The following is a 57,671-nucleotide window of genomic DNA, read 5'->3' as shown; positions in this document are numbered from 1 at the left end:
TCTCCGCCGAACTCGCGGGCTACTCGGACAACTTGGAGGCCGACCCGCTGCGGCTCTCCGCGGTGGAGGAACGGCGGGCGGCGCTCACGGCGCTCACCCGCAAGTACGGCGAGGACGTGACGGCGGTGCTGGCCTGGGCCGAGACGAGCGCCGCGCGTCTTCTCGAACTCGACAGCGACGACGACCGGATCGGCGAGCTGACCGCGGAGTGCGGGTCGCTCCGCGGCGAACTGGGCGTACTGGCGCAGGAACTGACGCACGCGCGCGTGGAGGCCGCCGACCGCTTCGCGGCCGCGGTGACCGAGGAACTCTCCTCGCTCGCGATGCCGCACGCCCGCGTCTCCTTCGACATCAGGCAGACCGAGACGGACGCGGTCGACGGCGTCGAGGTCGACGGCAGGAACGTGGCCTGCGGCCCCAAGGGTGTCGACGAGGTCGAGTTGCTGCTCGCCCCGCACCCCGGGGCGCCGCCCCGGCCCATCGCGAAGGGCGCGTCCGGCGGTGAGCTGTCGCGTGTGATGCTCGCCGTGGAGGTCGTCTTCGCGGGCAACGACCCGGTACCTACGTATCTCTTCGACGAGGTCGACGCCGGTGTCGGTGGCAAGGCCGCCGTCGAGATCGGCCGGCGCCTCGCCAAGCTCGCCAAGTCGGCGCAGGTCGTGGTCGTTACGCACCTGCCGCAGGTCGCCGCGTTCGCCGACCGTCAGCTCCTGGTCGAGAAGACCAACGACGGCTCCGTGACGAGCTCCGGCGTGACCGTGCTCGAAGGCGAGGACCGGGTGCGGGAGCTGTCCCGGATGCTCGCGGGTCAGGAGGACTCGGAGACGGCGCGGGCGCATGCGGAGGAGTTGCTCTCGGCTGCGAGGGCGGATGCGTGAGTGTTTCGTTGCGGTGGGGCGTCCGCCGGTCGCGGGGCTCTGCCCCGGGCCCCGCGCCTCAATCGCCGGCGGGGCTTGATTGGCGCACTGCCGCCGTGGCCGCGGCGGTCACCCGGGGTGTGCTCGGTGTTCTGCGGTCGGTGAAGCCCGCAAGTGTCGGGGAGCGGAAGAACTACGCCGGGCGGACCGTCGACCTGTGTCCCGGGCCAGCCGTCACCGTGGGCGCGGCCGCGGGCGCCCTCCTCGCCGAGCGGGAGGCGAGAGGCGCCGCGCTGCTCGCCACGCTCGTGGCCGGGGCCTGCGGCGGATACGACGACGTGGCCGGGCGCGACGACCCGCGGCGCGGCTTCCGAGCGCATCTGGGCGCCTTGCGGGACGGCGAACTCACCAGCGGCGCAGTGAAGTTGTTCGGCATCTCCGCGGCGGGCCTCGTCGCCGGTGCCATGCTGAAGCGACGGCCGGTCGACGCGGCGCTCGCCGGCGTCGTCATCGCGGGCACCGCGCACTTCGTGAACCTCGTCGACGTACGGCCGGGGCGCGCGGCCCAAGTCGCCCTGGCGCTGGGCGTTCCGGGGCTGTTGCGCGGCTCGCTCGCCGCCGCGCCGATGGGCGCCGCCGCTGCCGTACTGCCCGACGATCTCGCCGAGCGCGGGATGCTCGGCGACGCGGGCGCGCACGCGCTCGGTGCCGCCGTCGGCGTCGCCATCGTCGCGGGGAACGGGCGGCCCGGCCTGGTGGCGCACGCCGCCGGGCTCGTCGCCGCGGCCGTGTACGGGGACCGGGTGAGCACGCTGGCCCAGCGCCCGCTCACGTAAGCATCGCGCCTCTCAACTCACCCATGCGGGTGGTCCGGTGTGCCGTGTTGCCCAGGCCGAGGCGGCGCGGGACGGCGACCGGTGCCGGAATGTCGGTACGGGCTGGCATCCTGGGGGACCGACGGTATACGTATCCCTGAGCCCGTACTCTCCGTATACCTAACCCCTTCCGTACCTACCGAGTTCGCCGACACCCCTCAGGAGCCCGGCCGCGTGAGCCACCCCAGCAGCCCGTCAGCGCACGGACAGCCGACGCTGCGCACCGTGCAGGTGCTGGGCGGCGGCAGCGCGGGCAGCAGCTCCCATGTCCGGTCCCTGACCGCGGGGTTGGTGGCCCGCGGGGTGCGTGTCACGGTGTGCGCGCCGATGGCGGCCGAGCGGATGTACGGGTTCGAGGACGCGGGCGCGCACCACCTTCCGGTGCCGCGCCGCGGCGACCCCGCGTCCGTCGCCGCGCTCCGCGTCGCCTGCACCGACGCCGACCTCGTGCACGCGCACGGACTGCACGCCGCGCTGCGGGCCTCCCTCGCGCTCAGCGGCCGCCACGTCCCCCTCGTCGTCACCTGGCACACCCGCTCGTACGCCGAGGGGTCCCGCACCGCCCGCACCCACCTGCTGCGCATGCTGGAGCGGCGCGTGGCCAGGGCGGCGGCCGTCGTCCTCGGCACCTCCTCCGACCTGGTGGACCGGGCGCGGGCACGCGGCGCGCGGGACGCCCGGCTCGCCGCGGTGTCCTTCCCGGCGCCGCGCGAGCCGCTCCCGGAGGGCGAGGAGGCCGAGCGCACCCGCAACAAGACGCGGGCCGAACTGGGATGCGTGGACCGGCCGTTGGTGATGGCCGTCGGCAGCCTGGAGCGGCACCGCGGCCACGATGTGCTGCTCGACGCCGCGCACGCGCTGCTCGGGCTCGACCCCGTGCCGCTCCTCGTGATCGCGGGGGAGGGGCCCGAACGGCCCGCGCTCCAGCGGCGCATCGAGGCCGAGGGCCTGGCGGTGCGGCTCGCGGGGCGCCGCGACGACGTCGCCGAACTCCTGCACGCCGCCGATGTCGCGGTACTGGCGAGCAGTTGGGAGTCCCGCTCGCCGCTCGCGCAGGAGGCGCTGCACGCGCGCGTACCCCTCGTGGCGACGGATGCGGACGGCATGCCCGAACTGGTCGGCGACGGCGCGGAGTTGGTCCCCGACGGAGACGCGCCCGCGCTCGCCCGCGCCGTGCAGGGGCTTCTCGCCGACCCCCTTCGGCGGGACCAGCTCAAGGAACGCGGCGCCGCGCAGGCGGCATCCTGGCCGACCGAGGACGCGACGGTCGCCCAAGTCCTCAGCGTCTACGACGAGTTGACGGGCTTTCACTGAGCGCGTCGGTCAAGATGCCGCGTGCCGCCGCGCGCGCAGTGCCAGGCTCAGCGCGAGCACCGTCTGCGGATCGTCCAGGTCCGTGCCGAGCAACTCGCCTATCCGTGCGAGGCGGTTGTAGAGCGTCTGCCGGTTCAGGTGGAGTTCGCGCGCCGTCTCCGCCTTGCGGCCGGCGTGCGCCAGGTAGGTCTGGAGCGTGGGCAGCAGCGGCGGCTTCGCCCGCCTGTCGTGCTCCTGGAGCGGGCCGATCGCCCGCTCCACGAACGCCGCCAGGTCCGGATGGTCCCGCAGCCGCCACAGCAGCAGGTCGATGTCGAGGCGCCGCGCGTCGAACCACGGCCGGTCGTCCAGGCCCTGCGCCGCCGTCGCCGTCTCCGCCGCGTGCCGCAGCCCTGCCGCCGCCGCGCCCCATGCGCCCGCCCCGCCGACCACCACGACCGGTGGCAGCGCACCCGCCCGCTGCATCCCGGCCCGCGCCACGCCCGCCCGCAGCGCCGCCGCGACCCGGTCCGCGACCGCCGCCCGCTCCGACTCCGAGCGGAGCCCGAGCAGCAGCGGCACCCGCCCTTCCACGGGACGTACGCCAAGCAGTACCGGCACCCCGACCGAGGCCAGCTCCTCGGACACGGCCCGCGCGAGCACCGCCCAGCCGCCGCCCGGCGACAGGCCCATCGGTGTCTCGGGCGTGCCCGGCAGCCTCATCACGACGGGCAGCAGCGGCCCGCTCCCGGTCGGCTTGAAGCCGAGCACGCGGGCCTGCGCCGGAGCGTCGTCGGGCGCGATCCGGCCTTCCGCGAGGTCGGTGAGGAAGTCGCCGCGCCCGCGCGCTGCCAGCTCCTCCTCCTGGCGGGCCTGCATCAGCACCACGGCGAGCGACCCGGCGGCCCGTTCGGCGGCGATCCGGTGCACGGGCGCGAGCGTCCCCGACACGGGCAGCAGCACGAGGCGGGCCCGTACGGACCCGGCTCCGGGGCCGCCGCCCGGCACGTCCACGAGGACGGCCCCGCCCGGCGGCTCGTCCTGGTGGGTGCCGCGCATGCCCTCCCACACCTGGAGCGGATCGGTGATGTCGTCCTCGGCCCCGGCCGCGTAGAGCAGCTGCCCGTCGGCGGTCTCCAGGAAGACCGGGTTCCCGCTGAACTCGGCGAGGATACGCAGGACTTGGGGGACGCCGCCGCCACCGAGGAGCGCGTTCGTGCAGCGCCGGTGCACCTCTTCCGCTCGCTGAAGCAGCGCGTAGTGACCGTTGACGATCTCGGTGTGGATCTCTTCCGTCACCGCCACGAACGGCACCTCGCGGTGCAGCTGCACCAGCGGAAGGCCCGCCGCCCGCGCCGTCTCCACGAGCGCCGCGGGCAGCCGCGCGAACCGCTGACCCAGCTCGATGACGAGCGCCGCGATGCCCCGCTCGGCCAGCTTGCGCACGAAGGCGCGCTGTTCGGCGGGGCGCGTCCCGACCCCGTAACCCGTGGTCAGCAGCAGTTCGCCGCCCTTGAGCAGCGACGCGATGTTCGGGACCTCGCCGGCGTGCACCCAGCGCACGGTCCGTTGCAGTCGCTCTCCGCCCGCCACCACCTCGGGCAGCCCGCTGCGCAGTCCGGGCAGTTCCAGGGCGCGCCGCACGGTGATGCCGCTGGGGGAGGGGGCCGGGGAGAGCGCGGTGAACTCGGGCGAGGTGCTGTCCATGACACGGACGCTACCGGCGCACCCGCCCGCGCAACATCTCCGCCCCCGCCCGGCCCCTCTCGCTAGCCTCCGTACGCACCCGAAGACGTCAGCCGCAGCGCCGTGTCGATCAGCGGCACATGGCTGAACGCCTGCGGGAAGTTGCCGACCTGGCGTTGCAGCCGCGGGTCCCACTCCTCGGCGAGCAGGCCCAGGTCGTTGCGGAGCGCGAGCAGCTTCTCGAACAGCTTGCGGGCCTCGTCGACCCGGCCGATCATCGCGAGGTCGTCCGCCATCCAGAACGAGCAGGCGAGGAACGCGCCCTCGTCACCGGGCAGCCCGTCGAGCCCGGCGCTGTCGCCGTCCGTCGGGTACCGCAGGATGAAGCCGTCCGTCGTCGACAACTCCCGCTGGATCGCCTCGATGGTGCCGATGACCCGCTTGTCGTCGGGCGGCAGGAACCCCATCTGCGGAATCAGCAGCAGCGACGCGTCCAGCTCCTTGCTGCCGTACGACTGCGTGAAGGTGTTGCGCTCCTTGTCGTAGCCCTTCTCGCAGACGTCCCGGTGGATGTCGTCGCGCAGGTCGCGCCACTTCTCCAGCGGGCCGTCCGCGTCCCCGGACTCGATGAGCTTGATGGTGCGGTCCACGGCCACCCACGCCATGACCTTCGAGTGCACGAAGTGCCGGCGCGGACCGCGGACCTCCCAGATGCCCTCGTCCGGCTCGTCCCAGTGCTTCTCCAGGTACCGGATGAGCTTGAGCTGGAGCAGCGAGGCGTAGTCGTTCCGCGTGAGCCCCGTCATGTGCGCCAGGTGCAGCGCCTCGGTGACCTCGCCGTACACGTCGAGCTGGAGCTGGTGCGCCGCCCCGTTCCCGACCCGGACGGGGCCCGAGTTCTCGTATCCGGGCAGCCAGTCCAGCTCCGCCTCACCGAGCTCCCGCTCGCCCGCGATGCCGTACATGATCTGCAGGTTCTCCGGATCCCCCGCGACGGCCCGCAGCAGCCACTCGCGCCAGGCCCGCGCCTCCTCCCGGTACCCGGTGCGCAGCAGGGAGGAGAGGGTGATCGCCGCGTCCCGCAGCCAGGTGTAGCGGTAGTCCCAGTTCCGTACGCCGCCGATCTCCTCGGGCAGTGAGGTCGTCGGCGCGGCGACGATGCCACCGGTCGGCGCGTAGGTCAGGGCCTTGAGGGTGATGAGCGAGCGGACGACGGCCTCGCGGTACGGGCCGTGGTACGTGCAGTGGTCCACCCAGTCCCGCCAGAACTCCTCCGTCGCCGCGAGGGCGGACTCGGGGTCCGGTACCGGCGGCTGCCCCTTGTGCGAGGGCTGCCACTGGATGGTGAAGGTGACGCGGTCGCCGGGCGCCACGGTGAAGTCCGAGTACGTCGTCAGGTTCTTGCCGTACGTCTCCGTGGACGCGTCCAGCCACACGGAGTCGGGCCCCGCCACGGCGACCGTACGGCCGTCCACCTTGTGCACCCAGGGAGTGATCCGGCCGTAGCTGAAGCGCATGCGCAGCGCCGAACGCATCGGCACGCGCCCGCTCACGCCCTCCACGATCCGGGTCAGTTGAGGCGCGCCGTCGCGCGGCGGCATGAAGTCGATGACCCGGACCGTGCCGCGCGGCGTGTCCCACTCCGACTCCAGGACCAGCGAGTCGCCGCGGTATCCGCGCCGCGCCGCGCTCGGTGGCTCGGCATCGGACGCATGGGCGGGTCCCAGGCGCCAGAAGCCGTGGTCCTCGGTGCCGAGCAGCCCGGCGAAAATGGCATGCGAGTCGAAGCGGGGCAGGCACAGCCAGTCCACTGTGCCGTCCCGGCAGACCAGGGCGGCGGTCTGCATGTCTCCGATGAGTGCGTAATCCTCGATGCGCCCGGCCACGTGCATCTCCAGTCGAACGGCCACGGTTGCAGGAAAAGTTGGAGCGAGGGTTGGGGGGATGAGACGACGGATCGTGCTGTCCGTTGATACGCCGTCCGGATACGTGGTTGTCAAACGAACTGACGAGCCGGTTGTTCCGGGTGGGGGTCGCGGCGACGGACGGAGTGCTCCGATGAACGGTGGGGTACGGGCGGGGGTGTTGCCGTCGTGACGCCGTTTTCCGTTGTGACTCGCCAGCAGAGTGTCCGAGCAGGATACGTCCCGCTCAAGTGATCCGCGTGCCGCTCACCACAAAGCGTCTGGGCCGTACGAGTGAGTGCCGGCGCCTCGTCCCACCTGCGTGGTGACCTGTGCGCGGAGCGTGGCCGGAAGCAGCCTCCTCTCGTCGCTGATACCCTGGTAGCCCGTGAGCCGGTGGTCATCGAACCCCCGAACCGCAGCGACGGCGCCTCCCGAAAACCGGGTGAGCGCGTCGGCACGCACCCCCACGACCGCGACCACGGGAGCCCCCTCTTGGCCATGCAGCCGAAATCTTCGACGACCAAGCACATCTTCGTCACTGGGGGTGTCGCCTCGTCCCTCGGTAAGGGCCTCACCGCCTCCAGCCTCGGCATGCTGCTCAAGGCCCGTGGCCTCCGCGTCGTCATGCAGAAGCTCGACCCGTACCTGAATGTCGACCCGGGCACGATGAACCCCTTCCAGCACGGCGAGGTGTTCGTCACCAACGACGGCGCCGAGACCGACCTGGACATCGGCCACTACGAGCGCTTCCTCGACATCGACTTCGACGGCTCGGCCAACGTGACCACCGGCCAGGTGTACTCGCAGGTCATCGCCAAGGAGCGGCGCGGCGAGTACCTGGGCGACACCGTCCAGGTCATCCCGCACATCACGAACGAGATCAAGCACCGCATCCGCCGCATGGCGACGGACGAGGTCGACGTCGTGATCACCGAGGTCGGCGGCACCGTCGGCGACATCGAGTCGCTGCCGTTCCTGGAGACGGTCCGCCAGGTCCGCCACGAGGTCGGCCGCGACAATGTGCTGGTCGTCCACATTTCCCTCCTGCCGTACATCGGCCCGTCGGGCGAGTTGAAGACGAAGCCGACCCAGCACTCGGTCGCGGCTCTGCGCAACATCGGTATCCAGCCGGACGCCATCGTCCTGCGCTGCGACCGTGAGGTCCCGACCGCGATCAAGCGCAAGATCAGCCTGATGTGCGACGTCGACGAGGCCGCGGTCGTCGCCTGCCCCGACGCCCCCTCGATCTACGACATCCCGAAGGTCATCCACGGCGAGGGCCTGGACGCGTACGCCGTCCGCAAGCTGGACCTGCCGTTCCGTGACGTGGACTGGACGACGTGGGACGACCTGCTGGGCCGCGTCCACAAGCCGGACCACGAGATCGTCATGGCGCTGGTCGGCAAGTACATCGACCTGCCCGACGCCTATCTGTCGGTGACCGAGGCGCTGCGCGCCGGCGGTTTCGCCAACCGGGCCAAGGTCAAGATCAAGTGGGTCACGTCGGACGACTGCAAGACGCCGGCCGGCGCCAAGAAGACGCTCGGCGACGTCGACGCGGTCTGCATCCCCGGTGGCTTCGGCGACCGCGGCGTGGCCGGCAAGGTCGGCGCGATCCAGTTCGCCCGCGAGAACAAGATCCCGCTGCTCGGTCTCTGCCTGGGCCTGCAGTGCACGGTGATCGAGGCCGCGCGGAACCTGGCCGACATCCCGGACGCCAACTCGACGGAGTTCGACGCGGCCACGGCCCACCCGGTCATCTCGACCATGGCCGAGCAGCTCGACATCGTCGCCGGTGAGGGCGACATGGGCGGCACGATGCGGCTCGGCATGTACCCGGCGAAGCTCGCCGAGGGCTCCATCGTGCGCGAGGTGTACGACAACAAGGAGTACGTCGAGGAGCGCCACCGTCACCGCTACGAGGTGAACAACGCGTACCGCGCCGAGCTGGAGAAGAAGGCCGGTCTGCAGTTCTCCGGCCTCTCCCCGGACGGCAAGCTCGTCGAGTACGTCGAGTACCCGCGCGACGTCCACCCGTACCTGGTCGCCACGCAGGCGCACCCGGAGCTGCGCTCGCGTCCGACGCGTCCGCACCCGCTGTTCGCCGGTCTGGTGAAGGCCGCGGTCGAGCGCAAGGTGAAGGCCGCGCAGGGCGGTTCCGCGGGGGCCAAGAAGGCCAAGTAAGGGCTCTGCGGGGCTTGTCGCACCAGCGATGTACGGTTACCGGGGTGTACGCCTTTTGCGGCGTGCGCCCCGGTTTCTTGTGAGTACAGCTCATGCGTACGTAGGAGGGCTTTCGGTATGACGGCCAACACGCCGCTCGTGGACACCGCCGAGGAGTGGGAGGTCCGGGCGACCGACACCCCCTTCGTCGGGAACAAGACCTCCGTACGTACGGACGACGTCGTGATGCCGGACGGCTCCGTCGCCCGGCGGGACTACCAGGTGCACCCAGGTTCGGTGGCCGTGGTGGCTCTCGACGAGCAGGACCGGGTGCTGCTCCTCAAGCAGTACCGGCACCCCGTGAGCATGAAGCTCTGGGAGATCCCGGCGGGTCTGCTGGACATCCCCGGCGAGAATCCGCTGCACGCGGCGCAGCGCGAGCTGTACGAAGAGGTGCACGTCAAGGCCGAGGACTGGCGGGTCCTCACCGATGTCTACACGACGCCGGGCGGCTGCTCCGAGGCCGTACGCATCTTCCTCGCGCGGGACCTCTCCGACGCGGAGGGTGAGCGGTTCGAGGTGGAGGAGGAAGAGGCGGACATGGAGTTCGCGCGCGTCCCCCTCGCGGACCTCGTCCGGGGTGTGCTCGCGGGCGAGCTGCACAACAACTGCCTTGTGGTGGGAGCGCTTTCGCTGAGCGCTGTGCTTGCGGGGGACGGTCTGGACTCGCTGCGCCCGGCCTTGGCAGAGTGGCCCGCGCGGCCCTTCGAGGCGTGACGCCTCGGGGCTCCGCCCCGGTCCCCGCGCCTCAAACGCCGGCGGGGCTTGATCGTGGTCACATCATCCGTTGATCCGATCAGGCGACTTGGGCGCGGCGTCTGCCAAGGTCACCCGTACCCCCTCAACTAGGCTCGGCAACGCCCCTGCCGACTCCCGGAGGGGATGGGTGAGACGGAGCGTGGCCCGTGACGGATCAGGCGGTCGAGTCGGACGACGTGACGGAGGTCGAGTCGGCCCCCGGGCGGTCCCGCAAACGGCGTCGCACCCGTCGGGGGCAAGAGGTGGCGGAGCGTCAGTTTTTGGGGCGCAAGCGGGAGTTGTCGCAGCTGCGGTCCGACATCGAGCGGGCCGGACTCGACACGCTTTCGGGGCGCAAGACGCCGCGTGCCCGGGTGCTCCTGATCGCCGGGCGCCCGGGCACGGGACGTACCGCCCTCGCCGAAGAACTGTTGCGCAACGTCGCCGACCAGTACCCCGACGGCACCCTGCGGGCCCGGCTCACCGCCCCCGACGGCACCCCCGTCCCCACCGAACGCGTCCTTCGTGACCTGCTGAACACACTCGAACTGCCCGCCCCGCCCGGGGAAAGCGCGGACGACCTCGCCGAGCGGCTGCGCGAGGGCCTCGCGGTGCGCCGCGTGGTGCTGCTGCTCGACGACGCGGGCAGCGCCGAGCAGGTCGACCCGCTGCTCCCCGACACCCCGGACTGCCTCGCCGTGGCCGTCGCCGAGGGCCCGCTGACCGGCATCCCGGACGTACGGCCCTGCACGCTCGGCGGCCTCGACACCAAGGCCGCGCTCGAACTCCTCACCCAGCACACCGGTTCGGTCCGTGTCACCTGCGACCCGCGCTCGGCCGAGTCCCTGGTGGAGCTGTGCGGCGCAGGACCCGCCGCCCTGAACATCGCAGGCGGCTGGCTCGCCGCGCGGCCCAAGGAATCCGTCGCCGACCTGGCCAAGCAGCTGCACGCCCTGGAGCCCGACGGCTCGGCCCTCGCCTGCGTCTTCCGCTTCGCCTACGAGTCGCTGCCGGGCCCCGCCGCCCGGATACTGCGCTATCTGTGCCTCGCCCCCGAGGGATATGTCGACCCGCACACCGCGTCCGCGCTCGCCGGCTGCTCGGTCGCGGCGGCCCACTCCACCCTCGACGCCTTCGTCACCCTCGGCCTGGTCCGCGGCGTCGGCTCGGAGCTTCCGCAGTACGAGGTGCCGGGCTGCCTCGCGCCGTTCCTGCGCGGCCTCACCGAGACGGTCGACCGGCCTGCCGAGGTGCAGCTGGCCCGCGCCCGGATGCTGGAGCGGACCGTGCGGCTGCTCACCTCGTGCCGCGCCGTCACCGAACCCTTCGACTCCCCGGCCCGCACGAAGCTGGCCGGACTGCCGAGCGCCCTGCGCTTCACCGACCGGGAGACGGCGGCCGAGTGGCTGCGCGCGCGACAGCCCGCACTGCTCGCCGCGGCCCGACTGGCCGTGTCCGACGGGGAGTTGGACACGCTGGCCCGCCGCCTGATGGCCGCTCTCGTACGGGCGATCGTGGCGCACCGGGGGACCGAGGACGCCGCGGCCGAGCTGTACGGGATCCACCGGCTCGTGCTCGATGTCGCCGAGCGCCGGAACCTGCCGAGGGAGAAGGCCGCGGCCCTGCTCAACCTCGCCGACCTCGACGCCAGGACCGGCCGCACCCACGAGGCGCTGGCCCGCTACCGGGCCGCTCTCGACGCGGGGCGCGCCGCCCAGGACCCGTACGCGACGGGCCGCGCGATGGAATCCGTAGGCGGCGCCCACCAGTCGCTCGGGGACTGGCAGCGGGCCGCCGACTGGTACGGGCGGGCCCTCGCCCAGCGGCTCACGCGCGGCGAGCGGGCCGACGCCGCGCGCCTTCATGGACGTATCGCGGGAGTCCACACGTACGCGGGCCGCTACGGCGAGGCGCAGCGGTCCCTACGCTCGGCCGTCGCCGGGTACCGCAAGGAGGGCGATGTGCCCGCGCAGGCGCGGGCGTTGAGCGAGTTGGCGCGGGTGCTCGAATACGCGGGCCGTCCCGAGGAGTCGCTGCACACCTGCCAGGAAGCGATCGAGTGGGCGCGCCAGGCGCAGGACGCGCGGCTGCAGGCCGCGCTCCAGCTGCGCCTCGCCGACACGCTCGACCGGCTCGGCGACCCCGCCGCCGCCAAGCTGCACCGGGGTGCGGCCGAGCGCATGCTGGGAGAGGAGCTGACCGGCACCGTCGGGGCGGAAGCAGATCCTTCGGATCAGCCCGCCAGCACCTGCGAAATCCGTAGCGCAGCCGCAGAAGATTGATGCATCGAAAGGCTAGACAGCTCAATAACCTTCATTAGACTGGCTCTGCCGCGGTCATCCGTGGCGTCTCCCGGTGTGTCCAGCGATGCGCCGGTATGTAGTGCATTGCCCGTTTAATCCCTGAGCCAAGGACCGTGATCGACGATGAAGGTCGGCATCCCCCGCGAGGTCAAGAACAACGAGTTCCGGGTGGCCATCACCCCCGCAGGCGTGCATGAGCTGGTACGCCACGGCCACCAGGTCTTCGTCGAGCAGAACGCCGGTGTGGGCTCCTCGATCACGGACGACGAGTACGTCTCGGCCGGCGCGCGGATCCTCCCCACCGCCGACGAGGTCTGGGCCACGGCGGACCTGCTGCTGAAGGTCAAGGAGCCGATCGCCGAGGAGTACCACCGCCTCCGCAAGGACCAGACGCTCTTCACGTACCTGCACCTGGCCGCGTCCCAGGAGTGCACGGACGCGCTCCTGGAGTCGGGCACGACCGCCATCGCGTACGAGACGGTCGAGACCGCGAACCGCCAGCTGCCGCTGCTCGCCCCGATGTCCGAGGTCGCGGGCCGCCTCGCCCCGCAGGTCGGCGCCTACCACCTGCTGGCCGCCAACGGTGGCCGCGGTGTGCTGCCCGGCGGTGTGCCCGGCGTGCACGCGGGCAAGGCCGTCGTCATCGGCGGTGGCGTCTCCGGCTGGAACGCCGCGACGATCGCCATCGGCATGGGCTTCCACGTGACCCTGCTCGACAAGGACATCAACAAGCTCAAGGAGGCCGACAAGGTCTTCGGGACGAAGATCCAGACCGTCGTCTCCAACGCCTTCGAGCTGGAGAAGGCCTGCCTGGAGGCCGACCTCGTCATCGGCGCCGTCCTGATCCCCGGCGCCAAGGCGCCGAAGCTGGTCACCAACGAGCTCGTGTCCCGCATGAAGCCCGGAAGTGTCCTTGTCGACATCGCGATCGACCAGGGTGGCTGCTTCGAGGACTCGCACGCGACCACGCACGCCGAGCCGACCTTCAAGGTGCACAATTCGGTCTTCTACTGCGTCGCCAACATGCCCGGCGCGGTGCCGAACACCTCGACGTACGCGCTGACCAACGCCACGCTCCCGTACATCGTCGAGCTCGCCAACCGCGGCTGGGCCGAGGCCCTGCGCCGCGACGCGGCCCTCGCCCTGGGCCTCAACACCCATGACGGCAAGGTCGTTTACAAGGAGGTCGCGGAGGCGCACGGCCTCGAGCACCTCGAGCTCGAGACCCTCCTCGGCTGACCCGCTTCAAGGGCGACGTCAACAAAAGTCGTCAATCTCACGCCTACGGCCGGACCTTGCGAGGGGTCCGGCCGTACGTGTAAGGGAACGGTACGGGTCCGGACATGGTCAACTCGCCTTGAACGTAACCCTTTACCCGATTCGCACGGCGACGAAATGCACCGAAGAGCCGTCGTACGCCCTTGACATGAGGGTGTTTCGTTACCGACACATCGTGCCGGGTCCGGCGGATTGTGTTGCTGCGGAGCGGTGACACGCCATAGAGTCGCCAACCGTCGGCATGGTGCCACGCTGACCTATCGATAAATGTTCCTGGTCATATCCAAGGAGGTAAGACGACTTGTGAATGAGTCGACATTTACTCCCGGAGGTGGCCAGCCAGGCGGACAGGTTCCCGCGGGGCTTCAGGCTGTCGGCCCCGTCGCTGTGCGTACCTTCGCTGCTCAGCAGCAGAGCAGTTATCAGGGCATCCCCCAGCAGACGCCGACGCAGACAGCACACCAGAGCATGGATGGCCATCACGTGAACGCCATGGCCGGCGACCGAAGTGGCGACACACAAAGTCACTTCGCCGACTACGACACCCTGCCCGAGGGGTCCTTCTACGACCCCGACGCCGAGTACGAGCCCGACCCCGAGTACGCGGCCACGCTCGCCCCTGACGCTGCTCGCCAGCGCCGCGAGCGCGTCGGTCCCACCGGGCGTCCGTTGCCGTACTTCCCGATTCCAGGACCGCTGACGGACCACGGCCCCGCGAAGATCATCGCGATGTGCAACCAGAAGGGCGGCGTCGGCAAGACCACGTCGACCATCAACCTGGGTGCCGCGCTCGCCGAGTACGGACGCCGGGTCCTGCTCGTCGACTTCGACCCGCAGGGTGCCCTGTCGGTCGGCCTCGGCGTGAACCCGATGGAGCTCGACCTCACGGTCTACAACCTGCTCATGGAGCGGGGGATGGCCGCGGACGAGGTCCTGCTGAAGACCGCGGTTCCGAACATGGACCTGCTCCCCAGCAATATCGACTTGTCCGCTGCCGAGGTGCAGTTGGTCAGCGAGGTGGCGCGCGAGTCCACACTTCAGCGGGCGCTCAAGCCGCTGATGGCCGACTACGACTACATCGTGATCGACTGTCAGCCCTCGCTCGGCCTGCTGACCGTGAACGCGCTGACGGCCGCTCACAAGGTCATCGTCCCGCTGGAGTGCGAGTTCTTCGCGCTGCGTGGTGTGGCCCTGCTGACCGAGACGATCGAGAAGGTCCAGGAGCGGCTCAACCCGGACCTGGAGCTCGACGGCATCCTCGCCACGATGTACGACTCGCGGACCGTGCACAGCCGTGAGGTCCTCGCGCGCGTGGTCGAGGCGTTCGACGACAACGTGTACCACACGGTGATCGGCCGGACGGTTCGCTTCCCGGAGACCACGGTCGCCGGTGAACCGATCACCACGTACGCCTCGAACTCGGTCGGTGCCGCGGCCTATCGCCAGCTCGCCAGGGAGGTGCTCGCCCGGTGTCACGCCGAGTGAGTCTGCCGGGGGCCGACGAACTGTTCCGTACGACCGGGGGCATGGGGCTGCAGTCGTCGTCGCCGAGGCGCTCGGCGAACGGCGAGGCGCGGGTCCCCCCGCCCGCCGGGGAGAGCGACGAGGCGGCCGCCTCGTCCGACGGTGACGCGGAGGCGGCTCCCGCCTCCTCCGGTTCCGGTGAGCACTCCGCCGCAGAGGCCGAGTCGGACGCCGGGTCGCGGACCCGGGCCGCCGCCGCGGAGGGCGCGGAGAAGGCGGGACGCAGGGCCTCCGGCGGGGCGCAGGAAGGTTCCGGTGGGCGGGGTTCCACCGCGGCGGCGCGGAAGCGGTCGCGTGCGGCCAATCGGCGGCCCAGTGGGCGCGAGCGGCACGACGAGAAGATCACCGTGTACGTGTCCGCCGAGGAACTCATCGACCTTGAGCACGCGCGGCTCGTGCTGCGCGGTGAGCACGGGCTCGCCGTCGACCGGGGGCGCATCGTGCGCGAGGCGGTCGCCGTGGTCCTGGCCGACCTGGAGTCCCGTGGGGACGCGAGCATTCTTGTACGTCGGCTGCGGGGGCGCTAGCCGCTGGGCGGGTAGCGTCCTGGGTTGATGTCCGTCAACGAATCCTCTGGTCCGCCGATGCCACCGCCACCGGGCGGTCGTCGGCGTGCGCTCGGGCGCGGTGCGCTCTGCGAACCGGAGCCGGAGCCGTCGCAACCTTCGGCCGGAACCGGGGGCCAAGCGGTGGTGCCGGAGGTCGCGGGCGCCGAGGTCGACGAGGTCGACGACGGGAAGTTCAAGGTTCGGCTCGATAATTTCGAGGGGCCGTTCGATCTCCTGTTGCAGCTCATCTCCCGGCACAAGCTCGACGTCACCGAGGTCGCGCTGTCCAAGGTCACCGACGAGTTCATGGCCCACATCCGGGCCATGGGGACCGACTGGGACCTCGACCAGACGACGGAGTTCCTCGTCGTCGCCGCGACGCTGCTCGATCTGAAGGCCGCCCGCCTGCTGCCCGCCGCGGAGGTGGAGGACGAGGCCGATCTGGCCCTCCTGGAGGCGCGGGACCTGCTGTTCGCGCGGCTCCTGCAGTACCGCGCGTACAAACAGATCGCCGACATCTTCAGCGGGCGGATGGAGGACGAGGCACGGCGGTATCCGCGGACCGTCGGGCTGGAGCCGCACCACGCCGAGCTGCTTCCCGACGTCGTCATCAACATCGGGGCCGAGGGGTTCGCCAAGCTGGCCGTGAAGGCGATGCAGCCCAGGCCCAAGCCGCAGGTGTACGTCGAGCACATCCACGCGCCGCTGGTGAGCGTGCAGGAGCAGGCCCAGTACGTCGTCGCCCGGCTGAAGGAGGTCGGCGAGGCCCCGTTCCGGGAGCTCGTCGCCGACACCGATGACACGCTCACCGTCGTCGCCCGGTTCCTGGCCCTGCTGGAGCTGTACCGGGAGAAGGCCGTCGGGCTCGATCAGGAGACCGCCCTCGGCGAGCTGATCGTGCGCTGGACCGGGGGCGACGCCGATGCCGAGCCGGTGGTGACGGACGAGTTCGACCGGGCGCCCGTGGTGCCCGAGGACCCCGAGCGGAAGGAGGCCGCCACGTGAGCGAGCAGGAGCCCGGTGGCGTGGCGGAGCTTGATCTCAGGCCCGCCCTGGAAGCCGTACTCATGGTGGTCGACGAACCCGCCACCGAGGAGCATCTGGCCAAGATCCTGCAACGGCCCAGGAGGGCCGTGAGCGACTGTCTGCGGGAGCTGGCCGACGAGTACCGCGTACAGAGGCGCGGCTTCGAGCTGCGGCTCGTGGCGGGCGGCTGGCGGTTCTACACCCGGCCCGAGTACGCCGCGGCCGTCGAGGGCTTCGTGCTGGACGGGCAGGTGGCGAGGCTCACCCAGGCGGCTCTGGAGACCCTCGCAGTCGTCGCGTACCGGCAGCCGGTCAGCCGTTCCCGGGTCTCCGCGGTGCGCGGAGTGAACTGTGACGGGGTCATGAGGACCCTGTTGCAGCGGGGTCTGGTGGAGGAGGCGGGCGCGGAACCCGAAACAGGTGCGATCCTGTACAGGACGACGAACTACTTCCTGGAGCGGATGGGCCTGCGCGGCCTGGACGAGCTGCCGGAACTCGCGCCTTTCCTCCCCGAGGCGGACGCGATCGAGGGAGATACGCAGGAAGGGGTCCCGTCGTTCGACCCGGACGCACCCGATGCGCCGGGTACCGAGGTTGTACACGACTAGACGGAATTTTGATGCGAAGCAGTAGCGGCAGGAACAGCAGCGGAAACAACGGCGGGAGCCGTGGTGGCAACAGCAGCGGCCGCGGCGGGAACAGCGGGGGTCGCGGTAACCAGCGCGGCGCCGGCGGCAACCGCGACGACAAGCGCGGCGGCGGCAACTACCGCGACGACAAGCGCGGCGCCGCCGGCAACCGCGACGACAGGCGTGATGACAAGCGCGATGACAAGCGTGACGACAGGCCCGCCCGCCCGAAGCGGCCGCGTCCCGAGGAGCGGCAGTACGACGTAGGCCCGAACGCCACGAAGGAAGGCTCGAAGTCGGGCCGGGGCGCCTCCGCGCGCGGCGGTGCCAAGGGCGGCCCCAAGCGCGGCCAGCACCAGGGGCCCGGCGGGCAGCGGCGCCGTACGGCTCCCTCGCGTTCGCGTGAGTACGAGACGCGGACCGAGGAGCGCAACCGCGAGCGGTACGCGGGCAAGCCGGAGGTCAAGGTCCCGAAGACCTTCCCCGGCGCCGAGCAGGAGGGCGAGCGGCTTCAGAAGGTGCTGGCCCGTGCCGGTTACGGCTCGCGGCGCGCCTGCGAGGAGCTGGTCGACGAGTCCCGCGTCGAGGTCAACGGCGAGATCGTGGTCGAGCAGGGCATGCGTGTCGACACGGAGAAGGACGAGATCAAGGTCGACGGTCTGACCGTGGCCACGCAGTCGTACCAGTTCTTCGCGCTGAACAAGCCGGTCGGTGTCGTCTCCACCATGGAGGACAACGAGGGGCGGCAGTGCCTCGGGGACTACACGAACAACCGCGAGACGCGGCTGTTCCACGTCGGGCGGCTCGACACCGAGACCGAGGGCGTCATCCTGCTCACCAACCACGGTGAGCTGGCCCACCGCCTCACGCACCCGAAGTACGGCGTGAAGAAGGTCTACCTCGCGCACCTCGTGGGCCCGATCCCGCGTGACCTGGGCAAGCGGCTCAAGGACGGCATCGAGCTGGAGGACGGCTACGCGCGTGCGGACCACTTCCGCATCGTCGAGCAGACCGGCAAGAACTACCTGGTCGAGGTCACCCTGCACGAGGGCCGCAAGCACATCGTGCGGCGGATGCTGGCCGAGGCCGGCTTCCCGGTCGACAAGCTGGTGCGGGTCGCCTTCGGGCCGATCACGCTGGGCGACCAGAAGTCGGGCTGGCTGCGACGGCTTTCGAACACCGAGGTCGGCATGCTGATGCAGGAGGTCGACCTGTAGGTCGGCCCGCGGGCGTTCCCGCCCGGGTCTTGTGTGCGGTGACCCCCTCCTTTTAGAGTCTGTTGGACCAATAAGGGAGGGGGTCCTCGCATGTCCGACAACGGTCTGCCCGGCACTGGCCCAGTGGCGGGTTATGACAAGCACGCCTACGAGCCCTTCGCCGTCACCGTCGACCTGGCCGTGTTCACTCTCCGGTCGGGACGGCTGCACATCCTGCTCGTCGAGCGCGGTCACGAGCCGTACGCGGGGCGCTGGGCGCTGCCCGGCGGGTTCCTGGAGCCGCACGAGTCCGCGGAGGGCGCGGCGCGGCGCGAGCTCGCCGAGGAGACCGGGCTCGCCGACGTCGCCGGGCTGCATCTGGAACAGCTGCGTACGTACAGCGAACCTGGGCGCGATCCCCGGATGCGGGTGGTGTCCGTCGCGTTCGCCGCTCTCGTGCCGGACGCCCCGCAGGCGCACGGCGGAGGGGACGCGGCGCGGGCCGCCTGGCTGCCGTACGGCACGCAGGGCTCGCTCGCCTTCGACCACGACCGGATCCTCGCCGACGCGCACGACCGGACCGGCGGGAAGCTGGAGTACACCTGCCTGGCCACCGCGTTCTGCCCGCCCGAGTTCACGCTCGGCGAGCTGCGGCAGGTCTACGAGGTGGTGTGGGGGACCGACCTCGACCCGGCGAACTTCCGGCGCAAGGTGCTCGCGACGCCAGGCTTCGTCGAGCCGATCCCCGGCGCGTCCCGGCTCACCGGCGGGCGCGGCAAACCCGCGGCGCTGTACCGGGCCGGCGACGCCACGTCCCTGCACCCACCGCTGCTGCGCCCCGCGCACGAGCCCTCGGAAAGGCCCCGCCGATGACGAACCGCCGCCCCGCCACCGGATCGCTGCTCGGCCTCGCGCTCGGGGACGCCCTCGGCTACCCGACCGAGTTCAGCGACGTACCCGCCATCCTCGACACGCACGGGCCCTGGCGCGAGATGGAGCTGCCCGGCCACCCCGTCGCGTACATCACCGACGACACGCAGATGGCGCTCGCCGTGGCGCGGGCGCTGAACAGGAGCGGGGCCCTCACACCGGAGAGCTTCGAGCGCCCGCTGCGCGAGGAGTTCGTCGACTGGTACGAGTCGCCCGACAACAACCGCGCGCCCGGCAACACCTGCCTTCGCGCGTGCGGCCTCCTGAAGACCGGGAGCCGGTCCTGGCAGGACGCCAGCCAGATCCACTCCAAGGGCTGCGGCGCCAACATGCGCGTCACGCCCCTCGGGCTCGCCCCGGGTCTCGGCGACGAACAGCGGGCGGGCGCCGCCCAGTTGCAGGCGGGCCTCACCCACGGCCACCCCACGGGCCTCGCCGCCGCCGACCTCACCGCGCACGCCGTACGGCTGCTGGCGGAGGGCGCCGAGCCGACCGGGCTCGTCGGGATGCTGCGTTCGTACGCGTACGAGAATCGCGAGACGTACCACGAGGCCTGGCTCGGCGACCTGTGGCGGCGAGGCGAGGACCCCACGCCGCAGCGGTTCATCGCCCGCGGCTGGGACGAGTGCCTCGGCGCCCTCGACCGGCTGCGGGACGCGCTGCGCGAGCCGTCCCCCGAGACCGACCCGTGTCTCGCCACGGGCGCCGGCTGGATCGCCGAAGAGGCCCTGGCCACGGCTCTGCTGTGCTTCCTGATGTTCGTGAACGAACCGGTCCTCGCCCTGCGCCGCGCCGCCTGCACCTCCGGCGACTCGGACTCGATCGCGGCCCTGGCCGGAGCCTTCGCCGGCGCGCATCTCGGCGCCGACGCGTGGCCGAAGGAGTGGGTCGGGCGCATCGAGCACCGAGGCGAGCTGCTGGGGTTCGGGGCGGGGTGGGACGAGGCGTAGCCCGTGACGACCCGTCAGGCCAGCGTGATCGAGTCTCCGGTGACCTTGATCTGGCGGGTGTCCAGTGGGCGGGTGGCCGGGCCGCCCGCCACCGAGGCGTCGGTGACCTTGAACTTCGAGCCGTGGCACGGGCAGTTGATGGTGCCGCCGGAGACGTCCTTGACCGCGCAGCCCTGGTGCGTGCACACCGCGGAGAAGGCCTTGAAGTCGCCCTCGGCCGGCTGGGTCACGACGACCTTGTCGTCGGGGAAGATCTTGCCGCCGCCGACCGGGATGGCGGAGGTCTTCGTCAACTCATCGGCGGCGGGAGGCTGTTGTGAGTCGCCGGAACCGTCGCCGGAACCCTTCTCGGACGATGCCGGGGCCTCGGACGTCTCGGCCGCCTCGTCGCCTCCGCCGCCCTGGTCCTCGTCCCCGTACTTGCTGCAGCCCGCCGCCAGGGCCGCCGTACCCGCGACCAGCACGCTCCTTCGTGATGCGGTGCGCCTCATGTCGTCACTCCCACCGTCCGGAAGAACCACAGTGCCGACGTCAACCACAGCAGTGTCAGGACCGCGAACGCAAGACCGCCCACCACCGGCAGCAGCCAGCCCGGCAGCCGCTCCGCGCGCAGCAGCAGCATCTTCGCGCTGAACGCCCCGAAGAAGAAGCAGCCCAGGAACGAGTGCCACAGGACGCGTGTCGAGTACGTCTGGTAGCCGAGCGCGTAGAGGCAGTGCACCGCCACCGGCACCGCGAGCAGGAACGCGATCCGGCCCGACCAGCGGTGCAGCGCGGGCGCCCACGACGGCCCGCGCAGCTTCCCGTACACCATGAACGCCGAGACGAGCTGGACGAGCCCGAAGGCGAAGGCCGCCGTCGCCAGCCAGGACTTCACCGCGCTCGTGCCGGAGAAGCCGGCGAGGTTGAACGCCGTGCCCTGCGGGTCGTGCACCTTGCCGTACGCGCCCAGCGCCACGGCCACCACCGCCGCCACGAGGGCGGGGACCAGGTAGCGGGCCGCGGACGGGCGGCGGTGGTCGGGGTTCGGGAAGCTCTGGGTGGCGGCGTTCGGGTCGACGGTCATGGGAACCCTCTCTGGACCCTCTGTCTCTGAAGCCTCTGTCTCTGAACCCTCTGCGTGCTGCTCAGGGGACGACCGGGCGGGCCGTCAGGCGGTCGCCGTCGACCGTCACCGCCCCCGAATCCGGGTCGATGCGTGGCGCGGCGGACGGCTTGTCGTCACGGCGCACGATGCCCACCTGGCGGCCGTCGGGCAGCACGATCCAGCCGCCGTCGATCTTCGCGCCGCGCACTTCGGTGGTCGCCCGGTACAGGCCGGACGGCTTGACGGCCTTCTTCGCCGTGAAGCCGTAGGGGTGCTTGTCGATGGTCGTGGTGCCGCGTACCCGGTCGCCGGCGAGCCGGCCCTCCAGCTTCGCGCCGTGCTTGCCGGACAGCTTCATCTCGCCGTCGTCCTTGACGTTCCCCTTCAGCCACGACTCCTTGGAGCGGCCGTCGCAGAAGTACGCGATGGCCTTGTCGCCGCGTACGGAGATGGAGATCGCGGAGGTGTCGTCGTCGGTGCGGCCCGCGTAGCTCGTCTTGGGGCCGGCCGTCCGCGTCGGGCTCGCCTTCGAAGGCTTCGAAGGTTCCGAGGACGTCGACGGTTTCGAAGGTGAGGGGCTCGCTTTCGAAGGCGCGGGCGACGCCGTCGCCGCGGGAGCCTCCTCGTACGACGAAGTCCCCTCGCCGGTCGTCGCGTTGAGCGACAGCATGAACAGGCCGAGGGCCAGTCCGGCGAGCAGTGTGAACAGCGGCCCGGAGCGCTTCATGGCCGAGCCTCCCCCCGAGGTGGCAGCGGTACCGCCTCCATGCAAGCAGCTCCGGCCGGGCGGCGACAGGGGGCGGTTCGCCCGACATTGGCGCGACCCCGCGGTGTGCGTCTCGGTGGACGGGCGCCGCGGGCCCGCGCCGACCACCTTGATTACGCTGGTCACCTATCCCATTGCGTGTACGTGGAAAAGAGGCAGTGACGTGGCGGTACGAGCGGTCCGGGGCGCCGTCCAACTCGATCGGGACGAGGCAGGCCACATGGACGAGCAGGTGAGCGAGCTGCTCACCGCTGTCCTTGAGCGCAACGAGCTGACCGCCGACGACCTGATCTCCATATGGTTCACGGCCACCCCCGATCTGCACTCCGACTTCCCGGCGGCCGCCGCCCGCAAGCTCGGCATCGTCGACGTGCCCCTGATCTGCGCGCAGGAACTCGACATCGCGGGCGCCCTGCCGCGCGTCGTCCGGATCCTCGCCCACATCGAGACCCAGCGGACCAAGGCCGAGGTCGCGCACGTCTACCTCGGCGCCGCGGCCACCCTCCGCAAGGACATCGCCCAGTGAGAACCGCACTCGTCATCGGCACCGGCCTGATCGGCACCTCGGCCGCCCTGGCCCTCGCCTCGCGCGGCGTCACCGTGCACCTCGCGGACCACGACCCCGGTCAGGCCCGCACCGCCGCCGCGCTCGGCGCCGGGACCGACGCGGCGCCCGAGGGGCCCGTCGACCTGTGCATCGTCGCCGTGCCGCCCGCGCACGTCGCCGCGCAGCTCGCCGACGCGATGCGCCGCGGCCTGGCCCGCGCGTACATCGACGTCGCCAGCGTCAAGGGCGGCCCGCGCCGCGAGCTGGAGGAACGGGGCCTCGACCTCGCCCCGTACATCGGTACGCACCCGATGTCGGGCCGCGAGCGCAGCGGCCCCCTCGCGGCCGACGCCGACCTCTTCGAGGGGCGGCCGTGGGTCCTGACCCCGACCCGCGACACGGACACCGAGGTCCTGAACCTGGCCCTGGAGCTGGTCGCCCTGTGCCGGGCCGTCCCCGTCGTGATGGACTCCGACGCCCACGACCGGGCCGTCGCGCTCGTCTCGCACATGCCGCACCTGGTCTCCAGCATGGTCGCGGCACGCCTGGAGCACGCCGAGGAGGCCGCCGTACGGCTGTGCGGGCAGGGCATCCGCGACGTGACGCGGATCGCCGCGTCCGATCCGCGGATGTGGATCGACATCCTCTCCGCGAACCCGGGCCCCGTCGCCGACCTGCTCTCCGCCGTCGCGGGCGACCTGGAGGAGACGGTGCAGTCCCTGCGCTCCCTTCAGTCGTCCGACGACGCCAAGCGCGGCGAGGGAGCGGACGGCGTCGAGACGATGCTGCGGCGTGGCAACGCGGGCCAGTCCCGGGTCCCCGGCAAGCACGGCGCGGCCCCGGCGGCGTACGAGATCGTGGCCGTCCTCATCTCCGACCAGCCGGGAGAGCTGGCCCGGATCTTCGCCGACGCGGGCGCCGCCGGTGTCAACATCGAAGACGTGCGGATCGAGCACGCGACCGGGCAGCAGGCCGGTTTCGTCCAGCTCATGGTGCAGCCGGCGCAGGCGCCGAAGCTGGCCGCCGCGCTGCGCGAGCGCGGCTGGGCGATGCGTCCGTAGCAGTGTCGGCAGGGGCGCCGGTGGAGGTACGTAAAAAGGGGTCTTCCAGAGCCAGTAACCTTGTGCGGGGCGCTTCCGCGCCTCGTACCCATGCCCCCGTGCACTGAGAAAGGTGTCCGTCACCAATGGAAACCGCCGCGACCGCCGCCGCAGCAGTGATCGTCGCCATCGACGGACCCTCCGGCACGGGCAAGTCGAGCACCTCCAAGGCCGTCGCCGCGCAGCTCGGCCTGAGCTACCTGGACACCGGCGCCCAGTACCGGGCGATCACCTGGTGGATGGTGAACAACGGCATCGAGCTCGACGACCCGTCCGCGATCGCCGCCGTCGCGGGCAAGGCCGACATCGTCTCCGGCACCGACCCGGACGCCCCCACCATCACGGTGGACGGCACGGACGTCGCCGCCCCGATCCGCACCGGCGAGGTCACCTCCAAGGTCAGCGCCGTCAGTGCCGTCCCCGAGGTGCGCGCCCGGATCACCGAGCTGCAGCGCACCATCGCGCTCGGTGCCGGGAAGGGCATCGTCGTCGAGGGCCGTGACATCGGTACGACCGTGCTGCCCGACGCCGACCTGAAGATCTTCCTCACCGCCTCGCCCGAGGCCCGCGCCGCCCGCCGCTCCGGCGAGCTCAAGGGCTCCGACGTGAAGGCCACGCAGGAGGCCCTCGTCGCCCGCGACAAGGCGGACTCCAGCCGCAAGACGTCGCCGCTGGCGAAGGCCGGCGACGCCGTGGAGGTCGACACCAGCGACCTCACGCTGCAGCAGGTCATCGAGTGCGTCGTCACGCTGGTCGAGGAGAAGCGAGCCTCCAAGTGAGTGATGCGCCCTCCGAGCGAGGCGCCGAAGTAGGTCGGCGCATCGGCGTCGGCCTCATGTACGGGCTGTGGAAGCCGCGGGTCCTGGGATCCTGGCGGGTCCCGGCGACCGGCCCGGTGATCTTCGCGGTGAACCACTCCCACAACATCGACGGCCCCATGGTCATGGGCGTCGCCCCGCGTCCGACGCACTTCCTGATCAAGCAGGAGGCGTTCGTCGGACCGCTCGGCCCCTTCCTCGACGGGATCGGGCAGGTGAAGGTCGACCGCACGAGCGCGGACCGTACGGCCATCACGCGGGCGCTCGGCGTCCTCGCGGACGGCGGCGTCCTCGGCATCTTCCCGGAGGGCACGCGGGGCGAGGGCGACTTCGCGTCGCTGCGGGCCGGACTCTCGTACTTCGCGGTGCGCAGCGGGGCGCCGATCGTTCCGGTCGCCGTCCTGGGAAGCACGGAGCGGCCGGGACGGTTGATAAAGAAGCTGCCCCCGCTCAGGAGCCGCGTCGACGTGGTCTTCGGGGATCCTTTCGAAGCGGGCGACGGCAGCGGGCGGCGTACGCGCAAGGCGCTCGACGAGGCGACCGTGCGCATCCAAGGGCGACTCAGCCGCCACCTGGCAGACGCCAGGCGCCTGACCGGGCGCTGAGCGAGACTTTCAGTAGTGCACCGGCTTCCTTACGAAGCGGCGCACCGATCACCACGAATGAACGACGAGGTACGGACTTCATGAACGACCAGATCCAGCCCGAGGGATCCCCGGAACACGAGCACGGGGAGCTCGGCGACGCTGAGTACGCGGAGTTCATGGAGCTCGCCGCGGACGAGGGCTTCGACGTCGAGGACGTCGAGGGCGCGCTCGACGCGGCGGGCCACGGTCCGCTGCCCGTCCTCGCCGTCGTCGGCCGCCCGAATGTCGGCAAGTCGACCCTGGTGAACCGCATCATCGGGCGCCGCGAGGCCGTCGTCGAGGACAAGCCCGGCGTCACCCGTGACCGTGTCACCTACGAGGCCGAGTGGGCGGGCCGCCGCTTCAAGGTCGTCGACACCGGCGGCTGGGAGCAGGACGTGCTCGGCATCGACGCGTCCGTGGCCGCGCAGGCCGAGTACGCGATCCAGGCCTCCGACGCCGTCGTCTTCGTCGTCGACGCCAAGGTCGGCGTCACGGACACCGACGAGGCCGTCGTGCGCCTGCTGCGCAAGGCCAACAAGCCGGTCGTGCTCTGCGCCAACAAGGTCGACGGTCCGAGCGGCGAGGCGGACGCCTCGTACCTGTGGTCCCTCGGCATCGGCGAGCCGCACCCGGTCTCCTCGCTGCACGGCCGCGGCACCGGCGACATGCTGGACGCCGTCCTGGAGGCCCTGCCGGAGGCCCCGCAGCAGAGCTTCGGCGGCGCCGGGCTCGGCGGACCGCGCCGGATCGCCCTGATCGGCCGCCCGAACGTCGGCAAGTCCTCGCTCCTGAACAAGGTGGCCGACGAGGACCGCGTCGTCGTCAACGAGCAGGCGGGCACCACCCGTGACCCGGTCGACGAGCTGATCGAACTCGGCGGCGTCACCTGGAAGTTCGTCGACACGGCGGGCATCCGCAAGCGCGTCCACCTGCAGCAGGGCGCCGACTACTACGCATCGCTGCGTACCGCCGCCGCCGTGGAGAAGGCGGAGGTCGCGGTCATTCTGATCGACGCCTCCGAGTCGATCTCCATCCAGGACCAGCGGATCGTGACGATGGCGGTCGAGGCGGGCCGCGCGATCGTCTTCGCGTTCAACAAGTGGGACACCCTCGACGAGGAGCGTCGCTACTACCTGGAGCGCGAGATCGAGACCGAGCTCGGCCAGGTCGCCTGGGCGCCGCGGGTGAACGTGTCGGCACGGACGGGCCGTCACATGGAGAAGCTGGTCCCCGCGATCGAGACGGCCCTCGAGGGCTGGGAGACGCGGATCCCGACGGGCCGGCTCAACGCCTTCCTCGGCGAGCTCGTCGCCGCCCATCCGCACCCGGTCCGCGGCGGCAAGCAGCCCCGCATCCTGTTCGGCACGCAGGCCGCCTCCAAGCCGCCCCGGTTCGTACTCTTCTCCTCCGGCTTCATCGAGCACGGCTACCGCCGCTTCGTGGAGCGCCGTCTGCGCGAGGAGTTCGGCTTCGAGGGCACGCCGATCCACATCTCCGTACGCGTGCGTGAGAAGCGCGGCAAGAAGAAGTAACAACGTGGTTCGGACGAACGCCGCCGGTGGAGACATCCACTCGGCGGCGTTTTCCGTGCTGGGCGCGGGAGGTCAGTGCTCCCGGCGGGGCCCCGGCGGCAGCGCGGGGAAGTGCCGTCCCGTGGTGTGCTGCTGCGGGTAAGGCTGCCAGCGCGGCGGGTGGTGCGGGCGCGGGCCGTGCAGCGGGTCGAAGCCCCTGAACCCCAGGTCGTCCTCGCCGCTGCGGTCGCCGGGCAGTGTCCGGAAGGAGCGGCGCCACTCCGCGAACAGCGCGTCGTAGATGGGGGTCACCGACGGGCCGCCCCCCGCGTGGTCACCCACAGCATGGCCGCCCGGCTGGTCCTCCGCGGGACGCATCGATGGGATGGGGTTCTGATACGGCTGGTGCCGTCGAGGAGTTGGGGTGAAGCCGGACGCGGGGGATGAGGTGGGGTCGTATGGGTGCACGTATGTGCCAACGAACCGGGCCCCCGACGGATGCGCCCTTGGCCTGCGCTGTTGCGGGCTGTCAGCGGTGTGACCGGCGCATTCGTGGGGGCCCCGAGGGGTGCGGCCGCGGTGGCTCAGGTGCCGGCGAGCGGCATGGCGGCGGCCACCAGGCGTCCGGTCGCGGCCGCCTTGTCGAGGGCCTGACGGAGCAGGTCCTCGCGCGGCTGGTGGCCGATCGAGCCGGCGGAGGCGGCGAAGACGAGCACCGTCTGCGTCTTGTTCGCCGCGGTGCGCCAGCCCTCGGTCACCAGCAGCGGCTGGTGCGCCTGCCACCAGGCGACCTGGGCGGGGGAGCCGCCGGTGCCGGGCTGCAGGATCGCGTGCAGCTGGCCCATGGCGAGCAGCACCGACCAGCCGCCGAGGACCGAGGGGGCCGCCGACAGCGCGGTGGCCGGCATGAAGCCCTGCTCGATCAGGAGCGGCAGGAAGTCGTCCCCGTCCGTGGTCGTGCCTGGGCGGGCGATCGGGCCCGTCGGCTCGACGACGAGGGCGGGGTGCGTCGTGTCGCCGATCAGGACGAGGCCGCTGGTCACACCGAGCACGGCCTGTGAAGGCGCGGCCGGGGTGCCGCCGTCGGGCTGCGCGGGCGCGGGGTCCTGCCCGCCGCCGCTGATGGACTGCACGGCGCCCTGCAGCTGGTCCTCCGCGACCTGGACGACCTGCGAGGGCAGGCAGGCGGCATGGGCGAAGGCGAGCACGGCGGTCTCGTCACCGACGAACAGGACGGTGCTGGTCGGCTGCTGCTGCGAGTCGCCCGGCGTGCGGCAGGAGGTGCAGTCGTAGCTTCCGGGGGCGTTGTCGCCGGCCATCAACCGGTCGGCTTCTTCGTCGCCGATCTCGGCGCGTACGTCGTTGCTGACGTCGAGCAAGCGAGGCACGGGGACTCCTCAGGGATCTGTTGGGCCGATCGGGGTGATCGGTCACGGTCAGGCGAGTGCTTATGAAGGGACAACGGATGATCTGTGTCCTCGGTCACGCCCGGATCGGAACGGAATCGCCTCATCCGGCGCAGACCGTGAACGACCGCACGGAATCCGTCACTCCACGCCAACTTGTAGGTTTTCCAAGGAAGTTGGACCGGTGAAGTGGGTCACAGATCGTCAGGGTGACAGGTCGACAAATACTGAAATCGTTGTATGTATCGGGTGGCTTGAAATCGCCGGTACCCCGGGTAACGGCGAACTGGCCTGGCGGGACGAGCCGTTGGTTGCCGCGGCCGTCGCGGGCTGCCTAGATTCCAGCGCCGTCCGCAACGAGCAGTCCACGAGAGGGATTCGCATGTCCGCGCCGATCCGTACGGCACGCACGACAACGGCTCGCACGACAGCGGTCTTCGCCGGGGCGGCCCTCGCCGTCCCGCTCGGTCTCCTCGCCCTCGCCGGCCCCGCCCCAGCGGCGGACGGCGGCGTCTGGGACCGCATCGCCCGCTGCGAGAGCGGCGGCAACTGGCACATCAACACCGGGAACGGCTACTACGGCGGGCTCCAGTTCTCGGCAGGCACCTGGCGCGCGTACGGCGGAGGGGCCTACGCCGCGACGGCCGACCGGGCGAGCAGGGGGCAGCAGATCGCTGTCGCCACCAAGGTGCAGCGCGCGCAGGGGTGGGGCGCCTGGCCCACCTGTTCGGCACGGGCCGGGGCGTACGGCAGCGCGCCGGGCGTGCAGTCGGCCCCGAAGGCCGCCCCCAAGGCGGCTCCCAAGGCCGCACCGAAACCGGCACCGAAGGCCGCGCCACAGGAGCAGCGCGGTTCAGGCCACAGTGACCGCGGTGCGGCCCGCCGTGGCGGCTACGTCGTCCGCGGCGGCGACACCCTCGGCCGCATCGCCGCGGCCCACGGCACCAGCTGGCAGCACCTGTACGCCGCGAACCGGGCGGTGATCGGCGGTGACCCCGACCTGATCCTGCCGGGGCAGCGGCTGCACCTCGGCTGACCGCACATGCGCCGCGTGGCCCCACCCGGTCCGCCGACCGGGTGGGGCCACGCGCCGGACGCGGCGCGGCACGCCCGGCGGCCGCGCACCGGCTGCCTAGCGTCCGCGCTATGGACCTGACCGCTACGTTTCCGAAGGCGCACGGCCCGCGGCGGTGGACGGCGGCCCTGCTGGGCACGCTGCTCGCACTGGCCGCGCTGCCGGCCCTCGCCGCAAGAGCGGACGCCGCCGAGCCGTACGACTGCGCCAAGACCGAGTGGCCGTGGTCGTGCCTCGCGGAGTGCGAGAGCGGCAACGACTGGGACGAGAACACCGGCAACTCCTACTACGGAGGGCTCCAGTTCCATCAGGTCACCTGGGAGGAGCACGGTGGCCTGAAGTACGCGCCGCGCGCCGACCTCGCGACCCGTGCCGAGCAGATCAAGGTCGCGGAGGAGGTGCTGCGCACCCAGGGCTGGAAGGCGTGGCCGGTCTGCTCCAAGCGGTACGGGCTCAAGGGCCGCGTCCACGTGGTGCAGCGCGGCGACACGCTGGCGTCCGTCGCGCGGCGCTTCAAGGTGGAGGGCGGCGCGCAGGCGCTCTACAAGGCCAACCGCGACGTGATCGGGCCGCACCCGGACCGGCTCGATGAGGGGGCGACGCTGGTCATTCCCGAGCCGGGGAAGTCGTAGGGGTCTCGGTGGCCTCGCCCCGGAACGCGACCGTGCCGCGGTCGAGTTCGTAGACGAACACCGGCGCGGCGTCCGGTGTCCCGCCCTGTGTCCCGCGCAGGCCGGGTGGCAGGCGCTGTTCGGCGAGGACCACGCAGGCGTCAAGTGTGCGCAGAAGGGCGTACGTGCGGGTGGCGACCGGCGGGGCCATGCCCTGGGTGGGCTCGTCGAGGAGGACGACGCGGGCGGGGGCGAGCAGGGCGCGGGAGACGGCGAGCATCCGTTGTTCGCCGCCGGAGAGGGTGCCGGCGCGGCGGGCGAGGAGGGGGCGCAGCTCGGGGTAGGGGTCGAGGGCCGCACTCAAGTCCCTTTTGCTTGTGGACAGTTGGAGGTTCTCGGCGACGGTGAGACCGGCGAAGACGGCCTGCCGGTCGGGTACGAAGCGCAGGCCGGCCGCGGCGCGGGCGTGGGCGGTGTGCCGGGTGACGTCGGCTCCGTCCCACACCACGGACCCGGCGGCGAGCCGTACGGTGCCGGCGAGGGCGCGCAGGGCGGTGGTGCGCCCGGAACCGTTCGGCCCGAGCAGCACGGTGACCGCGCGGGCGGGGGCGGCGAGGGTGACGCCGTGGAGCGCTTCCAGGGGGCCGTAGCGGACGCGGGCGTCGCGCAGTTGGATGCTGCCGCCGCCGGGTCCGGACGTCATGAGGGCTCCGGAGGGCGGCCGAGGACGGAGTCCGGCGGGCCCGAGCGCACGATACGGCCCGCCGCCATCATGTGCACGGTGTCCGCGAGCTCGGCGACGAGATCCAGATCGTGCTCGACGACGATCACGGCGACGCCGTCGGCGGCGAGCGCCCTCAACAGCCGGGCGAGGGAGGCGACTTCGGCCTGGTCGAGCCCGGCGGTCGGTTCGTCGAGCAGCAGCACGTGCGGATCGCCCGCCAGTGCGCGACCCAGTTCGACGCGGCGCAACGTTCCCGTGGGCAGTCCGTCCGTCTTCTGTTCGCCCCGCAGGCCGAACAGTCGCGTCATGCGTTCCGTGGCTGCCGGGTCCCGTACGTGTCCCTGCTCGGCGCCGACCCGGATGTTCTCGGCCACGGTCAACGAGGGGAAGACGACGAGCTGTTGGAAGGTCCGTGCGATGCCGAGGCGCGTCCGCGCGTGTGCCGGAAGTCGTGTCACGTCACGTGGGCCGAGGTGGATGCGGCCGGTGTCGGGGCGGAGCGTTCCGGCGAGGCAGTGGAACAGGGTGGATTTTCCGGCGCCGTTGGGGCCGATTATGGCGGTGATGGTGCCGTGGGGGAGGCGGATGGTTGTGTCCTGGAGGGCGGGGTGGGTGTTGTAGGTGACGGTGAGGTGGGTGGCGGTGAGGGCGGTGGGGGGTGGTTGTTGGTTCGTTGCGGTTGACCGGCGGCGCGCCACGGGGCTCCGCCCCGGACCCCGCTGCTCAATCGCCGCAGGGGCTTGAAAGGCCTGCGCAAACGCCGCAGGGGCTTGAAAGGCAGGGGGTTGAAAGGCAGCGGCTTGGAGTGGGATTGCTGCTGCCCGATCGGTCAGGCGGTCCCGGCGTCGGCCCCGTGTGCTCAGTCCTCGTCCTATCAGTATCGCCAGCGCTCCGATCACCAGCGCCGCCACCCCGCCCCTCGCCCCCGCGTCCAGGCCCACCAGTAGGCCCGCCCCGAGCAGCGCGCCGAAGGGGTTGTCCGCGCCCAGGACGACCACCGTCGCGAACCACAGCAGGCCGCGCACCGGGTCGTACGCCGACGGGTCGAAGGAGTGCAGGCCGAAGGTCAGCAGTCCGCCTCCCAGTGCCGCGAGTGCCGCCCCCGCCACGAACACCGCGACCTTCAGGCCCGGCACCCCGACGCCCGCCGCCGACGCCCCCGCCTCATGGTCCCGGACCGCCGCGAGCGCCCGGCCGACCCGGCCCCGCCGCAGGCCCGCCACGACCGCCAACGCCCCGCCCAGCAGCGCGAGTTCGAGTACGTAGAAGGCCCGGTCGTCCCCGAAGCCCGCGGGCCGCGTCGGCGTGAGGCCCGACGTCGCGTACGGCTGCGCGAGCACGAAACGGCTCACCCCGACGCCCACCGCGAACGTCGCCAGCGCCAGCGCGAGGCCGTGCCGCCGGATCGCGGGCGCGGCGGTCAGCAGTCCCAGTGGCGCCACCATGACCACCGCCGCCAAGAGAGCTGGCAGGCCCGGGAGTTGAGGGAAGCCCGGGAAGTGGCCCGTGGCGAGCAGCGTCGCGAACAGGGCGCCCAGGCCTGCGAACGCGCCTTGGCCGAGGGCGAGTTGACCGGCTCTTCCTGTTACCAGCACCAACGACAGCAGGATCAACGCCAGCGCCGGTACCTGGATCGACGTCCGCAGGTCCGGACCCGCGAACCCGAGCGGCAGCAGGAACAGCACGCCCGCCACCAGCCACGCTCCCCGCGGAGCGGCCCGTGTCCGACGCGTCACCGCCGTCGGCAGCGCCCCCTTCCCGCCGACGCCCGGCAGCGCGAGTGCCGCGACCAGCAGCGCCACCACGAACAGATTCGCCCCCACCGCCTGGACGAGCGGCTCGGCCCACCCGCGCGGATGCAGCCGCGTCAACTGGCTCTGTGCGACCCCGATCGCGAGCGCCGCACCCACCGCCACCCCGAGCCGCCGCATGCCCGCCGCGACCGCCACCGCCACGACCTCCATCACCAGCAACGGCAGACCGTAGGGGTCGAGACGTACGTAGGGGGCCAGGAGTACGCCCGTCAGGCCCGCGGTGAACGTGCCGAACGCCCAGCCCGCCGCCGCGACCCGGTCCGCGTCGATGCCGCCGAGCACGGCCAGCGGACGGTTGTCGACGACCGCCCGCAGCTCACCGCCGAACCGCGTCCAGCGCGTCACCGCCCACACCGCGCCCCCGATCGCGCAGGCCACCGCGAGCTGCCCCCACGGCTCCCCGGGGATCAGCGTCGGCGCGTCCTCCTGCGCGCCCGTGCCCCACAGCAGCGCCGCCGCCCCGACGAGGAGGACGAAGACGCCGATCGAGGCGACCAGGGTGCGTGCCGGGTCGCCGCCCGACAGGGCGAGCGGCCTGAACACCCAGCGTTCCAGGGCGAGTCCGAATCCCGGCGCCACCACCAGAAGCACCAGCGCCGCGGCCGCCCACAGCGGCACCTCCCACACCACCACCAACTGCCGCAGCAGATACGCGCAGAGCATCGCGATCGCTCCGTGCGCGAAGTTGAGGACGCCCGTCGCCCGGTAGGTGACGATCAGGCCGATGCCGGTGAGCGCCGCCGCCGCGCCCACCGAGAGCCCGGCGAGCGTGAGGTCGTACGTGAGGGACGACACGAGCCCGACTCCTCAACTCCCGGTGGGGGGTTCGCAGATGGGGCACGGGCCCAGGCCCGCCTCCGTGAGCGCGCCCGCGTCCGCGGGCACCGCCCGCGGCTTGCCCTCGACGAGCGGGCAGTCGGCCCGGTGCCACAGCGTGCCGCCGGGCACCATCAGCAGCCGGTCGCTGGAGGCGAGCGGGGGAGCGGGGCCCGGGGTGGCGGGCGCCGGATCGGCCGTGACCAGCAGCTCGTAAAGGCGCTCCACGCGCGAAGCGGCGAGCGTGCTCCTGCCGTGCGTGAGGAGCACCGCGCCCGCGACGATCAGCGCCGCGCCCGGCACCGTACAGGAGGCCAGATAGGGGAGCTGGCGCTCGGCGAAGCGTTCGCCCGACATGCCGTACCAGCCGACCACGCAGAGCGCCGCCCCGACGGTGAGCGTCGCGAGCCCCGCCCACAGGGCGGGGTGCACAGAACGTAGTCGGGCAGTACGCATCGCCGGCCCCCACTGGTGCGCGCGTGTGTCTGGCCTTGTCCGCCGATCGCTTGCACTATGCCTTCTGGAGTCCAACTCGGAAAGCTCCGGGGGTAGTTGGCCGATCATTCTGATCCTGTCGGCCCGGTCCCGGACCGACACCCGGCGGTGAGCCTGATGGTTTTCGGGAGCGCACCTCGCACACCTCGTACGGCTCGCGGACGGGGCGCGGCGCTCGCCCTCGCCCTGGCCCTGGTGCTCGGCCCCACCCTGGCGGCCTGCGGCGACGACAGCGGCGGTGACGACAGCGCCCCGCCGACGCCGAGCTCGCAGTCGTCCACGAGCGCGGAGCCCACGAACAGGGAGCCCACGAGCGAGGAGCCCTCGTCGGAGCGGCCGCCCAGTGGGAGCGGGCCCGCCGACCGGGCCGCCGCCGAGAAGGAGATCAAGACCAACTGGAAGAAGTTCTTCGACCCGAAGGTGTCGATGAGGGAGAAGGAGGCCGTCCTGGAGGACGGCGCCAAGATGCGGCCGGTCCTGAAGGGCTTCAGCGGCGACAAGCGGGGCGGCCAGGTGGAGGCCGTCGTCACCAAGGTGGCCTTCACTTCGGGGAACGAGGCGGACGTGACGTACGCGCTCGCCCTCAAGGGCGCGACGGTGCTGCCCGACGCCAAGGGGACGTCCGTCGAGCAGGGCGGCGCCTGGAAGGTGTCCGTCAACACCCTGTGCGCGCTGGTGCAGTTGAGCGGCGATGCGTCGCCCGGCCCGGGCTGCTGAGGCGCTGGGTGTCCTCGCCGCGGGCCTGGCCCTGGTGGCCGTCGCGGCCTGCGGGTCCCGGCTGCCGGAGAGCGCCTTCGAGGACCGCTCCGGGCCCGCGCCACGCTCCACCGCGCCCCTCCACGTCGGCATCATCACCAGCGCCACCAGCCCCGTCGGCGGCGCCACCTTCACCGACACCCGCGACGGCGCACAGGCGTACTTCCGGAACCTGAACGGACGAGGCGGCATCCAGGGACGCCGCGTCGAGGTGCACCTGTGCGACGACGGCGGCAGCGGCGTCGGCAACACCTCCTGCGTGCACAAACTCGTCGACGAGCAGAAGGTCGTCGCCCTGGTGGCGACCACATCGCTGGACTACGCGGGCGCGGAACGCGTCTCCCGCGCGCGCGTGCCCGACATCGGCGGCCAGCCGATCGGCGCCGCCTACGACACGTATCCGCATCTGTACGGGATCTACGGCAGCCTCGCGCCGCGCGACGGGACGCCGGGCTGGGGCGGGAAGCTGTACGGCGGCACCGAGGTCTACCGCTACTTCAAGCGCGAGCACGGCGCCCGCACCGCCGCCGTCGTCTCCTACAACCAGGCCGCCTCGGCCGCGTACGCCCGTCTGGTGACGCGTGGACTCAAGGCCGAGGGCTACCGCGTCATCACCGAGCAGCTCGACTTCGCGCTGCCCAACTTCCGGGCCGCGGCCGCCGACCTGAAGGACGAGAAGGCCGACCTCGTCTTCGACGCCGTCGACGCGCACGGCAACGCACGGCTCTGCGAGGCCATGGACCAGGTGGGCGCCCGCGTCACCGCGAAGGTCACGAACGTACAGAACTGGACCTCGTCCGTCCGCTCCGCCTACAAGGACGCGCCGCACTGCCGCGCCTCCCTGTGGGTCACCGGCGCCAGCCGCAACTACGAGGACACCGGGCACCCCGCCGTACGCGCCTTCCGCGCCGGCACCAAGCACCTCAAGACGCACTCGCAGTGGCAACTGGAGGGCTGGGCCGCCGCGATGTGGTTCACGGACGCCGCCCGTTCCTGCCGCACGGTCACGCGCGCGTGCGTCGGCCGTTTCATGGAGCGCGGCGCACGGTACTCGGCCGATGGCCTGCTGCTTCCGGTGACGTTCGCGAAGCACGCGGAGCCGCCGAGAACTCGGGAGACGTGCCTGTCGGTCGCGAAATGGACCGACGCGGAAGGCTGGGCCACACAGGGAGGCGGCATGACGCACACCTGTTTTGACGTTCCGCAGCTCTCCTACCAGCCATGACGCGGCTCCGGACATGACCCCAGATAGGCCATTCGGCGAGTTGGTTCCGGGAAACGCCTACCAATCCGGCATCTGTTCAGGAACAACATGATGATGAGGAACAACCCTCGCCAGGTGATCTCCGTCTAACTACCCGGTAGACGGAGAAGGCGGACTGTTCAGACAGATACGAGGGCGCATGCAGATTTCTTTCCTGATTCACAATGCGTACGGGATCGGAGGGACGATCCGTACGACGTACAACCTCGCCAGCGCGCTCGCCGACCACCACGACGTGGAGGTCGTCTCCGTCTTCCGGCACCGGGACGCGCCGGTGTTCGCGCCGGACCCGCGCGTGCGGGTGCGCCACCTGGTCGACCTGCGCAAGGGCACGGCCGGTTACGAGGGCGACGACCCGGAGGTCCAGCGGCCCGCCGCGGTCTTCCCGCGCAGCGAGGGGCGCTACGAGCAGTACAGCGCGCTCACCGACCGGCGGATCGCCGAGCACCTCGGCTCGCTGGAGGCCGACGTCGTCGTCGGCACCCGGCCCGGACTCAATGTGCACCTCGCCCGGGACACCAGGCGCGGGGTGCTGCGCGTCGGCCAGGAGCACCTCACCCTCGGCACGCACTCCACCGCGCTCCGCCGTGAACTGCGCGCCAGCTACCCGCGCCTCGACGCGCTGACCACGACCACGGAGGCCGACGCCTACGCCTACCGCGAGCAGTTGCGGCTCCCCGGCGTGCGCATAGAGGCGATGCCCAACCCGGTGCCCGAGCCCGGCGTCGCGCCCGCCGACGGCAGCGGCAAATGGGTCGTGGCGGCCGGCAGGCTCGCGCCCGTGAAGCGCTACGACCTGCTGGTGCGCGCCTTCGACCAGGTGCGCGCCGAGCGGCCCGACTGGCGCCTGCGCATCTACGGAGGCGGCAAGCAGAAGGACAAGCTGCGCACGCTCATCGACGAGCTCGGCCTCTACAACCACGTGTACCTCATGGGGCCCGCCCACCCCATAGAGCCGGAGTGGGCGAAAGGTTCCCTCGCCGCGGTGACGTCGAGGTTCGAGTCCTTCGGCATGACGATCGTCGAGGCGATGCGCTGCGGTCTGCCGGTGGTCGCCACGGACTGCCCGCACGGCCCCGGCGAGATCATCGACAACGGTGTCGACGGCCGGCTCGTCAAGGTCGGCAGCGTCGACGCCATCTCCGGCGGTCTGCTCGAACTCATCAACAACGACGATCTGCGCCAGGAGATGAGCGCCCGCGCCCTCACCCGTTCCGAGCGCTTCGACCCGGCGCGGATCGCGGAGCGCTATGAGGGCCTGTTCGGCTCGCTCACCAGCCGCGGCGGCTCCCTCGGCCTGCTGCACCGGGCCCGCGGCTCGCTCCTGGGCGGCGCCTACGCGGTGCGCGACGTCCTTCGACCGCAGCGGAAGGAACACGCCGCATGACAGCCCCCACGGCCCCGCCCCCGCCGTGCCCCGAAGACAGCGACAGGAGCGTCCGCATGCCGCCCCGAGCCGACTGCATCGCCGACTCAGCCGGCGGGCTCACCTTCGACGTCACCGACCACGGGTCGCCCGACCCGGCCACCCTGATGCTCGTCGACCGGGCCTCGGGGCTCACGGTGCGGCTGCCGCTCACGCCGACCGGCGAGGGGCGGCTGCGCGCGTCGCTGCCGATAAGCGTCTCCCTCGCGGAGGGCCGCTGGGACGCGTACGCGCAGGTCGCGGGGGACGAGCCGGTGCGGCTCATGCCGGGCGTCAACGATCTGCGCTCGCTGGTGGACCGGGCGCCGAGCGGCTCGCGCGGCTACGTGGCCGTACGCATCCCGTACGCCACCAAGCACGGCAACCTCACCGTGCGCAGCTGGCTTCGGGCGCCGCACGCGGAGGCCGGTGAACTGCTCATCGCGGACGGTGAGTTGACCGTGCACGGGCGGGTCTACGGCGCCGACTTCACGGCGAAGGCGTACGCGGAGATCCGCTCCCGCGCGGTCCGCGGCCCCGTGCTGCGCGCCGAACTGGACTGGGACGGACCGCGGTTCACGCTGCGCATCGGCTACGACGAGCTGCGCGAGGGTCGTTGGGACCTGTGGCTGCGGCCCGCGGGGGACGACGGGCCGCAGGTGCGGCTGGCCCGGCTGCTCGACGACATCGCCGACAAGAAGCCGATCTTCACGTACCCGGTGGCGCGCGTGACCGTCGCGGGCCGCGGCGAACTGGCCGCGGAGGCCTACTACACGGGGTCCAACGACCTTTCCGTGCAAGTGAGTTCGGTTCAGGGCTAGGAACCTAGTCCTTGCGCCCGGACTCCAGCGGCCGGTCCTCGAAGGCCGCGAACTCCGGGTGGTGCAGGTCGAACGCGGGGGACTCCGAGCGGATCTTCGGCAGCGTGACGAAGTTGTGGCGCGGCGGCGGGCAGGCCGTCGCCCACTCCAGGGACCTGCCGTACCCCCACGGGTCGTCGACCTCGACCTTCACCCCGTACTTCGCCGTCCGCCAGACGTTGTAGAGGAACGGCAGCGTGGAGAGGCCGAGCAGGAACGCGCCGATCGACGACAGGGTGTTGAGCGCCGTGAAGCCGTCCGCCGCCAGATAGTCCGCGTACCGGCGCGGCATGCCCTCCGCGCCCAGCCAGTGCTGGACCAGGAACGTCGTGTGGAAGCCGACGAACAGCGTCCAGAAGTGGATCTTGCCGAGCCGCTCGTCGAGCAGCTTCCCCGTCAGCTTCGGCCACCAGAAGTAGAAGCCGGCGAAGGTCGCGAAGACGACCGTGCCGAACACCACGTAGTGGAAGTGCGCCACCACGAAGTACGAGTCGGTGACATGGAAGTCCATCGGCGGCGAGGCGAGGATGACGCCGGTCAGGCCCCCGAAGAGGAACGTGGTCAGGAAGCCGACCGACCACAGCATCGGCGTCTCGAAGGACAGTGAGCCCTTCAGCATCGTCCCGGTCCAGTTGAAGAACTTCACACCGGTCGGCACCGCGATCAGGAACGACATGAACGAGAAGAAAGGCAGCAGCACCCCGCCGGTGGCGAACATGTGGTGCGCCCACACGACCACCGACAAGCCCGTGATCGCCATCGTCGCGCCGACCAGCATCGTGTAGCCCCAGATCGGCTTGCGGCTGAAGACCGGCAGGATCTCGCTGATGATCCCGAAGAAGGGCAGCGCGATGATGTAGACCTCCGGATGCCCGAAGAACCAGAAGAGGTGCTGCCACAGCAGCGCACCCCCGTACTGGGCCTCGAAGACGACGGACCCGAACCGCCGGTCCGCCTCAAGGCAGAGCAGCGCGGCCGCGAGCACCGGGAACGCGAGCAGCACCAGGATCGACGTGAACAGCGTGTTCCACGTGAAGATCGGCATCCGGAACATCGTCATGCCCGGCGCCCGCATCCCGATGATCGTGGTCAGGAAGTTCACCGAGCCGAGGATCGTGCCGAACCCGGCGAGCGCGAGCCCCATGATCCACAGGTCGGCGCCGATGCCGGGGGAGCGGGTCAGGCTGTTCAGCGGCGCGTACGCGAACCAGCCGAAGTCCGCGGCCCCGCCCGGCACGACGAGCGAGCCGAGCACGATCAGGCCGCCGAAGAGGAACAGCCAGTACGAGAACATGTTCAGGCGCGGGAACGCGACGTCCGGCGCACCGATCTGCAGCGGCATGATCTCGTTGGCGAAGCCGGCGAAGGTCGGCGTCGCGAACAGCAGCAGCATGATCGTGCCGTGCATCGTGAACAGCTGGTTGTACTCCTCGTTGGAGAGCATCTGCATGCCGGGGCGGGCCAGTTCGGCCCGCATGAGCAGGGCCATGACCCCGCCGATCAGGAAGAAGCCGAACGACGTGATCAGGTAGAGGTGACCGATCTTCTTGTGGTCGGTCGTGGTCAGCCAGTCCACGACGATCCGCCCCGGGCGTCGCTCGCGCGGCGCCCCCACCGTCGCGGGCCCGGCCTGTAACCCGGTCGTACCCATCGCTTGCCCCCTCGCTGCTCGGCTGCGCGCCTCGGGCCTGCCGCGGACTCAGGCCATGATGCTCGCGCGGGGACCCGCGGCGACAGAGGGCGTACCCCTGTTTCTGGCATGGACAGACAATTCCCGGGCGGCCTCAACTCGCCCGTGCCGCCGCCGGATTCGGAATGCACGGGGGAATTGCGCGCGGTCCGTCGCAATTCCCCCGCGTCGCGCGGAGAAAGCGAGAATAAGAAGCGAGTAAGAAGCAGGAAACCCTCGAACGTGTGAGGAACTCCTAATAGCCAACTGTCGTGATCTTGTGACAAAAGCGTGACGCGCGGCCTACGGTGGCGGCATGGCACCCATTCCCACCCCGCCGACCGAGCCGCAGGACAATTCGGACGCGTATCTCGGCCTCGAAGCAGAGGCCGCCGAGTCGCAGGCCCGTGGCCGCGGCTGGTCCACCGTCAGGCAGCTGCCGCCGGGCGCGATCATCACCATGGAGTACCTGTCCGGGCGGCTCAACTTCGAGGTCACCGAGGGAAGAGTGACGCGCTGCTGGAAGGGCTGAGGCCCCTGAAGCGTGCGAAGGCCCCCGAACCTGGAAGAGGTTCGGGGGCCTTCGCGGTGCGGGGCTTGGTTGTGCGTACCGGGCCCCGCCGTCTGTGGGTGCGCTCAGGACACCGTTCTCGTCGAGGGCGTCCCGCGCGTGACTCTCTCCGTGGTCGGTCGGCGGCTGCCCGCCGGGGTGGTCGGCGTGCGCTCGCCGCGCGGCGTGTGCGGCCCCTGTGGGAGCAGCTGGCGGCCCGATCTGGTGGCACCGGCGGACTCGTGCGCGCGGGTCGTGGTCATCGCGGGGACCGGCACAGGATCGGACTCCGGCTGTGGCAGCCGGGCGCCGGAGCGGCGGCCGCGCAGGCGGTCGCGCCACGAGAGGATCCACGCCTCCGCGCGGGCCACCAGCGGCTCGAACCAGGGCAGCGCGAGCAGGATGAGCAGGCCCGCGGCCCAGCCCAGCAGCACGTCGCTCAGCCAGTGCGTGCCGAGGTAGACCGTGGTCAGGCCGACGCTCAGGGAGATCACCGCGGAGACCGCGGACAGCCAGCGCCTGGCCCGCGGGGTGGAGGCGAGGTAGGCGAGGATGCCCCAGGTCACCACCGCGTTCGCGGTGTGGCCCGAAGGAAATATGTCGCCGCCCTGCCACATCTCGCTCGACCCGATGGTGGTGGCGTAGTGCGGGCCCGCGCGGCCCATGCCGTACTTGGCGGCGCCCACCGTCACGTTGAGCAGCAGCAGTGCGGTACCGAACATCAGCAGCGGGCGCAGCGTGTGCTGTCGCCACGACCGCCAGCCCAGCCACGCCACCACCATCACGGCCGTCGGACCGCGCTGGCCGAGGACGACCCAGTAGTCGAGGAAGGCGTGGATGTCGGGCCACTGCTGGTACGGCCGGAAGAACATGACCTGCCAGTCGACCGCGACCAGCCATGACGTGGTGAGCACCGCCACCACGATCGTGAGGTAGAAGGACAGGGTCAGCCCGAAGAGCACGACCCGGTGCCGGCTCATGTGGGGCATGTCCACATGGGTCGGTCGTTCGGGCTCGCGATCGAGCCTGGCGAAGACCCGCTCCACACGGCGGGTCAGGTTTCGTTCGGTACGCACCCAATCGACGCTACAGCGACCGGCAGGTGGACCGACGCGAATCAGGCGCTTTGTGATGACGATGTGATGTGGGATTGATCTCAGATGGCCGATTATTCCCACGATTTCAGCACCCCGGAAGGAAAGATTCCTGAATTCAAAGATCGTTTCCGGGGCCCATTATATGACGCTTATGAATGCGTTCACCTGATACCCGTGTGGAATTGGCCGTTCACTCACCGCTCACGGCGGACCCGACCCGTTCAGCCAGAACGCTCCGTAGGCCGCCGACAACGCAGCGAGACCGCCGACCACCCACGCCGACCTGGCCGTACGCCACCGGGCGAGCGCCACCGCGAGCGGCAGCAGCAGCGGGAACGCGGGCAGCAGCAGCCGCGGCTTCGAGCCGAAGTACCCCGAGGCGCACAGCGCGAGCACGACCACGATGCCCGTGTAGACGAGCACCGGCACCGGCTGGTGCTGCCGCACCCCGGCGACGTAGAGCCAGATCACCAGGGCGACCCCGACGATCAGGCCGACCCCGGCGAGCGCGCCGAGCGGCGACGTGAACTGGTCGGCGACGAACCCGGCGAAGGCCACGCCCCCGTCGAAGCCGTTGCCCCACTGCGCCTGCACGTCGAGATAGCCGAAGAGCCCGCCACCGGTCCGCTGCCCGACCCACAGCACGTACGCCGCAGCGCCCGCAGGCGCCAGGAGCACACCCAGTACGAGCCGCCACACGACCCGTCGCTCGCGCGCGATCCACAGCGCCGCCGCCACCCACACCGCCACCACGACGGCCGCCCCGATCGGCCGGGTCAGACCCGCGAGCGCGGCGAGCGACCCTGCGTACACCCAGTGCCGGCGCAGCACCGCGTACAGACCCCACGCCGCGAGCGCCGTGAACAGCGCCTCGCTGTACGCCATCGACGCCACGATCCCGACGGGCAGCGCGCCCCACAGCACGGCGAGCCAGATCCCGGCGGTCCGCCCGTGCAGCAGGTCCCCGACGGCGAAGATCCCCCACGCCGCCGCAAGCGAGGCGAGCACACTCACCACGAGGCCCGCGTCCGCGTACGACAGCGGGCTGATCGCAGAGACGGCACGTTCGAGCCACGGAAGCAGCGGAAAGAACGCGAGATTCGAGTGCACGGTGCCGTCGGGCAGCGTCACCGACCAGCCGTAGCCGTGCTCCGCGATCCGCGTGTACCAGAGCGAGTCCCAGCGGGCCGTGAGCAGCGTGTGCGCGCTCTTGCCCGTCGCCGCGCTCCACACTCCGAGCACGAGCAGGCCGAACGCCCGCACCGCGGCGTATCCGAGCAGGGCGGGCGCGGCGTGCCGCGGCGAGGGTCGATGTCGTTGGTCCACGTCCGTCACGGCCCCGATTATCGGCGCCCGCACCGTGCGCCCCACCAGCAGGCCCCTTTCCCTTGAGTGGTGCACGCCACACCCGCTCGCGGGTGCCCTGAGAGGTCCGCCACGTGTCATTGGCGAGAACTCGCGTACGCTGACGGCTTACTCGCCTTATCGCCGCGGGGCCGGGAGACCGCTCCTCCCGAGCTGGAACCCAGGCCAGGCCAATGGCCTCCCCAGTCCTGGGAACCGCCGAACGCGAGGACCACTGGGAGGTAGGTACATGTCCGGGACGAACACGGCCTCCGGGCGCGCGCTCGGGCGCCTGACCGCCATGGGCACCCGCCCCCACCGCTGGGTCGTCCTCGTCGTCCTGTGCACGAGCCTCCTCCTGGTCGCGCTCGACTCGACCATCCTCTACGTCGCGCTGCCGGCGGTCACCGAGGACCTCAAGCCCACGTCCGTCGAGCTCCTGTGGATCGGTGACGCGTACCCGCTGGTGTGCGCCTCGCTGCTGATCCTGTTCGGCACGCTGGGCGACAGAGTGGGCCGCCGCAAGATCCTGCTGCTCGGCTACGCCCTGTTCGGCGCGGCCTCCGCGCTCGCCGTGTTCTCCGACACCGCGCAGGTGCTCATCGTGGCCCGCGCGATCCTCGGCATCGGCGGCGCGATGATCATGCCCGCGACGCTCTCGATCCTGCGCGACGTCTTCCCCGACCGGCACGAGCGGGCCGTCGCGATCGGCGTGTGGACCGCGGTCGCCGCGGTCGGCGCCGCCACGGGACCCGTACTCGGCGGCTTCCTCGTCGAGCACTTCTGGTGGGGTTCCGTCTTCCTCATCAACATCCCGCTGATGCTGATCATGCTGCCGCTGTGCCGGGTCCTCGTGCCCGAGTCCAAGGGGCGCAGCGACGGTCCGTGGGACCTGTTCGGCGCGCTGCTCGCCGCGCTCGGCGTGCTCGGTGTCGTCTACGGCATCAAGGAACTCGGCACCAAGCGCGATCTGCTCGACGCCGAGGCCGTGCTGCCGTTCGTCGTCGGCGTCGTGCTGCTCTTCCTCTTCGTGCGCCGCCAGCGCCGCCGCGAACACCCGCTCATCGACATGAAGCTGTTCTCGCGGGTCGCGTTCTCCACCTCCGTCGGCTGCATCGTCATCGCGATGCTCGCCCTCGTCGGCCTCGAACTGATCGCGGTCCAGTACCTCCAGCTGGTGCTCGGCCTCAGTCCGCTGGAGACCGGCCTGCGGATGCTGCCGCTGACCTTCGCCGCGATGACCGCGGGCGTCATCGGCTCGGCGGTCCTGCGCCGCTTCGGCCCACGCGCCATGGTGTCGACCGGCTTCGCGCTGACCGCCTGCGCCGTGCTGATGCTCTGCGCGATGGGCGAGCAGGACAAGCCATGGCTGCTCGGCTTCGGCTTCGTGCTGCTCGGCTTCGGCTTCCAGAGCACGCTGTTCGGGGCCTACGAGTCGATGCTCACGGAGGCGCCCGCGGACGACGCGGGGGGCGCGGCCGCGATCGGTGAGACCTCGTACCAGCTGGGCGCCGGCATGGGCATCGCGCTGCTCGGCTCCGTGATGAACGCGGCGTACGCGCCCGGACTCGGCAATGTGCCGGGGGTCTCCGACGGCACGTCGACCGCCGCGGGGCACTCTCTGGGGGAGGCGTACCAGATCGCCGCGCGGCTCGGGGACACGGCGGGGAGCGCGCTGCGGGACGCCGCGCGCGGCGCGTTCGTGCACGGTCTGCACGTCACGCTGGTCGTCAGTGCGGTCCTGCTGTTCGTGGGGGCCGTCGCCGCATTGCGGCTGCCCCGGCGGATGGAGTGCGAGGCGCCCGCGGCGGACGACGCGGACGTGGCGGCGCCGCGGCGGGCTTCGTCACGGGCCGAGTCCTCGGCCGTGTGACCAGCGGTCCGGGGGAGGTCCCCGAACCGCTCAGCTCTGATTGAAGAAACCGTCCGTCGGTTCCTTGGTGTCATGGCCCGAGACGATCTGCGTGTCCGCCGGGCTCAGCAGGAACACCCGCGTGGCGACCCGGTCGATCGAACCCCGGAGCCCGAAGATCAGGCCCGCCGCGAAGTCCACGACGCGCTTGGCGTCGGAGGCCTCCATCGACGTGAGGTTCATGATGACCGGCACCCCGTCCCGGAACATCTCTCCGATGCGCCGCGCGTCCCGGAAGCTGTCGGGGGTCACGGTGCCGATCCGGCGGCCCTTCTCCTGGGCCTCCTCGGAGGCGACCTTCACGCGCGGGTCCGTGACCCAGGCCGCGTCGCCGGCGGCGGCGGGCTCGGGCCCCTCGTCGTAGTCGTCGTCGTAGTAACGCTCTTCATCGTTGTCGTCGACGAGGCCAAGCCAGGCACTCGCCTTGCGCACCGATCCCATGGACGCCTCCTCTCACAGCGGTTCCTCTGCGTTCCGCATGTCGTGCATCCCCAATGTTCGTCCATGATGCAGATGCCGCGCCAAGGGGATAGTCGCCGCGCGGGGGTTTCGTGACGGTACTGGTGCACAGTCTGCGTGACGTTGTCCCCCAGTTCCCAAGGGTTGTACGGGATACGGCTGCTGATGGTGAGTGAAATATGATTCTTCACGGCGTATGGGTGACCTTCGGTGCGTACGGGTGAACGAAGGCACCGTGCAAGGGCTCGATACGACGCCGATCGTCGCGCGGCCGGGGTGACGGGCCGTCATCCGGCGTGCGGGGGAGTTTTCTTGTTCGGCGTGTCTCGGTTCTGACGGAGGCTCAGAGCGTGTGGAGAAGTGGCGGAAGTCCGAAAGGCGCTCTTGTGCATGGCGGTTCGACCGGCGAATACTCCCGTCAGCGATTGTCAGGAGCACGGCGTGTCCGGGATCCGGACGGCCGCCGCATCCTGACTGCGCCTCACGGGCCCCACCCTATGAGGGCCCCCGACTTCCCTACGGGAGGAACGAGCAGTGAGGATCAAGCGCAGCACCCCCCGCAGTGGCAGAGCCAGATCGACCCGGCTGATCGCCGTCGGTTCCGGTCTGCTCGCCGTGGCAGCCTTCGCGATTCCCTCCGCCAGCGCGTCCGACGCGCCGCAGACGTTCAGCGCCTCCGAACTCACCCAGACCCGTGACGCCGTCCGGTCGGCCGACGTCGCCGGTACCGCCTGGGCCGTCGACTCCAAGACCAAACAGGTCGTCGTCACCGTCGACAGCACGGTTTCGCAGGCCGAGATCAACAAGATCAAGAAGGCGGCCGGCGACACCGCGGGCGCCCTCAAGGTCGAGCGCACGGCGGGCACCTTCAAGAAGCTGATATCCGGCGGCGACGCCATCTACGCGAGCAGCTGGCGCTGCTCACTCGGCTTCAACGTCCGCAACAGCGCCGGGACCTACTACTTCCTGACCGCCGGTCACTGCACGGACGGCGCCGGGACCTGGTGGTCCAACTCCGCACGCACCGCGACCGCCGGCTCCACCACCGGGTCCAGCTTCCCCGGCAACGACTACGGCATCGTCAAGTACGCGAGCGGCGTCGCGCACCCCGGCACCGTCGGCAGCGTGGACATCACGCGCGCCGCCACGCCGTCCGTGGGCACCACCGTCACCCGCAAGGGCTCCACCACCGGCACGCACAGCGGCCGGGTCACCGCCCTCAACGCCACGGTGAACTACGGCGGCGGCGACATCGTCTCCGGCCTCATCCAGACCACGGTCTGCGCCGAGCCCGGCGACTCCGGCGGCCCGCTCTACGGCGGCTCCACCGCCTACGGCCTCACCTCCGGCGGCAGTGGCAACTGCTCCTCCGGCGGCACCACGTTCTTCCAGCCGGTGACCGAGGCGCTCAGCAGGTACGGCGTGAGCGTCTACTGATCCGACCGCTCCACCCCGAGCCACGTTCCGCAGTCGCAGCCAGCAAGGGGAGCCCCCGTCCGGCCACTTCGGCCCGGCGGGGGCTCTCCAGCTCTCCCTATGCGCCCCTTACGGGTCTACTGTCGAAGTACACGCCTTTTGCGCCCACTTCGGACCCTGGGGGGCCGTGAGATGGTCGAGGAACTGGTGACGGCGGGAGTGGCCGTCGTATGTGCCGGCGGGGTCTATGTGATGTCCGCGGCGCGCGTCGTCAAACAGTACGAGCGCGGGGTGGTGTTCCGGCTCGGCCGGCTCACCCGGTCCGTGCGCGGCCCGGGGTTCACGATGATCGTGCCGTTCGTGGACCGGCTCCGTAAGGTCAACATGCAGATCGTGACGATGCCGGTGCCCGCACAGGACGGCATCACACGGGACAACGTCACGGTCCGGGTGGACGCCGTCATCTACTTCAAGGTGGTCGACGCGGCCGAGGCCGTGGTGCAGGTCGAGGACTACCGGTTCGCCGTCTCGCAGATGGCGCAGACCTCGCTGCGCTCCATCATCGGCAAGAGCGACCTCGACGATCTGCTGTCGAACCGCGAACAGCTCAACCAGGGCCTGGAGTTGATGATCGACAGCCCGGCCGTGGGCTGGGGCGTGCAGATCGACCGCGTCGAGATCAAGGACGTGTCGCTGCCGGAGACCATGAAGCGTTCGATGGCCCGGCAGGCCGAGGCCGACCGTGAGCGCAGGGCCCGTGTCATCAACGCCGACGCCGAGTTGCAGGCGTCGAAGAAGCTGGCGGAGGCGGCGGGCGTGATGTCCGACCAGCCGGCGGCGCTCCAACTCCGGCTGTTGCAGACCGTGGTGGCGGTCGCGGCGGAAAAGAACTCGACGCTGGTGCTGCCGTTCCCGGTCGAGCTGCTGCGCTTCCTGGAGCGGGCCACGCCCGGAGACGCGGAGCACGCGGCGCGGGCCGCCGTTATGCAACTCGCCGAGGGGGCGCTGCCGGAGAAGGTCGTGGCGGATGCCCCCGAGTCCACGGTGAACGGCGAGCAAGCAGGGGCGAAATCCAGACAGGAGTAGACCTCACCCTCCGCCCCTCCCCGGGTGCACGGTGTGTCTGCCTCGGAGGTCGACGTGCGGTGCGGGAGCGCAACCAAGTAGTGAAGGGCGTACGGGGTTTGGCGAACGCGCGTCCGGAAGTCGACCTTGTGTGCTCCCTGTGACGGTCGGGATAGTGGGCCCGTCAGCCTCACGGATCCGGTCCGGCCCCACTCGAACCGGTATCCCAACCCCCCACAGGAGGACGAGAGTTGAAGCACCGACGCATACCCAAGCGGCGCGCCGCCGTGGCCGGAGCGGGCATCCTCGCCCTGGTCGCCGCAGGCATCACCCTCCAGACCGCGAACGCCAGCACCGAAACCCCCGACCTGGTTCCCCAGAAGCTCTCGATCGCCAAGGCCGGATCTCTCGCGTCCAGTCTGACCAAGGACCTGGGAGCGAACTCGGCGGGCAGCTACTACGACGCCAAGGCCAAGCAGCTCGTCGTCAATGTCCTGAACGACGACGCCGCGCAGACGGCACAGGCCGCCGGCGCGAAGGCCAGAGTCGTCCAGAACTCCCTCGCCGAGCTCAAGGGCGCACGGACGACCCTGAAGCAGGACGCGACCATCCCGGGCACCTCCTGGGCCGTCGACCCCGCCACCAACAAGGTCGTCGTCACCGCCGACCGCACGGTCAAGGGCTCGGCCTGGAACCAGCTCACCGGGGTCGTCGAGAAGCTCGGCGGCAAGGCCGAACTCAAGCGCAGCCAGGGTGAGTTCAGGCCGTTCGTCGCGGGCGGCGACGCCATCACGGGGGGCGGCAGCCGCTGTTCCCTCGGCTTCAACGTGACCAAGGGCGGCGAGCCGTTCTTCCTCACGGCGGGCCACTGCACCGAGTCGATCTCCACGTGGTCCGACTCCAGCGGCCAGGAGATCGGCACGAACGCCGACTCCAGCTTCCCCGACAACGACTACGGCCTGGTGAAGTACTCGGCCGGCGTCGACCACCCCAGCGAGGTCAACCTCTACAACGGCTCCGCGCAGCAGATCACCAAGGCGGCGGACGCGACCGCCGGCATGAACGTGACCCGCTCCGGCTCCACCACGCAGGTGCACGAGGGCACGGTGACCGGCCTGGACGCCACCGTGAACTACGGCAACGGCGACATCGTCAACGGCCTCATCCAGACCGATGTCTGCGCCGAGCCCGGCGACAGCGGCGGCTCGCTCTTCTCCGGCGACTCGGCGGTCGGCCTCACCTCCGGCGGCAGCGGCGACTGCACCTCCGGTGGCGAGACCTTCTTCCAGCCGGTGACGGAGGCGCTGTCCGCTACTGGCACGGAAATCGGCTGACCTGAGCTGATTCCGGGGCACCCCGCAGCTGCGGGGTGCCCCTTTTTCGACTTTCTTGTGAAAGTTTTCACAAATGCCCGAGGGTCCTTGGTCCCTACGGATCGCCGCAGGTGAGGCGGGGTGGCCGACACCCCGGCCAAAGCTCGCCGGGACCTTGGTCCCGCGACCCAGGGCCGTTCTCCGCCCCCTGAGCGGAGCGCTTAGGTGTGGAATTGAGGCATCAGCGAAAAAGGCGCGAAAAAGGGACCCTGCCGTGGATGTCGAGGGGACAGTCGACGAACTGGTCGCCGGAGCGCGCGAAGCGCTCGCGATGTTCGAGACGTACGACCAGGAACAGGTCGACCACATCGTCAAGAAGGCGTCGCTCGCGGCGCTCAGCCACCACGGCGACCTGGCGAAGGACGCCGTCGATGAGACCGGCCGGGGCGTGTTCGAGGACAAGGCGGTCAAGAACCTCTTCGCCTGCGAGCACGTCGTCAACTCGATGCGCGGCCTGAAGACGGCCGGGGCCGTCTCCCGTGACGAGATCAATGGCATCACCGAGATCGCCGAACCGGTCGGCGTCATCTGCGCGATGACCCCCGTCACCAACCCCACGTCGACCACGGTCTTCAAGGCGCTGATCGCCCTGAAGACCCGTAACCCGATCGTCTTCGCCTTCCATCCCAGCGCCCAGAAGTGCTCCGCGCGGGCCGCTCGCATCGTGCGCGACGCGGCCGTCGAGGCCGGCGCCCCCGCGCACTGCGTGCAGTGGATCGAGGAGCCGTCCATGGAGGCGACGGGCCTCCTGATGAACCACGAGGGCGTCTCCACGATCCTCGCCACCGGCGGCAATGCCATGGTCAAGGCCGCCTACTCGTGCGGGAAGCCCGCCCTCGGCGTCGGCGCGGGCAACGTACCCGCGTACGTCGCGAAGGACGCCAAGCTGGGCCGCGCCATCCACGACATCGTGCTCTCCAAGGCCTTCGACAACGGCATGATCTGCGCCTCCGAGCAGGCCGTGATCCTCGACCGGGAGATCTACGAGGACGGCATCGCCGAACTTCAGCGGCTCAACGCGCACGTGGTGACGGCCGCGGAGAAGGCCAAGCTGGAGGAGTTCGTCTTCGGCGCCACCGCCCACGGCAGCGACTGCTCGGGCGCCAAGCTGAACGCGTCCGTCGTCGGCAGGTCCGCCGCCTGGATCGCCGGGCAGGCCGGTTTCGAGGTCCCCGAGGACACCTCGATCCTCGTCGCCGAGTGCGCGGAGGTCGGTCCGGACGAGCCGCTCACCCGCGAGAAGCTCTCCCCGGTCCTCGCCGCCCTCAAGGCGAACGACACCGGGCACGGGCTCGAACTGGCCGTGCAGATGGTCGAGTTCAACGGGCTCGGCCACTCCGCCGCCATCCACACCGAGGACGAGGAGCTGGCCGAGGAGTTCGGCCGCCGGGTCAAGGCGGTCCGCGTCATCGTCAACTCGCCCTCCACCTTCGGCGGTATCGGCGACGTCTACAACTCCTTCCTCCCGTCGCTGACCCTCGGCTGCGGCTCCTACGGCCACAACTCCGTCTCGAACAACGTCTCCGCGGTCAACCTCGTCAACATCAAGCGGATCGGGCGGCGCAACACCAATATGCAGTGGTACAAGATCCCGCCGAAGATCTACTTCGAGCGGGGCGCCGTCAAGTACCTCGCCGAGATGGCCGACGTGCACCGTGTCACCGTCGTCACGGACAGGACGATGAGTGACATCGGCTTCGTCCAGAAGATCACCGACATCCTCAACTCCCGCTCCGAGGCTGTGACGTTGCAGGTCATCGACAACGTGGAGCCGAACCCGGAGCTGGCCACGGTGCGGGCGGGCGCCGCCGCGATGCGGGACTTCGGGCCCGACACGATCGTCGCGCTCGGCGGTGGTTCGCCGATGGACGCCGCGAAGATCATGTGGCTGATGTACGAGCACCCGGAGATCGAGTTCGCGGACACGAAGGAGAAGTTCTTCGACATCCGCAAGCGGGCCTACACGTTCCCGCAGCTGGGGGAGAGGGCGAAGCTCGTCGCCATCCCGACCACCTCCGGCACCGGCTCCGAGGTCACCCCCTTCGCCGTCATCTCCGACCCGGCCGCCGCCCAGAAGTACCCGCTCGCCGACTACGCGCTCACCCCGAACGTCGCGATCATCGACCCGATGCTGCCGATGAACCTGCCGCCGACGGTGACCGCCGACTCCGGCTTCGACGCGCTGACCCACGCGACGGAGGCCTACGTCTCGGTCTACGCGAACGACTTCACCGACGGCCAGTGCCTCCAGGCCATCAGGCTCGTCTTCGAGAACCTGGAGGCGTGCGTGAAGGACGGCGCCAGGGCCCCCGAGGCGCGCGAGAAGATGCACAACGCGTCCACCATCGCGGGCATGGCCTTCGCCAACGCCTTCCTCGGCCTCGTCCACGCGATGGCGCACACCCTCGGCAACACCTTCCACGTCGCGCACGGCCGCACCAACGCGCTGCTCCTCCCGCACGTCATCCGGCACAACGGCACCGTCTCGTACAAGGCGACGCCGTGGCCGAAGGCCGAGACGTACCGGGCGCCCGAGCGGCTCCAGGACATCGCGAGGATGCTGGGCCTGCCGGCGGCCACCCCCGAGGAGGGCGTGGAGTCGTACGCGAAGGCGGTCGAGGAACTGCGCGAGCGGTGCGGGATCCCGGCGTCGCTGCGTGAAGAGGGCGTCGACGAAGGGGAGTTCATGGAGGCCCTGCCGCAGCAGGCCATGAACGCCTACGCCGACCAGTGCGCGCCCGCCAACCCGCGGATGCCGATGATCGACGACATGAAGCGGCTGATGCGGCAGGCGTACTACGGAACCGAATAGCGCCCCGCTTCGAGCCCGCCGCGTCGTGTCACGACGCGGCGGGCTCCGCCGTCGGCTCCGGCCGCACGCCGCGACGCTTCTCGCGCAGGGCCGACACGAGCAGCGTCGCGACGATGCCCACCACCGCCCACGCGGACAGGACGAGCAGGGACTGCGTGAGGTCGTTGCCCTTGAAGTAGGCGATGGAGCGGGCCGCCCAGGTGCCCGCGCCCGGTGGCAGCCAGGGGCCGATCGCCTGCCAGAACGGCGGCAGCATCGGCAGCGGGAAGGCGCCGCCCGCGCTCGGATTGCCCGCGATGACGATCAGCAGGACCGCGAGGCCGATGCCGACGACGCCGGTGAGTTCCTCCAGGGCGAGCGTGATCGCGCCGACCGCGAAGGTGATCAGGGCGCCGAGCCCGGCCAGGCCCCAGAAGGATCCAGGCAGCGCGCCCAGGATCGAGTCGCCGATGATCAGTGAGCCGCCGATGCCGCCCACGATCGCGAAGACCGCGAGCGAGCCGAGCCGGATGGCGGCGCGCTGCGGGCTCGCCGGCTTGGACCCGGCGCTGATCGACATGATCGAGGCGCACAGATAGCCGCCGACGCACCAGCCGACGACGAGGTAGAAGGCCGAGAGGCCGTCGAAGTCCTGCACCGACGCCGGCGCCACGTCGACGGTCTTCACCGTGCGCTGCTGCTGGGCGTCGATCGTGGTGGCCAGGCCCTGGAGCGCGGACGCCAGGACCGTGCCGCCGCCGGACGCGACGTAGAGGGTGTCCTGCGCGCCCTTCGCGTGGAACACCAGGGCGCCGTCGATCTCCCGGTTCAGGACCTGCTCGCGGGCGGTCTTCGCGTCCTTGACCACCCGCGCGTCGAGCGGGGACCCCTGCAGCTTGTCCAGCTGCTCCGCGAGCTGCTTCGCCGCCGCGGGCTGCGGCGCGACGACGCCGAACGCGACGTCCTTCGGCTTCGGATTGTGCAGCGCCCCCACGTACGAGGTGATGAACAGGAGCTGGAGAGCCAGAACACCGATGACAAGGAGCGCGGCTCTGGGCGTGACGGCGTTTCTGAACTCTTCGGCGAACTTCATGCCTCAACGCTCGGGTGAGGCCCCGGCTCGTGCAGTCGGGGAGGGCCGAACGGGTGGGAGGCGGTTCAGGGTGGCGGGTTCCGGGTGGCGGGTTCAGCTCGCACAAATATTCGAACATGGTTTACGGTGAGGGCATCGGCCCTGATGAGGCTGGTGTGACAGGTCGGATAGAGGGGGGAGTAGTGGCGAGGTGGTTCGGATGCGGGGCTTTACGCATCTGCACACCGCCTCAGGCTTCTCCCTGCGGTACGGGGCCTCGCACCCGGACGCGCTCGCCGAGCGGGCCGCCGAGCGCGGCCTCGACGCCCTCGCCCTGACCGACCGGGACACCCTCGGCGGCGCCGTCCGCTTCGCCAAGGCCGCGGGCCGCGCCGGAATCAGGCCACTGTTCGGGGTGGACCTCGCCGTGGCCGCGCCCGTCGAAACGGCCGAGCGCACCGAACGGCGGCGCACCCCGGCCAGGGGCGGCGCGTTCGTCGACGAGTCGGCGCAGCGTGTCGTCTTCCTCGCCCAGGGCGGCGCGGACGGCTGGGCCGAACTGTGCCGGCTCGTCACCGCCGCGCACCGGGACGCGGGGGACAACCGCCGGCCCCTGCTGCCCTGGGACGCCCTGGGGGCGGACCACGGCCCCGTCCTCGTACTGCTCGGCCCCGACTCCGACGTCGGCCGCGCGCTCGCCGCGGGACGCCCGGACCGCGCGGCCCGGCTGCTCGCGCCCTGGCGGGAGCGGTACGGGAGCGCGGCGCTGCGGATCGAGGTCGTCTCCCACGGGCTGAGCGGCACAGGTCCCGGCTCGCTGCGGCACGCCGCGCGCGCCCTCGGATTCGCCGCGGACCAGGGGATCGCCCCGGTGCTCAGCAACGCCGTCCGCTACGCCGACTCCGGGCAGGGCCCGGTCGCGGACGTGCTGGACTCCGCGCGCCGCCTGGTGCCGATCGACCCGCGCTCCACGCTCGACAGCGGCGAGCGGTGGCTCAAGCCGGCCATCGACATGGCGCGCATCGCCGAGCAGGTCGCCGAGGCCGCCGGATACGGGGCCAACACCGCGCGCCGCCTCCTCGACGTCACCGAGGAGACCGCCCAGGCCTGCCGGGTCGACCCCGAGGACGACCTGGGGCTCGGCCGGGTGCACTTCCCCGAACCCGGCCTCGTGGGCGCCGCCCGGCGCACCCCCGACCGGGTGCTGCGCTCGCGCTGCACCGCCGCGATGCTGGCCCGCCGCTACGACTACAAGCGCCGGTACTGGGACCGTCTGGAGGACGAGCTGGGCCTGATCGAACGGCAGGGCTACGCCTCCTACTTCCTCACCGTCGCCCAAGTGGTCTCCGACACACGGGAGTTGGGCATCCGAGTCGCTGCGCGCGGCTCCGGCGCGGGCTCGCTGGTCAACCACCTCCTTGGCATCGCCACCGCCGACCCGGTCGAACACGGACTGCTCATGGAGCGCTTCCTGTCCGAGCAGCGCATGGAGCTGCCCGACATCGACATCGACGTGGAGTCCGCCCGCCGCCTGGAGGTCTACCGGGCGATCCTGGACCGCTTCGGACCCGAGCGGGTGGCCACCGTGTCCATGCCGGAGACCTACCGGGTCCGCCATGCCGTACGGGACGTCGGCCTCGCTCTCGGTATGGAGCCCGCCGAGGTGGACCGGCTCGCGAAGTCCTTCCCGCACATCCGCGCCCGCGACGCCCGCTCCGCGCTCCAGGAGCTGCCGGAGCTGCGCGGCATCGACCCGGAGGCGTACCCGCCGAGACTGTGGGACCTCGTCGAGGCACTCGACGCGCTGCCGCGCGGGATCGCCATGCACCCGTGCGGGGTGCTGCTCTCGGACACGTCCCTGCTGCGGCGCACCCCCGTCGTGCCGACCAGCACCGAGGGCTTTCCCATGTCCCAGTTCGACAAGGAGGACGTGGAGGACCTCGGGCTTCTCAAGCTCGACGTCCTCGGGGTGCGGATGCAGTCCGCGATGGCGCACTCGGTGGGCGAGATCGAGCGGGTGGCCGGGCGACCCGAAGACGTATCAGCTCATCCAGTCCTCCCAGACCTTGGGCTGCTTCCAGACCGAGTCGCCGGGGCTTCTCTACCGTCTGAGTCACTGTCGGTTTTCGGCTCGGACTTTGGCACGGAGGCATCTGCATGGAGGAGCCCGAGGGCTCTTGGGCTGTCGAGTTCTACGACCTCAGCCGGGACTTCCCTGTCCCCGTGGGCGGCGTGGATCTCGGGCAGCTGGGCGACGTACACGAAAGAGCACGCGAGAACGGAGCGCGGGATGGCACGCCGATCGTCTGGTCGAGACGGCACGGCACGGATCCGTGGATCAACCTCTTCTTCCGTGCTGACGAGATCGTATCCAAGCAGCGGACCACGTGGCGCCGGTACGCGTACGCGCTCGTCGTCTGGCTGAACTTTCTGGAGCAGCGGGGGCGGCTCTGGTACGAGGCGAGCAAGCGCGACTACGCGGACTTCAAGCACTGGCGGATGGCAGACTCCCGCAACTGCTGGCGGGTGGAGGGCACCTCCTTCGACACTGACCGGGCGGGACTGAAGAGGTTCTACGTGTGGGCCTCCGGCGAGTACGAGGTCTTCAATCCGATTCCGTCCCAGTCTGCGCAGTCCGGCGGCAACCTCGGGCAAGGGGCCGGGCGCCGGGATCCCTCCCGTCCGGCCGGAGCGCCTCGACGCCAGGTGAAATGGCTGCTGCGCAAGGCTTTCGAGCAGTGGAAGGACGTGGGGCTGAGGGGGTATGGGTTCGACGGCCTGCGCCCGGAGAGCTGGCACGGCTTCAACGAGGACCGCAACACGGCGTTCGTCGAGGGGCTGTGGGGTACGGGGCTTCGGCTGGAGGAGTGGGCGAGCGTCCTGGACGTCGAGCTGCCGCTGGTCCCGGTGACGAGCAGGTACCCGAAGGCGTGGCTGGCGCAGTCCTGCGCCAAGGGGCGTCGCTACGGACGTAACTACCGGATCCCGCGGGCGGTTGTGAAAGCCGTGGCAGGCTACATGGACCCGATGGAAGGCTCGCGAGCAGAGGCGATCGGGCGGGCGCAGCGGGTCGGTCGGTACGAGCGGGTGCCAGGCCTCGTGATGGTGACCGGGCACAACCCCCGTGCGCGGACACTCAAAGTGCGGACCCCGCGCGGGAGTTCCGCGACGATGTCCCTTGATGTTCTGGGTCCACAAGAGCGGCTCCGCTTGTTCCGGGAGACAGAACACGGGCTGGAGCCGCTCGCCGTCTGGCTGAGCGTCGACGGCCTGCCGCATCGGGCCCACAGCTGGGAGAACACGTTCGCTACCGCCAACTCCCGGGTTGCCCAGGCGTGGGCACGCTCGCGGTGGCCCGGGTTTGACGACCTGGAGGCGGAGCAGCGGGAGAGGCGGGCCTCCCAGTGTCCGCTGTGGGCTCGGCCGCACATGCTGCGGCACTCCTACGCGCTGGTCTGGTACTCGATCCTGAGCGCCGTATGGGAGCAGCGCCTGCAGGGGTTCACCGAAGCCGAGAAGCATTCGTTTCGTGAGCAGTTCGGCGACATCTGGTACCAGCTGGCCACGATGCTCGGGCATCGCAACCCGCAGACCACCAGGGACTGGTACCTGGCACCCTTCACGGCCCTGGAAGTCGACTACCTGATGGCGTTGGTCGACGGTGATCAGCGGGAGGCCGTCGACATTCTGCTGGGGAGAATCGCCGCGGATAGTGAGCTGGTCCTGTCTCCGGTTCCCGAGGATGGGGAGCTTCTCGACGACCCGGAGGACGGCGAATGAGCCGGCGAGGTCGCAAGGCGAGCGTGCCTTCCGGGGACTGGCAGTCGCCGGAGCGGCTTGTCATCACTGAGGACGAGTGCAGCGTCTTCTTCGTCGAGGAGAAGGGGCGCTGCAGCAAGGTGTACGACTTTGCGAAACTGCAGGTCAGCGCTGGTATTCAGCGGTGGCTGGCCCGGTCGTTCGCGCGGGTGACTGGACCGACTTGCGGAGTCAAGCGGGTTAGTGCTGCCGAGGGTCTCTGGTGCGGGGTGCAGCTCCTGGCGGGATATCTCGCGAAAGTGGACCCGGTCGTGTACGAGCCCGCGCACATCACTGCCGCCCACATCAAGGAGAGCTTGCTTGCCGTTTCCCTGGGCTCCAGGAAGTCCCATGTGGAGCGACTGCGTGCGATCTTCCGTGCCGACAAGGAGCTGTCGACCGAGGCGCGCAACGCCATCCTGTACGGGCGGTTGCCCGCGTACGAGTCGAAGGTGCAGCCGTACAGCCACGAGGAGCACCAGGAGCTCATGACCGCGGTTCGTCACGACATCCGCGTCGCCCGCGACCGGATCCAAGAGGGGCGCGAGGTCCTGGCCGCGTACCGCCGCGGCGACCTCGGCCCACCCGGCCGTTTCAACCATGCCGAGAAGCTCGGCCGCGTGCTGGACACCCTCGACCGAACCGGGGACGTGCCACGGCGCGTGACACCGTCGTCGCCACAGGGCGGGATCCCCGCCTGGGTGCAGGCACTGGGCGGGGTCTCCGGACTTGTGTCCCGGCTGACGCTGACGCGCACGGAGACGGTGGCGTTCTGCTTGATGTTCATCGATCTGACTAGTGAGAACTTCGGCACGATCGGAGAGTGGCCGGCGGCGCACTTCCGGCCGGACGGTGACCTTGGAGGGCCCGCACTGGCTCTCGTGGACGAAGTGAAGCCACGTCGAGGGCCGTCGTTGGAGTTCATGGTGACGTCGTTGGAGGATGTCCCTGCATCGCTTTCCGACGTGCTGCAGATGAAGGATGACGACAAGCATCTGCTCCGTTCTGCCTTCCGCGTCTACCAACTGCTGCTGGACCTGACGGAGTTCGCGAGACGCCACGGCGGAGACACACACGCCTTCTGTTACCCGAAAGTCCGCGCTCGGGGAGGTCTCGCGTGGGGGAACGGCACCCATCGGAGCGGGATCGTGGCCTGGGCGGCGGGGCACGGCTTCCGTCCTGAGGAGAGAGCCGGCCGCCCGGAAAGCGAGGGTGATACGCCTGGTGAACTCATCGACGATGGTGCGACGACCGAGCAGGACAGGGGGAAGGAGAAGGCCGAAGAGGCAGCGGACAAGGGGCTGGCGGTCAATGTGCACCGGCTTCGGCGGGCGGCGCTGGAGCGCGGGGGAAGACCCGTGGCGCACACCAGGGAGACGTATCAGAACTATCTGCGGACGAGCCGTCCGGCGACTGAGCGCGGGCGCACGGTCATGCGCGAAGCGCTGGAGGAAGAGGTCACCAAGGCACGCGCGGTG

General features: G+C 70.9%; 48 protein-coding genes and 1 pseudogene (2 of these 49 cut by a window edge). 34 read left to right on the top strand and 15 right to left on the bottom strand.

Going from position 1 to position 57,671, the window contains the following annotated elements; translation table 11 throughout:
- The 3 genes from recN to ACFYWS_RS23710 all read left to right on the top strand — a co-directional run.
- On the top strand, window positions 1–878 hold the 3' portion of the coding sequence (gene recN / locus ACFYWS_RS23720) for a DNA repair protein RecN (RefSeq protein ID WP_389279833.1). The gene continues 847 nt to the left of window position 1, outside the view; 878 of the gene's 1,725 nt are visible here — the last part of the coding sequence; the start codon falls outside the window, past its left edge; its stop codon occupies window positions 876–878.
- A 140-nt stretch (window positions 879–1,018) separates the two neighbouring features.
- Window positions 1,019–1,693 carry a hypothetical protein gene (locus ACFYWS_RS23715; RefSeq protein WP_389279774.1) on the top strand — a complete coding sequence of 225 codons (675 nt, stop codon included), beginning with the start codon at window positions 1,019–1,021 and terminating at the stop codon, window positions 1,691–1,693.
- A gap of 213 nt (window positions 1,694–1,906) precedes the next feature.
- Window positions 1,907–3,046, top strand: coding sequence for a glycosyltransferase family 4 protein (locus ACFYWS_RS23710; RefSeq protein WP_389279772.1), 1,140 nt, complete (start codon window positions 1,907–1,909; stop codon window positions 3,044–3,046).
- Window positions 3,047–3,055: 9 nt separating this feature from the next.
- Here the strand turns inward: ACFYWS_RS23710 and ACFYWS_RS23705 are convergent, their stop codons facing one another.
- On the bottom strand, window positions 3,056–4,732 hold the full coding sequence (locus ACFYWS_RS23705; RefSeq protein WP_389279769.1) for a PucR family transcriptional regulator: 1,677 nt from the start codon (window positions 4,730–4,732) through the stop codon (window positions 3,056–3,058).
- 62 nt (window positions 4,733–4,794) lie between these two features.
- On the bottom strand, window positions 4,795–6,597 hold the full coding sequence (locus ACFYWS_RS23700; RefSeq protein WP_389279831.1) for a glycoside hydrolase family 15 protein: 1,803 nt from the start codon (window positions 6,595–6,597) through the stop codon (window positions 4,795–4,797).
- A gap of 519 nt (window positions 6,598–7,116) precedes the next feature.
- On the opposite strand from ACFYWS_RS23700, the gene ACFYWS_RS23695 reads away from it, so the two are divergent.
- From ACFYWS_RS23695 to ACFYWS_RS23645, 11 genes are all read left to right on the top strand, one after another.
- Window positions 7,117–8,802, top strand: a complete 1,686-nt coding sequence (locus tag ACFYWS_RS23695) for a CTP synthase (protein ID WP_389279767.1) — start codon at window positions 7,117–7,119, stop codon at window positions 8,800–8,802.
- Window positions 8,803–8,919: 117 nt separating this feature from the next.
- The gene (locus tag ACFYWS_RS23690) at window positions 8,920–9,558 is read left to right on the top strand and encodes an NUDIX domain-containing protein (RefSeq protein WP_389279765.1); all 639 of its coding nucleotides are present in this window, start codon (window positions 8,920–8,922) and stop codon (window positions 9,556–9,558) included.
- Window positions 9,559–9,878: 320 nt separating this feature from the next.
- The gene (locus tag ACFYWS_RS23685; protein ID WP_389279829.1) at window positions 9,879–11,861 is read left to right on the top strand and encodes a tetratricopeptide repeat protein; all 1,983 of its coding nucleotides are present in this window, start codon (window positions 9,879–9,881) and stop codon (window positions 11,859–11,861) included.
- 144 nt (window positions 11,862–12,005) lie between these two features.
- Window positions 12,006–13,121 (top strand): alanine dehydrogenase, encoded by a 1,116-nt coding sequence (gene ald / locus ACFYWS_RS23680; RefSeq protein ID WP_389279763.1) that lies wholly within the window; start codon window positions 12,006–12,008, stop codon window positions 13,119–13,121.
- Window positions 13,122–13,463: 342 nt separating this feature from the next.
- Window positions 13,464–14,645, top strand: coding sequence for a ParA family protein (locus ACFYWS_RS23675; RefSeq protein ID WP_389279761.1), 1,182 nt, complete (start codon window positions 13,464–13,466; stop codon window positions 14,643–14,645).
- The gene (locus ACFYWS_RS23670; protein WP_389279759.1) at window positions 14,630–15,211 is read left to right on the top strand and encodes a hypothetical protein; all 582 of its coding nucleotides are present in this window, start codon (window positions 14,630–14,632) and stop codon (window positions 15,209–15,211) included. The genes ACFYWS_RS23675 and ACFYWS_RS23670 overlap by 16 nt, the downstream gene beginning before the upstream one ends.
- Window positions 15,212–15,238: 27 nt before the next feature.
- On the top strand, window positions 15,239–16,237 hold the full coding sequence (locus tag ACFYWS_RS23665; protein ID WP_389279757.1) for a segregation and condensation protein A: 999 nt from the start codon (window positions 15,239–15,241) through the stop codon (window positions 16,235–16,237).
- A complete protein-coding gene (scpB, locus tag ACFYWS_RS23660) occupies window positions 16,234–16,866 on the top strand; it encodes an SMC-Scp complex subunit ScpB (protein ID WP_389279755.1) in 633 nt (210 codons plus the stop codon). Before ACFYWS_RS23665 ends, scpB begins: the two co-directional genes overlap by 4 nt.
- 11 nt (window positions 16,867–16,877) lie before the next feature.
- Window positions 16,878–18,104 carry a pseudouridine synthase gene (locus ACFYWS_RS23655; protein WP_389279753.1) on the top strand — a complete coding sequence of 409 codons (1,227 nt, stop codon included), beginning with the start codon at window positions 16,878–16,880 and terminating at the stop codon, window positions 18,102–18,104.
- 90 nt (window positions 18,105–18,194) lie between these two features.
- Window positions 18,195–18,956, top strand: a complete 762-nt coding sequence (locus ACFYWS_RS23650; protein ID WP_389279751.1) for an NUDIX domain-containing protein — start codon at window positions 18,195–18,197, stop codon at window positions 18,954–18,956.
- Window positions 18,953–19,963: an ADP-ribosylglycohydrolase family protein gene (locus tag ACFYWS_RS23645; protein WP_389279749.1), complete on the top strand. Its 1,011-nt coding sequence runs from the start codon at window positions 18,953–18,955 to the stop codon at window positions 19,961–19,963. Before ACFYWS_RS23650 ends, ACFYWS_RS23645 begins: the two co-directional genes overlap by 4 nt.
- A 14-nt stretch (window positions 19,964–19,977) precedes the next feature.
- Here ACFYWS_RS23645 and ACFYWS_RS23640 read toward each other — a convergent pair whose 3' ends face one another.
- The 3 genes from ACFYWS_RS23640 to ACFYWS_RS23630 form a co-directional block, all read right to left on the bottom strand.
- Complete coding sequence (locus tag ACFYWS_RS23640; protein WP_389279747.1) at window positions 19,978–20,454, bottom strand: Rieske (2Fe-2S) protein; 477 nt, start codon at window positions 20,452–20,454, stop codon at window positions 19,978–19,980.
- Window positions 20,451–21,029, bottom strand: coding sequence for a DUF6529 family protein (locus ACFYWS_RS23635; protein WP_389279745.1), 579 nt, complete (start codon window positions 21,027–21,029; stop codon window positions 20,451–20,453). The genes ACFYWS_RS23640 and ACFYWS_RS23635 overlap by 4 nt, the downstream gene beginning before the upstream one ends.
- A gap of 61 nt (window positions 21,030–21,090) precedes the next feature.
- Entirely contained in the window at window positions 21,091–21,777 is a 687-nt protein-coding gene (locus ACFYWS_RS23630) for a hypothetical protein (RefSeq protein WP_389279743.1), read from the bottom strand.
- Window positions 21,778–21,979: 202 nt separating this feature from the next.
- Here ACFYWS_RS23630 and aroH point away from each other — a divergent pair, with 202 nt between their 5' ends.
- The 5 genes from aroH (at window position 21,980) to der (ending at window position 26,442) form a co-directional block, all read left to right on the top strand.
- A complete protein-coding gene (gene aroH / locus ACFYWS_RS23625; protein WP_389279741.1) occupies window positions 21,980–22,342 on the top strand; it encodes a chorismate mutase in 363 nt (120 codons plus the stop codon).
- The gene (locus tag ACFYWS_RS23620) at window positions 22,339–23,424 is read left to right on the top strand and encodes a prephenate dehydrogenase (protein ID WP_389279739.1); all 1,086 of its coding nucleotides are present in this window, start codon (window positions 22,339–22,341) and stop codon (window positions 23,422–23,424) included. The genes aroH and ACFYWS_RS23620 overlap by 4 nt, the downstream gene beginning before the upstream one ends.
- Window positions 23,425–23,549: 125 nt before the next feature.
- Complete coding sequence (gene cmk, locus ACFYWS_RS23615) at window positions 23,550–24,242, top strand: (d)CMP kinase (RefSeq protein WP_389279737.1); 693 nt, start codon at window positions 23,550–23,552, stop codon at window positions 24,240–24,242.
- Window positions 24,239–24,886: a lysophospholipid acyltransferase family protein gene (locus ACFYWS_RS23610; protein WP_389279735.1), complete on the top strand. Its 648-nt coding sequence runs from the start codon at window positions 24,239–24,241 to the stop codon at window positions 24,884–24,886. The genes cmk and ACFYWS_RS23610 overlap by 4 nt, the downstream gene beginning before the upstream one ends.
- Window positions 24,887–24,966: 80 nt before the next feature.
- Window positions 24,967–26,442, top strand: a complete 1,476-nt coding sequence (gene der, locus ACFYWS_RS23605; protein ID WP_389279734.1) for a ribosome biogenesis GTPase Der — start codon at window positions 24,967–24,969, stop codon at window positions 26,440–26,442.
- A 72-nt stretch (window positions 26,443–26,514) separates the two neighbouring features.
- On the opposite strand, the gene ACFYWS_RS23600 is transcribed toward der, so the two are convergent.
- Window positions 26,515–26,799 carry a hypothetical protein gene (locus ACFYWS_RS23600; RefSeq protein WP_389279732.1) on the bottom strand — a complete coding sequence of 95 codons (285 nt, stop codon included), beginning with the start codon at window positions 26,797–26,799 and terminating at the stop codon, window positions 26,515–26,517.
- 206 nt (window positions 26,800–27,005) lie between these two features.
- On the bottom strand, window positions 27,006–27,809 hold the full coding sequence (locus ACFYWS_RS23595) for a hypothetical protein (protein WP_389279730.1): 804 nt from the start codon (window positions 27,807–27,809) through the stop codon (window positions 27,006–27,008).
- A 400-nt stretch (window positions 27,810–28,209) separates the two neighbouring features.
- On the opposite strand from ACFYWS_RS23595, the gene ACFYWS_RS23590 reads away from it, so the two are divergent.
- Window positions 28,210–28,863: a transglycosylase family protein gene (locus ACFYWS_RS23590; protein WP_389279728.1), complete on the top strand. Its 654-nt coding sequence runs from the start codon at window positions 28,210–28,212 to the stop codon at window positions 28,861–28,863.
- Between the two features lie 110 nt (window positions 28,864–28,973).
- Window positions 28,974–29,534, top strand: a complete 561-nt coding sequence (locus ACFYWS_RS23585) for a transglycosylase family protein (RefSeq protein WP_389279726.1) — start codon at window positions 28,974–28,976, stop codon at window positions 29,532–29,534.
- Here ACFYWS_RS23585 and ACFYWS_RS23580 read toward each other — a convergent pair.
- Genes ACFYWS_RS23580 through ACFYWS_RS23570 form a run of 3 tightly spaced genes read right to left on the bottom strand, consistent with a single transcriptional unit; the run spans window position 29,509 to window position 33,323 of the window.
- A complete protein-coding gene (locus tag ACFYWS_RS23580) occupies window positions 29,509–30,216 on the bottom strand; it encodes an ATP-binding cassette domain-containing protein (protein ID WP_389279724.1) in 708 nt (235 codons plus the stop codon). The genes ACFYWS_RS23585 and ACFYWS_RS23580 overlap by 26 nt on opposite strands.
- Window positions 30,213–32,846, bottom strand: a complete 2,634-nt coding sequence (locus tag ACFYWS_RS23575; RefSeq protein WP_389279722.1) for an ATP-binding cassette domain-containing protein — start codon at window positions 32,844–32,846, stop codon at window positions 30,213–30,215. The genes ACFYWS_RS23580 and ACFYWS_RS23575 overlap by 4 nt, the downstream gene beginning before the upstream one ends.
- A 12-nt stretch (window positions 32,847–32,858) precedes the next feature.
- Complete coding sequence (locus ACFYWS_RS23570) at window positions 32,859–33,323, bottom strand: hypothetical protein (protein ID WP_389279720.1); 465 nt, start codon at window positions 33,321–33,323, stop codon at window positions 32,859–32,861.
- A gap of 156 nt (window positions 33,324–33,479) precedes the next feature.
- Here ACFYWS_RS23570 and ACFYWS_RS23565 point away from each other — a divergent pair, with 156 nt between their 5' ends.
- The 4 genes from ACFYWS_RS23565 (at window position 33,480) to ACFYWS_RS23550 (ending at window position 37,608) form a co-directional block, all read left to right on the top strand.
- Window positions 33,480–34,079 (top strand): hypothetical protein, encoded by a 600-nt coding sequence (locus tag ACFYWS_RS23565; RefSeq protein WP_389279718.1) that lies wholly within the window; start codon window positions 33,480–33,482, stop codon window positions 34,077–34,079.
- The gene (locus tag ACFYWS_RS23560; protein WP_389279716.1) at window positions 34,054–35,343 is read left to right on the top strand and encodes an ABC transporter substrate-binding protein; all 1,290 of its coding nucleotides are present in this window, start codon (window positions 34,054–34,056) and stop codon (window positions 35,341–35,343) included. Before ACFYWS_RS23565 ends, ACFYWS_RS23560 begins: the two co-directional genes overlap by 26 nt.
- A 178-nt stretch (window positions 35,344–35,521) precedes the next feature.
- On the top strand, window positions 35,522–36,769 hold the full coding sequence (locus tag ACFYWS_RS23555; RefSeq protein WP_389279714.1) for a glycosyltransferase family 4 protein: 1,248 nt from the start codon (window positions 35,522–35,524) through the stop codon (window positions 36,767–36,769).
- Between the two features lie 56 nt (window positions 36,770–36,825).
- Window positions 36,826–37,608: a hypothetical protein gene (locus ACFYWS_RS23550; RefSeq protein ID WP_389279712.1), complete on the top strand. Its 783-nt coding sequence runs from the start codon at window positions 36,826–36,828 to the stop codon at window positions 37,606–37,608.
- Window positions 37,609–37,612: 4 nt separating this feature from the next.
- Here the strand turns inward: ACFYWS_RS23550 and ctaD are convergent, their stop codons facing one another.
- The gene (ctaD, locus tag ACFYWS_RS23545; RefSeq protein WP_389279710.1) at window positions 37,613–39,298 is read right to left on the bottom strand and encodes a cytochrome c oxidase subunit I; all 1,686 of its coding nucleotides are present in this window, start codon (window positions 39,296–39,298) and stop codon (window positions 37,613–37,615) included.
- 334 nt (window positions 39,299–39,632) lie between these two features.
- Between ctaD and ACFYWS_RS23540 the strand changes: the two genes are divergently transcribed.
- Window positions 39,633–39,848, top strand: a complete 216-nt coding sequence (locus ACFYWS_RS23540; protein ID WP_389279708.1) for an I78 family peptidase inhibitor — start codon at window positions 39,633–39,635, stop codon at window positions 39,846–39,848.
- Window positions 39,849–39,952: 104 nt separating this feature from the next.
- Here ACFYWS_RS23540 and ACFYWS_RS23535 read toward each other — a convergent pair whose 3' ends face one another.
- Together ACFYWS_RS23535 and ACFYWS_RS23530 are read right to left on the bottom strand one after the other, a co-directional pair.
- Complete coding sequence (locus ACFYWS_RS23535) at window positions 39,953–40,942, bottom strand: phosphatase PAP2 family protein (protein WP_389279706.1); 990 nt, start codon at window positions 40,940–40,942, stop codon at window positions 39,953–39,955.
- Between the two features lie 222 nt (window positions 40,943–41,164).
- Entirely contained in the window at window positions 41,165–42,298 is a 1,134-nt protein-coding gene (locus ACFYWS_RS23530; protein WP_389279704.1) for a hypothetical protein, read from the bottom strand.
- 259 nt (window positions 42,299–42,557) lie between these two features.
- Between ACFYWS_RS23530 and ACFYWS_RS23525 the strand changes: the two genes are divergently transcribed.
- The gene (locus tag ACFYWS_RS23525) at window positions 42,558–44,180 is read left to right on the top strand and encodes an MFS transporter (protein WP_389279702.1); all 1,623 of its coding nucleotides are present in this window, start codon (window positions 42,558–42,560) and stop codon (window positions 44,178–44,180) included.
- 30 nt (window positions 44,181–44,210) lie between these two features.
- On the opposite strand, the gene ACFYWS_RS23520 is transcribed toward ACFYWS_RS23525, so the two are convergent.
- Complete coding sequence (locus tag ACFYWS_RS23520) at window positions 44,211–44,660, bottom strand: cell division protein SepF (RefSeq protein WP_389279700.1); 450 nt, start codon at window positions 44,658–44,660, stop codon at window positions 44,211–44,213.
- A gap of 552 nt (window positions 44,661–45,212) precedes the next feature.
- On the opposite strand from ACFYWS_RS23520, the gene ACFYWS_RS23515 reads away from it, so the two are divergent.
- The 4 genes from ACFYWS_RS23515 to adhE all read left to right on the top strand — a co-directional run bounded on the left by ACFYWS_RS23515 (window position 45,213) and on the right by adhE (window position 51,344).
- Window positions 45,213–46,115 (top strand): S1 family peptidase, encoded by a 903-nt coding sequence (locus ACFYWS_RS23515; RefSeq protein ID WP_389279698.1) that lies wholly within the window; start codon window positions 45,213–45,215, stop codon window positions 46,113–46,115.
- A 171-nt stretch (window positions 46,116–46,286) separates the two neighbouring features.
- On the top strand, window positions 46,287–47,180 hold the full coding sequence (locus tag ACFYWS_RS23510; RefSeq protein WP_389279696.1) for a slipin family protein: 894 nt from the start codon (window positions 46,287–46,289) through the stop codon (window positions 47,178–47,180).
- Window positions 47,181–47,410: 230 nt separating this feature from the next.
- Window positions 47,411–48,493: a S1 family peptidase gene (locus ACFYWS_RS23505; protein ID WP_389279694.1), complete on the top strand. Its 1,083-nt coding sequence runs from the start codon at window positions 47,411–47,413 to the stop codon at window positions 48,491–48,493.
- A 253-nt stretch (window positions 48,494–48,746) separates the two neighbouring features.
- Complete coding sequence (gene adhE / locus ACFYWS_RS23500; protein ID WP_389279692.1) at window positions 48,747–51,344, top strand: bifunctional acetaldehyde-CoA/alcohol dehydrogenase; 2,598 nt, start codon at window positions 48,747–48,749, stop codon at window positions 51,342–51,344.
- A 28-nt stretch (window positions 51,345–51,372) separates the two neighbouring features.
- On the opposite strand, the gene ACFYWS_RS23495 is transcribed toward adhE, so the two are convergent.
- Window positions 51,373–52,416 (bottom strand): DUF3533 domain-containing protein, encoded by a 1,044-nt coding sequence (locus tag ACFYWS_RS23495; RefSeq protein WP_389279690.1) that lies wholly within the window; start codon window positions 52,414–52,416, stop codon window positions 51,373–51,375.
- Between the two features lie 199 nt (window positions 52,417–52,615).
- Here ACFYWS_RS23495 and ACFYWS_RS23490 point away from each other — a divergent pair.
- From ACFYWS_RS23490 to ACFYWS_RS23480, 3 genes and pseudogenes are all read left to right on the top strand, one after another.
- A pseudogene (locus ACFYWS_RS23490) lies at window positions 52,616–54,491 on the top strand (PHP domain-containing protein); the annotation flags it as partial.
- A gap of 127 nt (window positions 54,492–54,618) precedes the next feature.
- Window positions 54,619–56,175 carry an integrase gene (locus ACFYWS_RS23485; protein WP_389279688.1) on the top strand — a complete coding sequence of 519 codons (1,557 nt, stop codon included), beginning with the start codon at window positions 54,619–54,621 and terminating at the stop codon, window positions 56,173–56,175.
- Window positions 56,172–57,671: the 5' portion of a hypothetical protein gene (locus ACFYWS_RS23480; protein WP_389279686.1), read on the top strand. 465 nt of this gene lie beyond the right edge of the window; only the first 1,500 of its 1,965 coding nucleotides appear in the window; it begins with the start codon at window positions 56,172–56,174; its stop codon lies beyond the right edge, outside the window. The genes ACFYWS_RS23485 and ACFYWS_RS23480 overlap by 4 nt, the downstream gene beginning before the upstream one ends.

The organism is Streptomyces sp. NPDC002795, from assembly GCF_042888725.1.
Lineage (GTDB): Bacteria > Actinomycetota > Actinomycetes > Streptomycetales > Streptomycetaceae > Streptomyces.
The sequence above is the reverse complement of the archived record's forward strand: the minus strand, read 5'-3'. Positions and strand labels throughout refer to the sequence as shown.

Coding starts and splice junctions, on each gene's coding strand:
- ACFYWS_RS23695 (WP_389279767.1), top strand. CDS start 7,117: ATGCAGCCGAAATCTTCGACGACCAAGCACATCTTCGTCACTGGGGGT.
- ACFYWS_RS23550 (WP_389279712.1), top strand. CDS start 36,826: ATGCCGCCCCGAGCCGACTGCATCGCCGACTCAGCCGGCGGGCTCACC.
- ACFYWS_RS23555 (WP_389279714.1), top strand. CDS start 35,522: ATGCAGATTTCTTTCCTGATTCACAATGCGTACGGGATCGGAGGGACG.
- ACFYWS_RS23560 (WP_389279716.1), top strand. CDS start 34,054: ATGCGTCGCCCGGCCCGGGCTGCTGAGGCGCTGGGTGTCCTCGCCGCG.
- ACFYWS_RS23600 (WP_389279732.1), bottom strand. CDS start 26,799: ATGCGTCCCGCGGAGGACCAGCCGGGCGGCCATGCTGTGGGTGACCAC.
- ACFYWS_RS23510 (WP_389279696.1), top strand. CDS start 46,287: ATGGTCGAGGAACTGGTGACGGCGGGAGTGGCCGTCGTATGTGCCGGC.
- ACFYWS_RS23650 (WP_389279751.1), top strand. CDS start 18,195: ATGTCCGACAACGGTCTGCCCGGCACTGGCCCAGTGGCGGGTTATGAC.
- ACFYWS_RS23570 (WP_389279720.1), bottom strand. CDS start 33,323: ATGCGTACTGCCCGACTACGTTCTGTGCACCCCGCCCTGTGGGCGGGG.
- ACFYWS_RS23495 (WP_389279690.1), bottom strand. CDS start 52,416: ATGAAGTTCGCCGAAGAGTTCAGAAACGCCGTCACGCCCAGAGCCGCG.
- ACFYWS_RS23520 (WP_389279700.1), bottom strand. CDS start 44,660: ATGGGATCGGTGCGCAAGGCGAGTGCCTGGCTTGGCCTCGTCGACGAC.
- ACFYWS_RS23640 (WP_389279747.1), bottom strand. CDS start 20,454: ATGAGGCGCACCGCATCACGAAGGAGCGTGCTGGTCGCGGGTACGGCG.
- ACFYWS_RS23665 (WP_389279757.1), top strand. CDS start 15,239: ATGTCCGTCAACGAATCCTCTGGTCCGCCGATGCCACCGCCACCGGGC.
- ACFYWS_RS23655 (WP_389279753.1), top strand. CDS start 16,878: ATGCGAAGCAGTAGCGGCAGGAACAGCAGCGGAAACAACGGCGGGAGC.
- ACFYWS_RS23525 (WP_389279702.1), top strand. CDS start 42,558: ATGTCCGGGACGAACACGGCCTCCGGGCGCGCGCTCGGGCGCCTGACC.
- ACFYWS_RS23630 (WP_389279743.1), bottom strand. CDS start 21,777: ATGAAGCGCTCCGGGCCGCTGTTCACACTGCTCGCCGGACTGGCCCTC.
- ACFYWS_RS23690 (WP_389279765.1), top strand. CDS start 8,920: ATGACGGCCAACACGCCGCTCGTGGACACCGCCGAGGAGTGGGAGGTC.
- cmk (WP_389279737.1), top strand. CDS start 23,550: ATGGAAACCGCCGCGACCGCCGCCGCAGCAGTGATCGTCGCCATCGAC.
- ACFYWS_RS23645 (WP_389279749.1), top strand. CDS start 18,953: ATGACGAACCGCCGCCCCGCCACCGGATCGCTGCTCGGCCTCGCGCTC.
- ACFYWS_RS23590 (WP_389279728.1), top strand. CDS start 28,210: ATGTCCGCGCCGATCCGTACGGCACGCACGACAACGGCTCGCACGACA.
- ACFYWS_RS23585 (WP_389279726.1), top strand. CDS start 28,974: ATGGACCTGACCGCTACGTTTCCGAAGGCGCACGGCCCGCGGCGGTGG.
- ACFYWS_RS23580 (WP_389279724.1), bottom strand. CDS start 30,216: ATGACGTCCGGACCCGGCGGCGGCAGCATCCAACTGCGCGACGCCCGC.
- ACFYWS_RS23635 (WP_389279745.1), bottom strand. CDS start 21,029: ATGACCGTCGACCCGAACGCCGCCACCCAGAGCTTCCCGAACCCCGAC.
- ctaD (WP_389279710.1), bottom strand. CDS start 39,298: ATGGGTACGACCGGGTTACAGGCCGGGCCCGCGACGGTGGGGGCGCCG.
- der (WP_389279734.1), top strand. CDS start 24,967: ATGAACGACCAGATCCAGCCCGAGGGATCCCCGGAACACGAGCACGGG.
- ald (WP_389279763.1), top strand. CDS start 12,006: ATGAAGGTCGGCATCCCCCGCGAGGTCAAGAACAACGAGTTCCGGGTG.
- ACFYWS_RS23565 (WP_389279718.1), top strand. CDS start 33,480: ATGGTTTTCGGGAGCGCACCTCGCACACCTCGTACGGCTCGCGGACGG.
- ACFYWS_RS23540 (WP_389279708.1), top strand. CDS start 39,633: ATGGCACCCATTCCCACCCCGCCGACCGAGCCGCAGGACAATTCGGAC.
- ACFYWS_RS23705 (WP_389279769.1), bottom strand. CDS start 4,732: ATGGACAGCACCTCGCCCGAGTTCACCGCGCTCTCCCCGGCCCCCTCC.